Here is a 57,671-nt window from a genome sequence, read left to right as displayed (position 1 = left end):
TGAAAGTGGAAATAACTTGCGGGATGATACCTGGCTATTTGAACGTATTGTATTGAGTAAATTTCCGGTGGGACAAGAACCGGTTCAAACCGTTGCTGACAATGAGCCTTTTGCTTTGTTTATGTCGGGTGAGGTTCAACTTGATAGTGAAAATGATTTGAATGGTAAATCCACTGATTTCTTTTCCACAGCATGGATATTTGGAAGCAATGAAGAGGATTTCTTCAAAAACAGAAGAACAGTTCAAAATATTTATAATGCAGATTATAACTTTGCCCAACCCCCAATCACTCCACAATTAACCGCAGAGGCTGGAGACAGAAGGGTGCTATTATCCTGGGATGATGCATCCCTGGAAAGTTATGATCGGTTTATTCAGGAATTTGATTTCGAAGGTTACAAATTATTCCGAGGTACCAATAATTTACTTTCAGATTCACGATCCATTACTGATGTAAATGGAACCCCCACCTTTTACAATCCAATTGCACAGTTTGACCTTAATAACGACATAAGTGGTACCATTCCGGTTCTGGAAGGAGAAGCCATTTTTGATCTGGGAGACAATACAGGATTGCAATTCAATTATGTTGATACAACCGTAACAAATGGAAAAACCTACTACTACGCATTGGTTGCTTACGATCGTGGAGTTCGTCCTGAGGCGGGTTCCGAATCAGTGGGTGTTGATCCACAGGAGAACACATTTAACATCTCTCTTGATCTTGCCGGTAATGTAATAGCCACATCCATAAATGCAGCTGCAGTAGTTCCGAAAACATATCCGTTGGGATATGTATCCGGTGGTTCAACTACAGATCTTTCTCAGCTTACTACGGGTGACGGAACAGGTAGTGCAAACATTAATGTTCTGTCCAGGACCCAGGTAAATACAGCGAATCAATACCGCGTGAATTTTTACGATACCCTTTCAACCAGTGGTGATTATGGGATTACTTCCGGCTACGATATGGTGGAAATTACATCAGGTGATACCATCATAACCAAGAGCCCGTTTACGTCATCAACCCGGGTGGTTGATGGGTTTACATTTGAAATGGATAATGACGAACCCGCCAGAATCCGTGACAATAGAACGGGATACGTTTCAAATGAAGGATCAGAAAATGAGTTGTTTGGCTTAAATCCATTAGAATTAGATGGACTGGATACTGATTGGGAAGTGGATATATCCCGAAATATTTTGACACCGACAGGTATATCTACAACCGGTTTCTTCTTAAGTGATGATGACTTTGAGTTAACCTGGAGCGATCCTCAGGATACGGTTTATACTCCTCCATTCCTTTTTGGCGGGCAGTTCTTACGAACCGAGATCCCCATTTTTGCCAGAAATGTAACGGCAAATAAAGATGCTGTTCTTCTCATAATTGATAATGATGAGAATGATGAGTTCAATGAAGGGGATAACCTGATTGTTGCAGAATTGCAGACCAGCGGACAATACCGCTACCGTTACAACTTACAGTTTAATGCTCTTGAGGGGAACACACCTCCATCAGCCGGTGATAAATTCCGAATTTCCAGTACTCGTGCTTTTGGAACTGGGGATTCATTTGAGTTTGGTGTAATAAAGTCCGGCGTTGACAACGAGTTAGCCTCCAGTCAGCTGGATGACATTTATGTTGCTCCAAACCCATATGTAGGAGCTGCTTCCTGGGAGCGAAGCTCAGACCAGGTTGGCCGGGGAGAAAGAAAAATATACTTCTACAATCTTCCTCAGCGATGTACAATCAGGATTTTTAATGTACGGGGAGAGTTAATCAATACTCTTGTGCACGATGGTTCTATAAGTGACGGAGCCATTTCCTGGGATCTTCGTACAGCAAATAATGAAGACATTGCATACGGGGTTTATTTCTACCACGTATATGCAGAGGGAGTCGGCGAGCATGTTGATAAATTTGCAATCGTCAAGTAGCCGTGGAAAATAAAAGTAAGTTTATAAATCGTTCAATTATGAAGCCTTTATCAACATTAGCTGTAATTTTGTTACTGAGTATCACTTCTTCTTTGCAAGGGCAAAGCAGGGTGGGAACCACCGCAGCCCCATTCCTTACGATGGGTGTAGGCGCAAAAGGATCTGCGCTTGGTCATGCTAACACAGTGAACACATCAGGAGCGGAAGCCCTGTTTTGGAACCCGGCCAATATCGCCCTAAAGAATGAGGGTGGTACATATAATTCAGGATACCTATCCTACAATCAGCTCTTCGTTGACGTTAATGCGTACGCATCAGGACTTGTGTTTAACATATCGGAAGGCAAAAGCTTTGGGATTGGGCTAAACTTTCTTGACTACGGGAGAATGGACATCCGTACTGTTGAGCAACAGGAAGGTACCGGTGCTACATTCGGAGCCCACGATTTAAGTATTGGGGTTTCTTATGCGCAAAACCTAACCGAATCATTTTACTTTGGGGGGACGGCTAAGCTGGTTCAACAGAAAATCTATGATATGACTGCTGAGACATTTGCTTTCGATTTTGGCTTCACACTGCTTACCGAATACCTGAATGGTATGAAGTTGGGAGCCAGTATCAACAACTTTGGCGGAAGTATGCAAATGGATGGTATTAACGCGGAATACCTGGTAGATGTAGATGAAACGAGTGAAGGGAATAATGAATCGGTTCCCGGAAGAATTTATATGGACGAATGGGATTTACCACTGTCATTCAAATTTGGCGTGAATGTGCCGGTGGTTAAGAAAGATAATTTGGAATGGACAATATTAGCTGATGCTCACCAAACAAATGATAATGATCTGAATCTTGATACCGGATCTCAGCTCAGTTATGTCACTAATACTATCAAATTTCATGCAAGAGCAGGGTATAAGGATTTATTCCTCGGCAACCAGATCGATTCGCACTTCACTTATGGAGCCGGGTTTACTCTGAAAACAGCCAGCAATGTTGCTCTTGGTTTTGATTTTGCCCAAGTTCCATTTGAATATTTAGGCAATACTACTCTCATCGATATCAAACTATATTTTTAAATGCTTCAAAAAAGTTTATTAAAAAAGAATAGCCACTCAAAATTTGTGTGGCTATTCTTTTTTTTGGCCATTTCTTCAACAGTTTTAACTACTGGTTGTTCAAAGGATCAAGAAGATCGACAGGTTTTAGCCACCGTTGATGATTCAGAAATTACTGTATCTGATTTTGAGCAAGACTATGTAGAATACCTAATCAAAACCGGCCGCAACGATACCCGTGATCAACGCTATCGGTTTCTGAACGAGATGATTGATAACCTGGTACTGGCTGATGAAGCCATCGGGCAGAATTACTTATCCAACCCGGTTTATCAGGATGCGATTTGGTATCAGAAAAGGAAGTCGCTCGCTGATTTATATTTCGTGGATCAGATGAACGAAAGACTTGAAGCCCCATCGGACGATGAAATTCGAAAAGCATATGCCAAGTCTAAACGCAAAGTGTATGTTCGTCACCTCTTTTCTAAAGACAAGGATAAACTAAACAGGTATTATCAAGAACTGGAACAGGGGGAGGACTTTGTTGATGTGGCAAACGAGTTTTATGAAACCCAGGAGTATGATTCTACCGCCGGTTACCTGGGGCCAATTACCTATTTCGGAATTGATGAAAATTTTGCGGAGACGGCCTTTTCATTAAATGAGGGTGAATTCTCAAAACCCATACGTACCAGTTTTGGATATCATATTGTATATGTTGAAAAAGTGATACGGCAGGCTATGCTGATAGAAAGCGAATACCAGGTTCGCAAACAAGGTATAGAAAATAAGCTTAAGCAGAGAAGGCAAGCGCTTCAGGCAAACAGTTACATCCGAAACCTTATGGGCTCACTTGATGTGCAAATGAACAGAGAGGTGTTGGTTAACGTAATGGAGGAAATCCAAAACCTGCCGTCTGTTAAAAATATTGAACAAGAAAAACAGGCAGATGTTGAAGCGGCAACCTGGAACGACCGAAGGTTAGAAGAGTTAAAGCTGGAAGTAGCTAATGAATCCGTATTGGGTACGTACGTACTAATGGGCGAAAGGCATGAGTTTACCGTTCAGGACTACCTGTACTGGTTACCTTATCTGCCCCTGAATGAATCCCGAAATCGTACCGGGGCCTCGGTTGGAAGGGCCATGAGAAATGAAGTATTGATGCAGTTATCTCAGGCAAAGGGGTATGAAGAAGATGAACGCTTAGAAAACTTAGTACGGAAAAGGGGTAATGAAGTCCTTTCTGACCTTTATCAACAAAAATTGATTCAGGAAGCCTTACAAGATACCACTGAAATGGAAATTTCTGACGAGTTCAAGCGAAAGGTGGTAAGAAGCCGTTCCTTCAATCTTGAAACTTCATACTGGAAAGTTCCGGCAACTTCGAGAGAAGAAGCAGAGCTTATAAGGCGAGAAATTGCTGCGGGTGCGCCTCCTCAGAGTTTTCCGAATTACCAATTTTTTGAAGACATCACACTTTCTCCATCTGAAAGTGACTATGCAGTTATTGATGAAGTAAGAATGGGGACTCCGTTAGTAACTAAAGCTAACCTAAACCAGTGGGCTGTTATTAACGTCAAAAACAGGGCTTTCGTAGAAACAACACCTGAAGATTCAACTGACAGGGACTTGGATAGAATGTACAGAGTCTATACTTACCTGAATAAAAAAGTCGATAGCTTAAGATCGGAAACCGAGATTACTATCAACAGAGAGTTATTTGATGAGATTTATGATCTGTAAATCTTCGCTAACTTTCTGAAAGAGCGAATAACTGTTAGCTACAGCAGATTAGCTCACACCATCTCTATTCAAAATCAGAAATGATGTGAGTAAATGTTTAAATGAAATCAATCAGGTTTATTAAACTTTAGCTTCAGCCACTTCTTCAAGTTCGACCTTTGACCCTACCTTCCCGTACCAAAGTATGTACAGATAACAAACTGCTGGTACCAATAAGGCTATCTTAAGGCCAAAACTATCTGCCATTGCTCCATATAGCGGAGGAATGATTGCCCCGCCCACAATGGCAGTACAAAGTATCCCGGAACCTTGTGCGGTATTCTGATTAATTCCCTTAATTGCCAGAGTGAAAATAGTAGGAAACATGATGGAGTTGAATAATCCAATGCACAAAATACTCCAGAAAGAAAGCAACCCGCCGGTATTCATACTTATCAAGAGTAGCACAACATTAACACCGGCGTAAGAAGCCAGCAAGTTGCCTGCTTTTAGTTTCTGTAGGAGTGCTGAACCCAGGAAGCGTCCAACCATGGCACCTCCCCAGTAGAAAAACACATAGGTACCGGCCAGTTGAGAAGCATTCATATCCTGAATATTGGTATCAGAGAAAATAGTTGATAGGGTGGAAGCGATTGAAGTCATAACGGCACTTCCTTCTACAAGAGCCTCCACATCAAGCTCTAAGAAATAGTTTACAAGATAACTTCCAATGGATACCTCAGCTCCTACATATACGAAGATTCCAAGTGCTCCAAACATCAGGTGCTTAATCTTAAGAGCCGTTCGGTAGCTTCCGCTTTTATCGTCATCACCTTCCAGAATTTTGGGAAGGTTAAATAAGGCGAAAGCTCCTGCTAAAACAATAAGTACAATGGCTAAAATGATAAAAGGCCCCTGAACTGCTGCTGCCTCAGCCTGATAATAGGCCATCTGTTGGGCGTCATTTAAGGTGGCCACTTCATCAGAACTCATAACGGTGTTGCTCAGGATGAATGCCGCACTTACAAGGGGGGCAATGGTGGTGCCCAGCGAATTAAAAGCCTGTGAAAGATTCAGCCGGCTGGAAGATGTTTCTTCAGGCCCCAAAGCGGCTACATATGGGTTGGCAGCTACCTGCAAAATGGTAATTCCACCCGCTAACACGAACATAGCCATGAGAAATATTGGAAATACCCGGAATGAGGCTGCAGGGTAAAAGAGTAAACATCCAACTCCCATCGTTATTAACCCAACAACTACCCCTTTTTTGTAACCAATTTTTGAAATAAGTCCCCCACCCGGAATTGAGAAAACAAAATAGGCGGTGAAGAAAGAGAACTGAACAAGCCCGGCTTCAAAATAGGATAACTCAAAGACATCCCGGAGTCTCGGAATGAGAGCATCAACCAGTACGGTGATAAAACCCCACATAAAAAATAAAACAGTGACAATGATAAATGCAGATCGATAGTTGTTATTCTGATTGGCCATATAGAATTATAGTTATGGGGTTATAGTAAATTTCAACTAAAAAGGATGTGATGTTACTATTTGATTAGTGATACAATAATGGAGAGTATTGTCACAAAAAAATGTAGCAACATCACAAGTATTTTGTTTTAGCGCTCTATGTTAAGTTCCAGAGTTTGCACGTCATTTGAGTTGGTTCCAACCATGATGCTAAACATACCGGGTTCCGTTTTCCAGGTGCCGTCTGCTGCATAGAATTCAAAAGTTTTCTTATCCAGCTTAAAAGTGATGGTTTTTGTCTCTCCGGCATTGATCATAACCTTCTCAAAACCCTTAAGCTCTTTTACCGGCCGCATGGAACTTGCAAAATGGTCGCGTATATAAAGCTGTACAACTTCTTCACCGGGTACTTCGCCAGTGTTGGTTACATCTACACGTGCCGTAATGGTTTCATCCATATTCATCAGGTTTTTGCTGAGCTCGAAGTTGGAATATTCAAAATCAGTGTAACTTAAACCATAACCGAACACAAACTGGGGGCTGTTTACTTCATCGTTATAGTGACTCCAGAACACGGCGCCGTCATCACCTGGGCCGGTTTGCGGACGACCGGGGCTCACATGATTATAGTACACAGGAATCTGCCCAATGGCTCTTGGAATCGACATCGGAAGCTTTCCGGAAGGGTTATAATCCCCAAAAAGCACATCAGCTATAGCGTTTCCGGCTTCGGTTCCAAGATGCCAGGTATTCAAAATGGTGGATGCCCCTTCATAGAGCTCGGGTTCAATCATCGGGCGGCCTGCCATTAATACCACCACAATGTTTTCGTTGACTTCCCGGATCAATTTAAAGAGTTCCAGCTGCCGTCCCTTCAAGCTGATATCGACTAAGCTACGCCCTTCGCCTGATTGCAGGGCCTCTTCTCCAACCGCCATTACGACTACATCCGAGTTTTTGGCATTTTCTATGGCTGCTTCGAAACCGGATCCGTCATCTTCCGGGTATTCTAAAGCAAAAGCGAAAGAGCCATTATTTGCTGCAAGGGTATAACCTTCCGTATAGTTCACTTTTGTATTATTACTAACAGCTGCTTTTATACCTTCCAGCAGAGAAACGGCAGAATTGGGTTCTCCTCTTCCTCTCCAGTTTCCAAGAGGGGCATCTTTATCAGCGGCTAAATGACCGACTACAGCTATTGAGGAAATTTCTTTTGAAAGGGGGAGTGTGTTTTTTTCGTTCTTCAGTAAAACAATTGAGCGTTTTGCTACATCTCTGGCAATGGTTCTGTGCTCGTCAGAATAAACTAATTTTTCCTCTCTCTCAGGGTCAGAATACTTGTATGGGTCGTCAAATAGCCCCAACAAAAATTTAGTTCGCAGAATACGGCGAACCGATTCATCCAATACCGCAACATCAACTTCACCTGATTCTACCAAATCTACTAAATGTCGTTGATATGCTTCTGATTCCATGTCCATATCGTTGCCACTTGTAATGGCATGTAAAGCGGATTGTTCAAGATCTTTAGAATATCCGTGATTAATCATTTGACGGATAGATCCCCAATCGGAAACGATAAACCCATTGAATCCCCATTTTTCTTTTAAAAGTGTAGTTTGCAGATAACGATCTCCGCTTGCAGGAATCCCATTCAAATCGTTGAAAGAGTTCATTACTGTGGCAAGGCCATTTTCAGCTAAGGTTTTAAAAGGGGGTAACACAATGTTATGCAGGGTGCGGCGGCTAAAATCTACTGTATTATAATCACGGCCACCCTCAGAAAATCCATAACCTGCCAAATGTTTAGCCGTTGCCAGAATGGTGTTTACTTCAGATAGATCGTTGCCTTGAAAACCTCTCATTCTGGCCAGTCCTACTTGCGACCCAAGGTAAGGGTCTTCTCCGGCTCCCTCCATTACACGTCCCCATCTGGGATCACGACCTATATCTACCATAGGGGCAAAAGTCCAGTTAATACCGGCTGCCGACGCTTCGATGGCTGCTGTTCTGGTTGATTTTTCAATTATATCAAGGTCCCAGCTGGCAGCTTCACCCAGGGGGATTGGGAAAATAGTTTTGTAGCCATGAATCACATCAAAGCCAAACAGTAATGGGATCCCCAATCGGCTGTTTTCAACAGCTAATTTTTGTGCAGCATAGGTGGCTTCTGCCCCGGTTACATTTAACAAAGACCCAACTCCACCGTTCTTAAGCAAGCGTGCCCGCTCGGCAACATACTCATTATCTTCAGGTATGGGCCCGGTTACATCCCAGGAGCCACTGTGCTGATTAAGTTGGCCTACTTTTTCTTCCAGGGTCATTCTGGAAAGCAGATCATCTATTTGTTTTTCTATTTCCGGTTTGATGAGCACATTTTGTGCATTGGAAACAATTGGGGTAAGCATCAATGTTAAAAAACATATAATCAGAAATGATTTATTTATTGGGCTATTCATAATGAGCAATTATTGTATGTTTAATGATTTTCAAAATGTGTAAAAAAATGAATGTAAAAAGGTAGTGTGCGCTGAAATTTACAATTATAAAATACCTTATGTATTTATGTATCCCTCAGGTTCTCATAATTATATGAATCAGCAATGAATAATGTTTAGTGAAAAAAAATTTCACCACCTCATTTCCGACTATAAAAATATTATTGATAAGCGATTTTTTAGGCGTGTAAAAGAATAAAAAACAATAAAATAAAAAGCATTAAATTACTGGTGGTTAATTTACCAAACGTATATTCTCAAGTTGCCTCATGTTTTCTCTTCCAGGTGAATGAAAAGAATTTGAGAGTGAGATTATGGGGGCATAAATTTAATTACAGGGGAGGATGTAAATAGGTGGTCATTACATCAAATAAGTAGTTCGTTAAATAACGTATTTTAGGGCAATTCAGGTTTCAGTTTTAGGACAGGATTCACTAAATTAATTTAGTAATGAAGCTGATAGTTTCTTCCATAATAAGTTGTTGAGAAGAAAGCTTTTTTCATCCTCATTTCTGTAAAATTTTGATCGCCCTCTCTAATCATTATACCTATTGTTATGACAGCTTTAATTAAAATCTATGCGACTACCCTGAGTTTACTTTTTACCGGCTTCGTTTCCGGTTGTAATGACGATTCTACCAGTGCCAACGACATACCGGAGATTGAGGGTTATGAACTGGTTTGGAATGATGAGTTTAATAAAGACGGATTACCCGATTCCGAGAATTGGGGCTATGATGTAGGCGGTCACGGATGGGGCAACAATGAGCTACAGGAATATACGGCTAAAGATCTTAAGACAGCTCGTGTCGAGGATGGTAATCTAATCATTACTGCATTTTTGATAAATAGCACCTCAGGTAAAAGCTATCGTTCTGCCCGGTTGGTTACACGCGATAAACATGCATGGAAATATGGGCGAATAGAAATGAGAGCACAACTTCCGGGAGGAAGAGGAACATGGCCGGCATTCTGGATGCTTCCTGAAGAATGGAATTATGGAAACGGCAGTTGGCCCGATAATGGAGAGATTGATATCATGGAGTATGTGGGGTATGAACCGAATGTGATACACGGAACGGTGCATACAGACGAACGAAACCACACTCAGGGAACTCAAGCCGGTGCAAGCGTGCAAGTGGGTGGAGTAGAAAATGAATTTCATGTTTATGCTTTGGAGTGGGATGAAGATAAAATTACAATCTCTGTAGATGGGCATGAATATTTTGAATATCTAAATGAAGGCCGTGGTTGGGAATATTGGCCATTCGATAAGGAGTTTCACATCATACTAAATACAGCAATCGGCGGTAACTGGGGAGGAGCTCAGGGCGTTGACGATACGATCTTTCCTCAGCAATTCGTAATTGATTACGTTCGGGTTTATCAGGAAGTAGAGTAGACTGGTGAAGTAAGGCGGTGACAGAGACTTATAAAAAGAAAATTATGGCTATTCAAATAGCCTGAAAGAAGTGTTTATTCACAGATTATTTACAATCGTTTGATATAATAGGTAAAGTATTAACATAGATTCTGAGAGGCTATTTTGAAGAAAACACCCGGGTTCAGCAATTTTAAAGCTCTTGTAGCATTACTATTCATTTCATTTTTATCGTGTTCATCGCCAACGGGAAGTAATTCCGATAATTCAACCGATGTTCCCGGCTATACCGATGACACTTTTTTCAGCACTTCCGGAACTCAGATATTGAACCGACAGGGGGAACCGGTTGTAATTAGAGGCTTCGGTTTAGGGGGTTGGCTGATGCCTGAAGGGTATATGTTTAATATGCCGGGCGATTTCGGGCCGACCAAGCTCAGGAATGCTATCACAGATTTGTTGGGAGAATCAGAAACAGACCGCTGGTTCGAAGAATTCAGAACGAACTATGTTCAAGAAGAAGATATCATTGCGATGAAAGAGTGGGGTGCGGATCATATTCGGGTTCCATTTAATCATAAGGTGTTTTATGATATGGAGACCGAAGAGTTTAATGAGCGAGAGTTTGATCGTCTGGATCAACTATTGATATGGTGTAAGCGAAATAGAGTAGATGTAATATTAGACATGCATGGCGCACCGGGGGCACAAAGTAGTAAAGAGATTGCCGACAGTGATGGAGTTGCCCGCCTTTGGACAGAATATGATACATATATGCCGGTAACCATTAAGATTTGGACTGAAATTGCCCGCCGATATAAAAATGAAACCATCATAATCGGGTACGATTTATTAAACGAACCGGTAACCCCAGCCGGATATGGAGCTGATGATGTTCTGCGTTTCCATACGGATTTAATACCTGAAATTCGAAAAATAGATGAAAACCATATCCTGTTTATAAATGGTAATTACTATTCAACCACCTTCGATAAGTTAGACATACTTGCTGCCTATTACGACAATATTGTATATGCATTTCATAAATACTGGAATGAGACCGATCAGGGTACCATCAACTATTTACTTGGATTAAGAGATCAAACAGATACCCCGCTTTGGCTGGGTGAGTCAGGAGAAAATTCTAATCCATGGTTCAACGAAACTGTCAGACTGGTAGAATCAAATGGCATAGGGTGGAATTGGTGGACCCATAAAAAACTTGAAACGATAACATCACCACTATCGGCCCCATCTAACCCAAACTACGAAAAAGTGTTGGCCTATTGGAAGGGTGAAGGTCCTAAACCAACCGCTAACGAGGCACAACAGGGTTTATTCGATATGGCGGAAGGTCTGAAAATCGAGAATACAACCTTTAGGCCAGATGTAGTAGCTGCTTTGTTCTCACCTTCATTTAATAATGAAAACGTCCCATATACTTCCCATTCTATACCCGGAACCATAGATGCTGTAAACTATGACATAGGAGATAACCTGATCGCTTATAATGATATGAATTATAAAAGGGTAAATGGGGACCCGGATCAAACAGGGGGGAACTCAGGTTGGGTATATCGCAATGATGGAGTGGATATTGAGCCTTCAGCTCTCGAAGGATTAGAGTATAACGTTGGTTGGACGGAAGATGGAGAGTGGCTGGAATACACTGTAGAAGTAACAGAAGGCACGTATGATATCAGAGTTATTGTAGCATCACCGTCCGGAGAAGGGCGAATTCGGTTATTCTCTGACGGGCGGCCGGTTGGAAATACAACAAACATACCGGCCACCGGGGGTTATCAAAACTGGCGACAAGTGAACCTGGGATCCGATCAGTTTTCAGGTGGTACTTATACTCTAAGACTCCAAATTGATGAAGGCGGATTTAATATCGCCAAATTGATTATAGACTAAGTTTAATCGGTACAGGTTCAGTTTTACAAAATAAACCGGTTTAGGTGTGAGATTTAATTAGCTAAAACCTTCTCAAGCAGAAGCTTTTGGCTGAGCTTGCACTGAAATTCTTAATAGTGGTGACAGCTATAAATACAGTACTAAAATAGCGATGCATGCACATTTATAAAGTATATACAATGGTGCTTTTTTTGATTACAGAACAAAAAGTTTGGCTGACATGAAAATTGTCCATTGAAAGCTACTTAACCCCATAAATTACCCGGAAAAGCGCTTTTGTATATCACTGTATATACATTGTAAATATTGCCATTTGGGGAGAACACGGTTAATGTCCGGTACTCACTCACTCATCGAAATAGCAGTTAATTTATGAAGTCACTCTGATGCAGCCTTCAGAATAAAACACCATCGATATGAAAAGAATCGCATTGTTAATTTTCACTTTGTTTTATTTCTCACCCACAATTATTGCGCAATCAAACCAGGTGGTGGTTGAGCAAGCTGACGAGGGGTGGCAATTGCTTGTTGACGGTGAGCCTGTCATCATAAATGGGATGAACTGGGATTACTTTCCAAGAGGCACCAATTATGCTTACAGCCTTTGGAATCAATCACCCGAATTTATCGAACAGGCATTGGACTATGAGATGTCTCTTCTGAAAAATATGGGTGTTAATGCAATTCGGGTTTACACGGGTATCCCAAAAAAGTGGATCACCTATATATACGAGAATTATGGTATCTACACTATGTTGAACCATTCATTTGGAAGGTATGGTTTAACAATAGATGGTGCCTGGATGGCTAATACAGAATATTCTGACCCAAGAGTACAAGAGCTACTATTGAGTGAAGTAACCCGGTTAGTGGAAGAATACAAGGGAACACCCGGGTTGTTGATTTATCTGTTAGGTAATGAAAATAACTACGGTCTTTTCTGGGGGGGAGCAGAAACCGAAGACATTCCAATGGAGAATAGAAAATCGACGATACGTGCCCGTGCGATGTACGAGTTATTCAATGATGCTGCATTGGCAATGAAAGAAATTGACACAAGCAGGCCGATAGCCATTGCAAATGGTGATTTACTTTTTCTTGATCTTATAGATGAACTGGCTCCCGATATAGATATTTTTGGCACAAATACTTATCGGGGTATGACTTTTACCGACCTGTACGAAAGAGTCCGGAATGAATATGGAAAGCCGGTACTGTTGACGGAGTTTGGTTCTGATGCTTTCAATGCCCAAACCCTTACAGAAGCTCAAACAGCCCAGGCGAGGTATCTGTTCAGCAACTGGAAAGAGATATACAAAAATGCTGCAGGTTTGGGCGGCACAGATAATTCAATTGGGGGATTTACCTTTCAGTTTAGTGATGGCTGGTGGAAGTTTGGCCAAACTGAGAACCTGGACGTTCATGATGTTAATGCCTCATGGTCGAATGGAGGTTACCAGTTTGACTTTGCAGAAGGTGAGGACAATATGAACGAAGAGTGGTTTGGCATTATGGCAAAAGGGCCTACAGATGTCAATGGTTTTTATGAACTTTACCCCAGAACGGCATATTACATGTTAAAACAAGTTCATCAATTTAATCCTTATGCCGCAGGTGTTACATATGAAAGCCTGAAAAGTCATTTCTCAAATATTTCCATCGTTGAAGCTGATCTCCGCGCTAAGTCCGGGGGCAATCAGTCAGATGGAGGTTCGGAACTCATTTCCCTGAGTCGTTTTTCAGCCACCTTCGAAACTTACAACACCGGGGGATCTTTGATAACAACACCCACTGATGAAGACCCTGCCCGGACTGCCTATCCAGATGAATTAGGTTTTGACCACATGCAGTCATATTTCATAGGGGTAGAAGCAAAGCCGGCTCCAAACATGAGGGCAGAAGTAGTAACCAATATCCTCGGGAATGTAGCAGAAAATCCTATTGATGAGATTTTTTATGAAAACAGAGGGCGCCCGGTAGAATTATTATCCCGAAATGATGCTATCACAGTAGAGTCTCTCAACCGGGTTCAGATTTATAGCGCCAGCTACAACTGGAGTCAAGAGTATTTCAATATTGATGGTTTTTACCGAACCGGCCACTACCACTGGGGATATGAAGGTGATTTCTTTGGGCTTTATCCTGAGGCTAATTATGGGGAGCAGATCGATATTTACAATGGAGAAGCTCCATTTGGGTTTGAAGCCGAAGGGAAGAAAGCATTTGATGGCCTCAAATTTGCTTTTGGTCCGCAATTGTGGTGGGGAGCAAACCCCGCAGTGTTGCTCAAATATACTTATGGCATCGGTCAAACTTCATTGACAGGTATTTATCATGAAGACATCGAGCGACAGGGACTAACCGGAAGCTCGTATGCGATTCCTCAGCCCAAAACCCGAAGAGTAACTATCTATGTAACACGGAATTTTGGAAACTTCGGAGTAGAGTTAGGCGGTATTTGGGCAGGTCAGCCGCTGAACGGCAGAGAATTTCAGCTGGCCCGCGAACAGGATGATGGCTCATATAATGTATATGTGGATGAGATTAAATCTTCAGATAACTGGGGTGGTAAGTTGAAAGTAACTTACACCAAGGGTGTTTTTAACTGGTACGCACAATCGTCAATCATGGGACTGGTTGCTAACGGCGGAGCAGATCAAACAATGACCTTCACCGGATGGAGATTGAAAGACAGCGGCAGTGGTAATCAGTATAATGTCCTGTCCGGTTTTACTTACAATATCGGCAACATACAGTTTGCGCCTAATTTTTTATGGCAGAAACCTATTGAAGGACCGATTCCAGGTGATCTTGAAGCACCCGCCCGACCAAGAAATATTCTTGATGATCCTTTTGTTGTACGTGCTAATAGAGAGCAAATAGCCGGGGAACTGCTGCTGACTTTCGACCCTACGCCGGGTACCTATATGTACGACTGGAATAACGATATAGCAGAAGACGCCCCATTTGCCATGAGTCTTGGTTTTGTTTACCGGCATTTACCAACCACTCAGGATGCTGCAATAGGTATTTTACCAGATGGTCGTACATTCTTTCCATTCCCGGGGGCTCCTCCGGCAAGAGATTTATGGGAAGTACATGCCCGTATAGTATCTAAATTCAATACAAATTTAGGTGTCATTGCGAATTTATATGGCGGAGACGCTCAGGCAAATGGCAGCGACCCAAGGCTCATTACACGATATGGCGGAGATGTCCGGGTGATCTACAAGAAGTCTAAGTTCAGTTCATTTGTGAAAGTGAATGATTGGGGACCTTATGACTACCACCGTGACTTTAACTTGACCTATCCGCTGCAGCTTATGGGCGACCTGTCCATGAACCTTGGCAAACCGGATTGGTTTGATTTGCCTTCAACCAGAATTGGAGTGCGGGGTACCTGGAGATCATTAAGTGACTACTCACCCCGTTATGCCCCTACTTACACGCTTAACACGAGCGGTGAACGGGTTCCGGATCCAACAGCTCCCGGTTTTGACAATGGTACAGAGTGGGAGTTCAGAACCTATATCCAAATTGATATAACGAATTAATACACAGGTGAGAGACATGAAAGATTTAGATTCAAAAATCACAATTCGTTCTTTACTGGCCGGTTTATTAATTATGGCCATTGCTCAAGGGTGTGAGCGTTCTGTTGATGGACTTGAAGAACCGGATTTCACAGAAAATCCGGAAGTTTTTATAGATGGCTTTAGTTCCGGGTTGGAATACTATCCGTTTGAAGGCTCAAAGTTAGATGCCTTCAACGTAGATAGTGATGTTACCTATGATGGAAGCGATGCTTCAATGCGCCTGGATATCCCCAATGTGGGAAGTTCTGAAGGGGCGTTTTCAGGAGCAATTTTCAGAGATGATAATGGAGGCCGAGATCTGAGTTCGTATAACGCCCTCACTTTTTATGCTAAAGGTTCTATCCCGGGAACTATCAATGAACTTGGTATTGGGCAGGACTTTATGCAAAACCAATACCTGGTTTCATTCAATAATTTAAAGCTGACCACTTATTGGAAAAAGTATGTGATTCCTGTACCTGATGCGTCCAAACTTACTTCTGAGCAAGGACTATTCTGGTATGCCGAGGGCCCGGAAGAGGGGAACGGTTACTCATTCTGGATTGATGATTTGAAATACGAAAACCTGGGCACCATTGCTCAGCCCCGCCCATCAATATTAAGCGGAAGAAATGATACGTTGACAAGTTTTACTGGGTTGAGTTCGGAAATAAACGAGTTAACACAGACCGTTAATTTGGGAAGTGGGGAAGATATAACCGTTACAGCTGCCCCCGCTTATTTTTCCTTTAATTCGTCAGATCCCAGCGTAGCAACAGTTGATGGGAATGGCGAGGTTTCGGTAGTAGGAGAGGGAACTACAGTAATTACAGCTTCGCTTGATGAAGTAACAGCTGCCGGTTCATTAACTATACAGTCGATAGGTGATTTCACACCTGCTCCGGTACCCGATGAAGATCCCGCCGATGTAATTTCGATATTCAGTGATGCGTATGACAACGTACCTGTAGATTATTACAACGGTTTCTTTAACGGAGACGGACAGACAACCCTTGGAGGAACCGGAGAAGGTGGGGCTGATATCGTTGTGGATGGAAATGGCATCATTAATTATACCAATTTAAATTTTGTTGGTATTGGTACATTCATGGATGTTGCAAGTATTGATGCCTCCGGAATGACCCATCTTCATGTAGATATCAATGTAAGAGAAGCTATTGATGCAGGTGATTTTATACGCCTTCAGTTGATTAACTCAGTGGGCAACAATGAAACATCCGGGTCATTTACTATCGACTCAAACACCCTGCAACAAAACGAATGGGTTAGCCTGGATATTCCATTGAATAACTTCAGCGGGCTAACAGAACGCTCTGAAATAGGGCTACTCTTCTTCGTTTCAGATGCGACCATTTCTAATATCTTTGTAGATAATATTTACTACTATGATAGTGGCATAATAGTACCGGACAGAAATCCCCCATCATTTCCTATAACGTTTGACGATCCTGCTATTGATTACACTTTTGAAGTATTCAATGGGGCTTCATTTCAGGTAATTGATAACCCGATATTATCTGGATCGAATGCTTCGGCTTCGAAAGTTGGAAGTATTACAAATATCGGAGCTGCTTTTGAAGGAGCCTATGTAGATCTCGAAAACAATGTGGATCTTTCCAGCGGATCTACCATCACAATGGACGTGTATTCCACAACCACTATTCCGGTGTTGTTGAAGTTTGAAGGCGGGGCCAATGGTGCACAGGATATCGAAATTACGGCCAACCATTCGGGTAGTGGCTGGGAAGAACTCTCATTTGATTTTTCATCCAGCGCTGAGTACAGCAGGGTTGTATTATTTATGGATGCACCGGGTACAACTTCAGGCACTTTCTACATCGATAATTTCACACAGAATTAATCATCATTAAAACTACAGACAATCAATGAGTAACTTTTTGAGAGGATGTGCCCTGTTGTTTATCGTATTTGGACTTGCCTCAGGTTGTATAAATGATGATGCCAACAAAAAAGAGAAGGAAATTGTGTGGCAAGACGAGTTTGATGGCTCCGGTAGTTTAAATTCGGATTATTGGTCATATGATATAGGAACCGGAGTTGAAATTTTTGGCCGTCCGGGTTGGGGTAACAATGAGCTGCAGTACTATACCGACCGTCCCGAGAATGTTCGGATAAACGATGGTTTTTTGGAGATCACAGCCAGGGAAGAATCATTTGAAGGCTCCGATTATACTTCAGCCCGCATCCTTACCAGGGGTAAATTCGAAAAAACTTTTGGCCGGTTTGAAGCCCGCATAAAATTACCATTCGGTCAGGGCATATGGCCGGCTTTTTGGCTGCTTGGAGATGATAGCAATGGAACGGTGAACTGGCCTCAAATCGGGGAGATAGACATCATGGAGTATCGTGGACAAGAACCCACCATTGTACACGGTAGTGTGCACGGGCCGGGCTATTCTGCCGGTGAAGCCGTTACAGATAGCTATGTTCTATCTAATAGTCGGTTTGATACCGATTTTCACTTTTTCGCGATAGAATGGGGCCCTGATTTTATTAAGTATTACGTGGATGATGAATTATATAATGAGATCAATCCCGGGGATGTAAACGGAGAATGGGTTTTTAATGACAACACATTCTACATCATTTTGAATGTGGCCGTTGGAGGTTCATTTGTTGGATCACCCAATAGCCGTACACCATTTCCCCAAACAATGGTTGTAGATTACGTGAGGGTTTATGCAGAGTAAATCTCTCCTCTTTAACTAAGAACTTAAACATCAATAACAGAACTAACCGTGTCAATCACCGTTCAAAAATTACAAGGCGAAAACTGGTTCAAAATTTCAAATCTGGCTTCTCAGCGTCCGTTCTTTATGAGTATCGTAAGTGATTCAAATCACTGGATGTTTATATCAAGCAACGGAGGATTAACAGCAGGTCGTAAGAATTCAAATTTTGCCCTATTTCCATACTATACGGATGACAAACTAACCGAGCTTGCACACACCACAGGAAGTAAAACCATCTTTCAGGTTAGTTTTGATGGAGGTATTCATGTATGGGAACCCTTTTCCGAAAGAGATGCTAATCAGTATAAAATCAGCCGCAACTTGTACAAGAATTGGTATGGCAATAAAATCTTATTTGAAGAGGTGAATCATACCCTGGGTTTAACCTTTCGCTATCAGTGGAATTCAAGTAACATTTATGGGTTTGTCCGACATACTTCCATTCAGAACCATTCGGGAGAGAAAAAGAGGATTAAGCTATTAGATGGCATTCAAAACATATTACCCTATGGTGTTAATCCGGAACTTCAGGTGAGATCCAGTAACCTTTTGGATGCCTACAAAAGAAATGAGCTCATTTCAGAAACAGGACTGGGCATCTATGCATTAAGTGCCATTCCCGTTGATAAAGCTGAACCCAGTGAAGCGCTGAAGGCTAATGTAGCTTGGTCAATGGGATTGGATAACCCAAGGTACCTGGTTTCATCTCTCCAGTTAGATACATTCAGAAAACTGGAAGCTGTGGAACAGGAAGAGGATGTGAAGGCCGAAAAGGGAGCTTATTTTGTTTTAAAGGATCTTGAACTGGAAGAAGGTTCCACCAAAGAATGGAGTATAGTTGCGAACGTAAATCAGAACCACGCCGGCGTTATAGAATTGAACCGAACCTTAAAAGAAAATAACGGTTTAGAAGAGCTGGTTAAAGAGGACATTGAACGGGGAACCCGGAAGCTGAAGCAATTAGTAGCCGGGGCAGACGGGATTCAACATTCAGCAGATACACTGGGCAATGCCCGCCATTACTCTAATACGCTTTTCAACATAATGAGGGGAGGCACTTTCGATCACAATTACAGGATTGAGAAACAGGATTTCCTGAATTACCTGGAGATGGCTAACCGTGAGGTATTTACTGACAACCAGGATTTTATCTCTGATTTACCTGAAATGTTTGACAAAGCAGAGCTGGATACAAAACTAAATGCTACTGATGATGTTGACCTGTTAAGACTTGGAAAAGAATATTTGCCCCTTAAATTCAGCAGAAGGCATGGAGATCCAAGTCGGCCATGGAATAAGTTCTCCATTAACACTCATAAAGAGGATGGATCAAAGATCCTGGATTACGAGGGCAACTGGCGGGATATCTTTCAAAACTGGGAAGCGCTGGCACATTCCTATCCCAAGTTTATTGAAGGGATGATTTACAAGTTTCTGAATGCCTCCACCTTTGATGGGTACAATCCTTACCGGGTTACTAAAGGTGGAATAGACTGGGAAATTTCTGATCCCGATGACCCATGGTCGTACATCGGTTATTGGGGCGACCATCAGATTATCTATTTATTGAAATTCCTGGAGTTCTATCAAGAATATGAACCCAATGCGCTGCAGCAGTTAATGACGAAAGAGGCGTTTGTTTATGCAAATGTACCTTATCAAATCAAACCGTTCGAGGAGATCGCCAAAGATCCAAAAGACACCATTGAATTTGATGTTACTGCCCACGAAGCCATAAATGAGAAAATTGCTGCATTAGGAGCAGACGGAGCTTTAAGAAATACACAGAGCGGGGAAATCCATCATATAAACTTTTTAGAGAAAATTCTGGCCACCGTATTATCCAAAGTATCTAATTTTATTCCTGAAGGGGGCATCTGGATGAATACGCAGCGCCCTGAGTGGAATGACGCAAATAATGCGCTGGTAGGTAATGGAGTATCCATGGTGACCCTCTATTACCTGAGGAGGTTTCTGAAGTTCTTTGAGCCAATTGTAGCCGAAAATGAAGGCAATGAAATAAACATATCCACCGAACTTCATGGTTTATTCGAAAGTATCCTTAACGTTCTAACCGATTACTCTGAGGCCTTAAATGGAGCTATTGATGACAAGACCAGAGCATCTATTACAGAAGGTTTAGGTAAAGCAGGAAGTGAGTTCAGGGATCAGGTTTATGCCCGCCAATTTGAAGGAAGCAGAAAAGCCCTTAGCTACGACCAAATCTCCGAGTTCATTCAGCTAACCCTTCAATACCTGGAGCATTCCATTGATGCCAATAAACGCGATGATAATCTGTATCATGCGTACAATATAATGAGCATAGATGGAGATGAGATTTCTATTTCTTACCTCGACGAGATGCTTGAAGGGCAGGTCGCTGCGCTTAGTTCAGGTTACTTATCGGAAGAAGAAGCTCTGCAACTACTGGATGCTTTACGTGAGAGTTCGCTCTATCGTGAAGACCAAATGAGTTATATCCTGTATCCGAATAAGGAATTACCAAAGTTCCTGGAAAGAAATAATATCCCGGAAGAACTGGTGCAGCGTTCAAATCTCCTTCAAAAATTAGTTGAAGATGATCACACGGGTATAATAAATAAAGATGTTGAAGGCGGGTACCATTTCAATGGCAACTTCACCAATGCTGCAGATCTGAAAAATGCCCTGGAGAAGTTAAAAGATTCTACGTACAGCAAACTGGTAAAACAGGATAAACAACTGATCCTGGATATATTTGAAGAAGTGTTCAACCACAAAGCGTTCACGGGAAGATCCGGAACTTTCTTTGCCTATGAAGGCCTTGGTTCCATTTACTGGCATATGGTATCCAAGCTCTATCTTGCCGTGTACGAAGTCTGTGCTTCGGCTTATCAAAATGCAGCTAATGATGCGGTACAACAGCGACTGTACCAACATTTTGATGAAATAGGAGAAGGCATCGGTGTTCATAAATCACCAGAACTATATGGTGCATTTCCGACCGATCCTTATTCACATACACCGGAGCACCGGGGGGCACAGCAACCCGGTATGACCGGACAAGTTAAGGAAGACATATTAGTCCGAATCGGAGAACTCGGTGTAACAGCCCGGGATGGCAAACTTCAATTTGATCCATTTCTTCTGAAACACAGTGAGTTCACCTCTGCAAAAAAATCAGTTGGAATGATTTCGTTGGATCAGCAAAAGGATCAAATACAGGTACCTGAAGAGGCCTTATTGTTCAGTTGCTGTCAGGTTCCTGTGATTTACCAGATCGGATCTGGCCAACATATACAGGTTGTATTTTCAGATGGCTCTACGAAGAATACCGAGGGCACAACACTTGATGAAGACTTATCGCAGAACATATTTATGCGGACCGGAAAGGTAGAGCAAATCAACGTGCAGCTCAGTAAAAAACAGCTTAGGTGAATCAATGATGAACCACGAAACCCAATTAATATGAACAAATTATTTTTATTGGCTGCAATTATAGCTCTGTGTTTTGGAATAAGTTGCAGCAGTGAATCAGAATCAGATATGAAGAAAACGGCTGAAGAAATATTAGCGGATCCCATAAATTATCCGGCTATATCCTACAGTGGGTATCGGGATATATCACGCGACAGCGTTCCCTCAATTGCAGACTTGAAAGAAGACATGAGACTTCTTTCAGCAATGGGTATAAAAATGGTGAGAACCTATAATGTTACTCTTCAAGCCGTACCACGCTTGCTGCAAGCTATACACGAAATGAAAGAAAATGATCCTTCTTTTGAGATGTATGTAATGATGGGAGCCTGGATTGATGCGATAAATGCCTGGACCGATGAGCCGGAACGTATTCGGGATGAAGACAACCCGGATAATGCCAAAGAGATAGAACGGGCAGTCAGGCTTGCAAACAAATACCCTGATATTGTAAAGGTACTTGCTGTAGGAAATGAAGCAATGGTACACTGGCAAACAGAGTATTATGTGGAACCCGGGATCATACTTCACTGGGTAAATCATTTACAACAGCTAAAATCCAAGGGAGACCTTCCCAAAGACTTATGGATTACGAGTTCTGATAATTTTGCCTCCTGGGGCGGCGGTAGTGAAGATTATCATAAAGAAGATCTGAATAAGCTAATTGAAGCAGTCGACTATATTTCGATGCATACCTATCCCATGCACGATACACATTACCATCCGGTCTTTTGGGGAGTAGCGGAAAGCGAGACGGACCTGAGTGATATGGAAAAGATTGATGCAGCTATGCAGCGTTCTCTGGATTATGCAATTGATCAATATGAAAGCGTGGTTGAATACATGCGGAGTTTAGGGATTAATAAGCAGGTTCATATTGGTGAAACTGGTTGGGCTACCGTATCCAACACTTTATACGGGGATGAAGGATCCAGGGCAACCGATGAGTATAAAATGGCTCTCTATCATGATATGATAAGGGAGTGGTCGGAAGAAAACGGTGTTTCGGTATTCTATTTCGAAGCTTTTGACGAAAAATGGAAAGACGCGGCCAATCCATTGGGATCTGAAAATCACTTTGGTCTCATCAATCTGCAGTCGGAAGCAAAATACGTGTTATGGGATGAAGTGGATGCCGGGGTATTCGAAGGATTAACCCGTGACGGAAAGCCAATCACAAAAACGTTTAATGGCAATATGGACTCTCTCTTAAACACCGTAAAAGTACCACCAGTGAATAGCGAAATTAAATCGGCTGAATAAAAAATCTAAATCTATGTCACATTATAAAACCCTGATCCTTTCAATACTGGCATTACTCATGGCAAGTTGTACCTCACAACCTCTTAACATTCAAGTTTACGAGACTTCAGAAAGCGGAAACAAGCTGACGCAATTAAAGGAATTCCCGTCAGCTAAAGACACGGTGAGAATTGCGCTTAGGCCTGATAGCAGTTTCCAGGAAATCACCGGTTTTGGTGGGTCTTTTACAGAATCTTCAGCTTATTTACTGAACGAGTTAAGCAATGAAAACAGGGAACGTATTATAGAAGCCTATTTTGGGGAATCAGGAGCCCGGTACTCGCTCACCCGCACCCATATGAATTCCAGCGATTTCTCTCTGGGCAATTACTCTTATGCACCGGTGGAAGGCGACACAGCCTTAGAGCACTTTTCCATTGATGAAGACCGGGATGACATCATTCCAATGATCAAAGATGCGATGGCTGTCTCAGAAGATGGGTTTAAGATCATATCCTCTCCCTGGACAGCTCCGCCATGGATGAAAGACAATAAAGCCTGGAAAGGTGGAAAATTGTTACCGGAATATTACGATGCCTGGGCCCTGTTCTTTTCCCGGTATTTAAAAGCCTACAAGGCCGAGGGTATAGATATCTGGGGAATAACGGTGGAAAATGAGCCGCTGGGGAATGGAGAAAACTGGGAAAGTATGCACTACACCCCGGAGGAAATGAATGATTTTGTGGCTAACCATCTCGGTCCAACGCTGGAAAACCAAGGACATGATGTGGTGCTGTTGGGATATGATCAAAATCGTGATCACCTTAAAGAGTGGGTCGATGTAATGTATGGGGATGAAAAAGCTGCTTCCTATTTCGATGGCATTGCCATCCACTGGTATGCCAGTACATATGAAGTATTCCCCGAAGCATTACAATATGCACACAAAGCAGCTCCTAATAAGTACTTGATACAAACGGAAGCTACTGCTGATGCCGATGTGCCTGTTTGGCAAGATGATGAATGGTATTGGTCAAAAGAAGCTACCGACTGGGGATGGGACTGGGCTCCGGATGAACAAAAATATTTACATCCCAAATATGTGCCGGTGTTCAGGTATGCAAGGGATATAATAGGCACGCTTAACAATTGGGTTGATGGTTGGGTGGATTGGAATATGGTCTTAAACAGACAGGGCGGTCCAAATTGGGCAAACAATTGGTGCCTGGCACCTGTGATTGTTGATGAGGAAGCTGATGAAGTTTATTTCACCCCTCTGTACTACACGATGTCTCATTTCAGTCGATATATACGACCCGGCGCTAAACGAATCGGGTTTGAGACCGATGAAACGGACTTATTGCTTACGGCCGCAAAAAATCCTGATGGATCTATAGCGGTTGTTATTCTAAATCAAAGTGAAGAAGCCAAAGGCGTTGAGCTGGATTTAGATGGAAGAAGTACCGCATTTGCCATTCAGGGTAAAGCTTTACAAACGGTTATCATACCACCCAATAATTGATCAGGAAGGATACGGCATATGAAAGCTGAAACTGCAGAAAAAGTAATACCGGAAAAGCATAAAGTACCATTTGGGCAAAAGGTGGCCTTTGGGTTGGGGATGTTGAGTAACCAGATGTTTCCGGCAGCCATGGGGATATTTATGGTCGTATTGGTTCAGGATCTGGGGTTTCCTGGCTGGATGTGGGGTATTTTATTTTTTCTGCCTCGCGTTTTTGACTCTGTAACAGACCCGATAATGGGTTTTATCTCCGACAATACCCGGTCCAGATTCGGGCGGCGACGGATTTATGTGTTTATCGGGGCTATTATTATGGGAATTTCATTCTGGATAATGTGGCAGCTATATCGGGAAAACGGGGTAGATTACAACTTCGTTTATTTTTTGGCTTGGTCAATCGTGTTCTACCTGGGCCTCACAATTTTCAGCGTACCTTACGTAGCCATGGGCTATGAAATGAGCGATAATTTCCATGAAAGAACCAATATCATGGCAATCGCACAATGGATTGGGCAATGGGCCTGGGTAATTGCTCCCTGGTTTTGGGTGGTTATGTACGACCCGGATTGGTTTCCAAATGCAGATACAGCAACCCGTACACTGGCTATTTGGGTAGGAGTTATCTGTGCCTTACTGGCTATGGCACCGGCTGTGTTTATAAAAACAAAATCGACTAAAGACCGGGATGATTTTGAACCTCTTACCGTATCAAATATCGGGGGGAGCCTGAAATCTATACTTGAAGGATTTAAAGAATCTTTTCAGATCAAAGCATTTCGAAAGCTGTGTATCTCTACTTTTTTGATATTTAATTCCTTTAATACAGTAGCTTCCTTCACCTTTTTTATAGTGGTCTATTATCTGTTTAGAGGAGATGCAGCAGCGGCAGGTGTTTGGCCCACTTTATTTGGCAGTGTGGGTGCTTTAGGTACAACGTTCTTTGTGATCCCGGCCACTGCGTGGATTTCCAGGAAGATTGGAAAAAGAAAAGCCTTTCTGGTGTGTCAGGGTATTTCTCTTATCGGTTACATTCTCTTATGGTTTTTATTTGTACCCGGAAAACCCTGGCTTTTCTTGTTTGCCTTACCTTTTTTCTCCTTTGGCATCGGAAGTTTATTTACCCTCATGATGTCAATGACAGCCGATGTTTGCGATTTGGATGAGCTAAAGACCGGTAAACGAAGGGAAGGGATTTTCGGCGCTATCTACTGGTGGATGGTAAAATTCGGTTTTGCTATTGCAGGCCTCGCAACCGGAGCAATTATGACCCTGGTAGGATTTGACGTGGAATCAGGCAGCACTTTTGGTGCACCTATGACCGGGCTAAGATTATTTTTCTCAGGTCTTCCCATTACCGGAACCCTGATAGCAATGGCTGTAATGTATACCTATGACCTTACTGAAGAGAAAGCTAATGAGATCAGTGACATATTAGAGGCTCGAAAAAGTAAAAAAGAGGCAGCTCCGGCGCCATATTTTTATAAAAAAGACAAGTTATTAGCGCTTACCAAGGTTGATGTGTCAATGGATGAAGATCCATTTGGGGTGAATGAAAAGAGCGGAAAGGAACTGGAAAATGAATTTAAGGCCGTTCTGAATAAAGGCATGCACGGACTTTGTTTCAGCCCATACCTTGACGGTCAAAACATAGGGGATCAGCTATCCAGAGATCAGATTGAAAAAAGGATGAAAGTGATTGCACCCTATACTAAATGGGTTCGCTCATTCTCCTGTACAGAGGGTAATCAATGGATTCCCGAAGTAGCGAAGGAAAACGGCTTAAGTACGTTGGTAGGAGCATGGATTGACGATGATAAGGATTCGAATGAAGAAGAAATCATGAATCTTATTGATTTAGCAAATAAAGGATCGGTGGATATTGCAGCCATCGGAAACGAATGCCTGCTTCGGGAAGAACTCAGTGAGGATGAGATTCTGGAATACATAAACCGTGTTAAGCAAGCAGTGCCAGGTATTAAAGTGGGCTATGTGGATGCATACTACCAAATGTACACAAGCCCTAAAATTGTTGAAGCCTGTGATGTAGTTATGATCAATTGCTATCCATTTTGGGAGGGCTATAATGCTAAACATTCGCTCACATATCTTCAGAAAATGCATGAAGTGGTAAAAAGCATATCCGGAAACAAGAAAGTGATCATATCAGAAACTGGATGGCCTACCGATGGAAGCAGTGTGGGTGTAGCGGAACCATCAATGGAAAACATGATGAAATATTTTATCAACCTGAATAAATGGTCCAGGCTTGAACAGGTTGAAGCCTTTTATTTCTCATCATTTGATGAATCCTGGAAAGCCCGACATGAAGGTGACGTTGGAGCGCGCTGGGGGCTGTGGGATAAGAACGAAAAATTAAAGGTAAACTGAAATGTCGTATAGAAAAGAGAAATTTTTAACCTATAAGCGGTCTGACCTTATCCCAAAGCTGGAGTACCTGGATGAGATGTCCGCATCGGACATTGACAACCTCTTTCGGGAAGTGTTGGATAATGGTATCTATGGGTTTTGCTACAGTATGTACGAAGAAGGGCAAGGTCCGGGGACTATTGTATCTGAAGCTCAAATAAAGAAAAGAATAGAAATTCTAAAACCACATACAGAGGCTATACGCTCATTTTCAACGACTGAGGGTAACGAACACGTTCCAAAGGTAGCCAAAGAATTTGGGATGACAACGCTTACAGGAGCATGGCTTGGTGAAGATGAAGAAAAAAACAGCAAAGAGATAGATAACCTGATTAAGTTAGCCAATGAAGGGGTAGTTGATATTGCTGCTGTAGGGAATGAGGTACTCTATCGAAAAGAGATGGACGAAAAAACCTTAATTGAGTACATCCAAAAAGTCCGAAAAGCCATTCCGGCAGACATTCCGGTTGGATATGTTGATGCCTATTATGAGTTCGTTCGCCGGCCTGATCTCACAGAGGTTTGTGATGTGATTCTCTGTAACTGTTATCCTTTTTGGGAAGGAACAAGCTTTGAAAATTCATTGCAGCACATGCGGCAAATGTACCATCAGGCCAAAGAAGCAGGAAATGGGAAGAAGGTCATAATAACCGAAACCGGCTGGCCGAGCGAAGGGTCATCTTTGGGGGAAGCCAAACCATCCGAAGAAAATGCGAAAAAGTATTTCATCAACGCTTGCCTGTGGACTCAGGATGAAGAAATCGAGGTATTCTACTTTTCCTCATTCGATGAGTCCTGGAAAGTCGGTAGTGAAGGTGATGTAGGAGCTTACTGGGGTATATGGGATAAAAATGGGAAGCTTAAATACTGACCATGAATAATTTTCAGAAAATCGGGATTGGACCCGGCTTGGCGATTTGCTACTCAGGCTATAGAAAGGGACAAAAACCGGGGAATACGATTCCTACTTACGAGCAGGTAAAGGAAGACTTGACCCTGATCACAAAGTATTGGAAATATATTCGTCTTTACGATTGCGATGATCATTCAAAGACGGTGTTGGAGGTTATCAGAAATGAGGCATTTGACCTTCAGGTTATGCTTGGTGCCTTTATAGAAGCTGAGACCAATAATTTTAATTGTCCCTGGGGTGGAGGGATCTATTCAAAACCTGATTTAGAAGAGAATGCCGAACGCAATTTGAAAAAGATAGATCGGCTTATAGAGATGGGAATCCAATATTCTGATATTGTTTTCGCACTATCTGTTGGAAATGAAGCTTGTGTGGATTGGACGGATCATATGGTTCCTGAACAAAAAGTACTGTACTATGTTAAGAGGGTGAAAGAACGGACAAACATACCCGTAACATTTTGCGAGAATTATGTGCCGTGGTTAAATAAACTTGAAGAATTGGCTACCGAGTTAGACTTTATTTCCATACATACGTATCCGGTGTGGGAATACAAATCAATACAAGCCGGGCTCGATTACACAAAAGAAAATTATTATGCAGTAGCTGAAAAGTATCCTGATAAGCCGGTTGTAATATCAGAAGCAGGGTGGACAACTCGCTCCAATGGGCAGGGTATCGATCCGCTACAAGTGAATGAAGAAAACCAAAAGCGATACTTTGAAGAGTTAACGGAATGGACAATCAAGGAAGGTATTCCCACATTCTTTTTTGAAGCTTTTGATGAAGACTGGAAAGGGTCAGACGATCCTTCAGAGCCTGAAAAACACTGGGGAATATTTAAAATCGACAGAACTCCAAAACTGGCTCTCCAAGAAATGTAAACAAAGGTTGCTGAAAAGCTATTTTAACGTCTTTGCAAAAAACCGGTTCTTCACGAATCGGTTTTTTTATGTCAGGGAATTCTAACTCATCAGATAAAATCCCGATTGGAATTTAAACTTTCAAAATGTGATTATTTAATTTAAACTCAGTTCATAAGCTATTCATCAAAGCTAAAATCATTCACAAAAATACCAGCTGATCTTGAAAGCCGTCATTACCTGTATTTTGTTCTTGTTATCCGGATTGATGTCAGGTTATGCACAGGATTTACCTGAAAAGGGGGTTCCATTACTGAAAAGTTTCAGCCCGTCCGAGTATCATCACTTTGGTAAGGTATGGGATATTGATAGTGCACCCAGTGGTTTGGTATATATGGCTGCAGACCGGGGGCTGTTAGAGTATGACGGACAAATCTGGAAAGATTACAAAGGAAGCCAGGGAATCATCAGGTCCATTTTAGTGCAAAATGATTCGCTTATCTACACGGGTTCTGACCTTGATTTTGGGATGTGGAAGAAGAACAAATATGGTGAGTTTGAATACACTTCTTTATACCCGTTTAAAGAAGACTTGAACGAAATAAATGAAGAATTCTGGAACGTTCATTATCTGAATGAAAAAGTATTCTTTGTATCGGCAAGTAATATTTATGTGTATAAAGATCAAAATCTCACAAAAATATCGTCCGCGGGTTCAATCAGAGAAAGTTCTATAGCAGGGGATAGGTTCTTATTTATAGATGAACAGGAAGGGGTTTTTGAACTACGGGATTTAGCTCCCAATCAGCTTGTTTCATTCGAGGAACAGCATCCATCTGATATAATCGGGGTGTTTGAAGATGAAAGGGGATTGGTTTTTGTGACTCAAAACTCAGGACTGTGGCAATTTACTTCCGGAGAATTTAATCCCATCAACAACAGTCTGTCATCTGAGCTGAAATCAGCGAGTGTATTTAGTTTTGAGCAGGTTGGAGATTCAAATCTTGCTTTCGGAAGTATTTTAAAAGGCCTCTACATCAGCGACCGCAATGGCAACCTGATACACCACATCAATAAGAACAAAGGGTTGCAAAATAACACGGTGTTGAGCCTCCATTATCAACCAAGAGGGAAGCTCTGGCTGTCGATGGATTATGGGGTTTCTTTTCTTGATTTAAGCAACGAATTTACGTTCTTCTACGACTACATTGGGGATTTTGGAACCGGCTATACCGCAGAAGTAAAAGGAGACAGATTCTACCTGGGAACGAATCAGGGGCTTTATACTTCAGATTGGCAGTCGTTAAATAACAACTCCGCATTTAATCAATTTGAGCTGGTTGATGGCACCGAAGGACAAGTATGGTCCCTTCAAACCATTGATAACCAATTGCTGATGGGACACGATCAGGGCATGTTTGCCATAGAAGGGAATTCAGCCCGAAAACTTGGCGACCAAAATGGGATATGGACATTTGAGCCTTACAAAGATCGTCTGCTTGCCGGAACCTATAACGGGATTTCAATTTTTGAAATGGAAGATGGAGAATGGCAGTTTCAACAGAAGATGGAACTTATTCTTGGATCCTGTAACCAAATCATAACCGGCAGAGATCAATCCATTTGGATCAACATTCCCAACTATGGGGTGATTAACGCTACCCTGAATGAAGATTTATACCCGGCTGAAAGGGAAATTTTCTTGTCTGAAGAATTTAAGGGAGAAGATCATATCCTGAAGAAAACAGGAGATAGAATTGTTGTACTTACCGAATCACATAGGTATGAATACAACTCGAATCAGAAGAGTTTTACTGAGCAAAACCCGGATACCAAGGTTGAAGAAATCGATGATCTGTTATTAAGAAATTCGCGGCCGGAACAACTGACCGAAAACTATGAGTTTTACCCGGTCTATAATGGCTTTGCATTCAAAAATCTGAACGATAATGCAGATGCAGATAGTGTAAACCATACTTTGATTTTCCGTGAGGTTGTAGCCTACAACAGTGAAAATGAAATTAAAGCACATGATGGAGCTCAATTATCACATCGCTTTAACAACGTCAGGATCAGAGGAATTGTGCCGAATGAAGAAGGCGTCTATTATCAGTTCCGGGATGAAGAAACCGGAAGATGGAGCAGCTGGTCTAAAGAGTCCACCTTTGATTTATTAGCTTTGCCTTATGGCGAACACTCTTTTACGGCAAGAGCAAAGGTAAATGGTAACATGACTCCGGCCGAAACGATAAGATTTAGCATTTCTACCCCCTGGTACCTGAGCTGGTATGCATACCTTTTTTATGGGTTGTCCACGATGATGGTTATCTATATGCTGTACCGTTGGCAGGAAGCGTCGCTCGGTAAACAGAAAAAGGATCTGCTCATTAATCAGCGTAAATCGCTACAGCAACAGCAGGAGAAGCATAAAAAGACGCTTAAAATTGCCGAACAGCAGAAGTCTCAGGCTGAGTTTGAACAGCTGAAGGCTCAACTGAAAACCAAAACCATTGAGCTTGCGACCAAAGCTAAAGAGAACGATGAGAAGAACAGGATTCTTCAAAAGCTGAAAAGCAAATTAGAACAGATCGGAGAACATCCGGAATCCATAAAAGTAAGAAGTGCAGAGATCCTTCAGATTATTGACTCTCACATTGAGCCGGAAGACAATACCTTTGAAATACAGATTGATGAGCTTCACCAGGAATTTTTTGATACCCTGAGGGATGAATTCCCCGACCTTACCCGCTACGACCTTCGACTTTGCGCCTACATCAAGATTGGATTTAACTCCAAGGAAATTTCTAATATGCTGAACATCAAACCCTCCAGTGTTTATATAAGCAGGTCGAGGCTGCGGAAGAAGCTGAACATTGAAACGGATGAAGATCTGCACAGCTATCTGAATTCCATATAGAAAGTACAGCGCATAAAAAAGGCTACCCCGAAGGCAGCCTTTAAAAACTTTATCTAATGAAAAGAAATATTAGCTGGTTGCAGCAATCATTCCTTTCAGTCTTTCCGATTCTGCAATTTGACCGCTTTGTGGATACTCTTCAATAATCTGGGTAGCTACTTCATCCGCTTTGTCGTAGTTACCGGCCTGATAATAGGCTTGTGCGGCTTCAAGAAGGTTGGAGGGAGTGGTAACACTGTTCTCGTTCCAGTTGGCTGCCTGAACGAATTTCTCGGCTGCTGCATCAAAGCTTTCGTTAGCCATCAGCAGTTTGCCGTGGAAACTAAGCGGGCCTACACCAAGAATGCCTTTGGGCACATCAAACTCTTCCATGAACATCAGGGCATTTTCAATATCACCGAGTTCATAACTGGAAACAGCGGCATAGAAATTGGCAATGTTGCCGGCGTTGGTTCGCGGGAATTCCTCAGCAATTTGATCGAATCCATAGGTCAGCTCGAATTCGTCTCCATAAAGGGCATTCTCATAGTCAGCTTGGTTATAGTAGTTCTCGGCTACTGAAAGCAATTGCTGCGCTTCCTGTTCCTGCGCTGAGGAATAATAATTATACCCTATAATACCGCCTATAACCAGCACTACTGCAATGGCTACAGTGGTGATAAAGCTTTTGTTTTCGGTTACATAAGCCGCCGCACGATTATAATTCTCGATTAGCGGATCGGATTCTAATTCTTCTTTTGAAAGTCTTTTCGACATGTTTATTTATTTAAAATAGCTGTGATTTGAAGGATGTAAAAATAGGACTGTTTTTGGACTTCCCAAAACCCTAAAGTGATTCTAAAACACCATTTTTTAATTCAAGGATGGTATCAGATCGGCTGGCAATTTCTTTTTCATGGGTAATCAATAATACAGATACTCCCATGGCTTCCCGGAGTTCGAAAAGCAGGTCCAATATGATGTCTGTATTCTCCTGATCGAGATTTCCCGTGGGCTCGTCCGCAAGCACAACACGAGGGTTATTCATGAGCGCCCGTGCCATAGAAACACGTTGCTGCTCACCACCCGAAAGTTGGGTAGGACGGTGCTCCGATCGTTCATCAATACCAAATAACCCGAGCAATTCATGAGCCCGTTCATAGGCTTCTCCCGATTGAGTGCCGGCAATCAGTGCGGGCATAGCAACATTCTCAAGTGCTGTAAATTCAGGGAGCAAGTGATGGAACTGAAACACAAACCCTATATACTTATTTCGGAAATCAGCCAGGTCATCCGCTTTGTAGGTGGATATGTTTTTCCCATTCCAGAATACATCGCCGGAGTCGGCACGGTCTAAACCACCAAGTATATGCAGGAGTGTACTTTTACCACTTCCACTGGAACCCACGATGGAGGTGATGCTGGCTTCTTCAATCTTCAGGTTCATTCCCTGTAACACTTTAAGCTCACCTTTATCAGGTCCGCCCGGAAAACTTTTATACAGGTTTTGTGCCTCAAGCACGGTTTTCTTTGTATCCATCAATCAGTAGCTGAGTTGTTAAGTCCGGGATAGGTAACGGGTTCGATGTGTACACATTTTCCGGTTTCGATATCTACTTTTGCAAAAGCCCCGCAAAGCTGATTATCGCCTGATGCGGGCTGATATTTTTGATGGACACCCGTCATAAATCGCTTGATAGCTACTTTCTTATCCATACCAATTACTCCATTGGTGGATCCGGTCATGCCGGCATCGGTCAGGTAACCAAGTCCCTGCGGGTAAATTCGGGCATCATTGGTTTGAACATGAGTATGGGTGCCTACCATCACCGAGGCTTTCCCATCAAGATGCCATCCCATGGATATTTTTTCGGCGGTGGCTTCGGCGTGGAAATCCACAAAAATGATATGGGTTTCTTCCCGCATTTTCTCCAGGGCCCATTCGGCTGTGGAAAAAGGATCGTCAATGGCTTTCATAAAAGTACGACCCTGCAAATTCAGTACACCTACTTTAACATTCTTTTTAGGCACTTCGTGAATACTGAAACCAAGCCCTGCATTACCCTTAGGGTAGTTAAGAGGGCGGAGGATATGATCATGTTCGCGCATGTAATCAAACACTTTCCACTTGTCGAAGGAATGATCTCCGCCGGTAACCACATTCACCCCAAGGTTCAGCAGGTTTTTGATGATTTTTCGATTTGTGCCGAATCCTTCATGCGAATTTTCGGCATTGGCAATCACAAAATCGGCGTCGTACTTTTTAATGAGACTCGGGAGGAAGGTGTTGGTCATTTCAATGCCGGGGTCTCCAACAATATCGCCAACAAAAAAAATGCTGATTGTATCAGCCAAAATGAACTCCTGCTATTTATGGGGATTATTATTCTCTGATTTCGGTAAGTAAGCGCTCAAGGCTGTGATTCACACGTTCCATAAGAACTTCTTCGTTATTCTCTAATTCCGTAGTGGCATTACGGGCCTCAAAAAGCTCTTCGGCTATGCTGAGGGCAGCCAGTACCATAACGGTAGATTCCGGCTGTTTTACCAATTGCTGCCGGTAGGTTTTGAAACGTTCATCCACGAATTTGCAAATCCGGATCATGGATTCTTCTTCATGATCCTCAACTTTAAGAGGGTACTGCTTGCCGAGGATGGTAACTTTTATCGATTTCATGAATCAACTCCAAGGTGATGGTCAATTTTTGAGATAAGTCCCTGCACATGTTGCCGTAGTGCCAGCCGCTCTGATTCAGTAATGGCAGAAAAGATATCGGTTTGTTTCTCGTGCTCTTCCTCGAGCTTGGCTTTTAGCTTTGCGTTATCTTTTTTGAGCTCACGTATTTCCTGTTTCAGACCTTCCACCTCGGAACCCACTTCATCCAGCAGCTGTCTGAATTTATCGCTTTGTTGTGAAAGTTTATTCATATGCAGGTTTGATTACCCTCTCAGTTTAGCTGAAAAATCTTTTTCCAATGATTTAACAATTCGCTGAATAATAGGTTCTACTTCTTTGATATTCAAGGTCTTGTTCGGATCCAGGAAGTTTAACCGGAAGGCCAGACTTTTGTTTCCTTTTCCAATAGACTCCCCCTCAAAAACGTCAAATATATCAATGCTTTCCAGCTGATCGCCTGCTTTATCTTCGATCACTTCCATCAGTTCTCCGGCTGTAACCGACTGAGAAACAATGACCGCAAAGTCGAATTCAAAAGCGGGGAATTTCGGTACGGCTTTAAAGGTATTTTCAGGAATAACAGCAAGGGCTTCGGAAATTGCGGACACCGAGATCTCTGCTACAAAAGCTTCCTGCTCAAAATCATATGCTTCTTTTAAGTCATCGGAAGGCAGGAACAGGGTTCCGATTTTCTTTTCTCCCCAAAAGTATTCAAGTGTGGTTTCATCTTTTGCCTTGGATGAAAGATGCTCCATCAAATTCAGCTTACTTAAAAAGGCATGAACCAAAGCCTTCAGATCAAAAATGGAATAGGATTCTGCCTCTTCCGACCAGCTGTCCTGATTCTTGAGTCCTGCAAGCCCAAGCAGTACATGTACTTCCTCCTTAATCCCTTCGTAATACGTTCCTTCTTTATCCGCATTGAACACATGGCCCAGCTCAAAGAACCGAACACCGGCTCTTTTGCGGTTGAAGTTGTAAGAGGCTGATTTCAGAAATCCGTGCAGCAGGGAAGGGCGCAGGGTGTTCATATCCTTGTTTAAAGGATTCAGTGCAGAAATCATATCATCGAGCTCACCAAAGTGTGAAGCTTCTTTCTCAGAGATCAATGAATTGGAATAGATTTCACGCAAGCCCAATTGCAGGCAGGTGTTTCTGATTTTTTGATTAAGATTTTCCCATTCGTTAATCGGCTCTGAAGAAACATAAATACCGTGCTTCGGAGCGGGAATTTTATTGTAATCAAAGAGACGTCCAACTTCTTCAATCAGATCCACTTCGCGTTCTAAATCCGGGCGGAAGGTTGGAATCTCCAATGTAATGGTATCATCATCCCAATTGACTTCCTTCAGTTCAAGACCTTCCAGAATTGTCGCAATGGTTGAAATGTCGAAGTCGGTTCCCAACAGACGGTTGGTGTAGCTTTTTCTGAGAGTAAGCTGGTGCGTTTCTGTTTTATTTGGGTGTATATCTACTGTTTCCTCAGAAATCTCCCCGCCTGCAACCTCAGCAATGAGTTGAGCAGCGCGTTCTGCCGCAATGGCTTGAAGATTAGGGTCAATACCCCGCTCAAATCGATAAGAGGCATCGGTTTGCAAAGTTTGTTCTTTGGCCGTTCTGCGGATAGAGCCGGGATCGAAATAAGCACTTTCAATGAGGATGTCGGTAGTGTCATCTCCAACTTCAGAATCCACACCGCCCATTACGCCAGCTATGGCTACCGGACCTTCACCGTCACAAATAAACAAAGTTCCGGGTGTGCATTTACGTTTTACGTGATCAAGCGTTTCAAACTCAATTTCTTTGCTGAAATCTTTAACAACAATCTCTTTCCCGCGAATAGTTTTGTAATCAAACGCATGTAAAGGCTGCCCCAATTCATACATCACATAATTGGTTACATCCACCACATTATTAACCGGGCGCACACCAATGGCTTTCAGCTTATTTCGCAGCCAGCTTGGCGATTCTTTGATCTCAACACCTTTAACCATCTTTCCAACATACCGATGGCACTTTTCGGCATTCTCAATTTTAATGGTGATGTCTTCGGAATTCTGAACAGTTTTACCGGATGATATTTCCGGTTTCTTAAGATCAATATTAAGAGCAGCAGCCAAATCGCGTGCAACTCCCAAATGGCAGGTGGCATCCGGCCGGTTCGGGGTAATAGCAATGTCTATAATGGTATCTTCATAAAGATCAAAGATCTCAGAAATGGGCATTCCCACTTTCAGGTCTTCATCCAGCACCATTATGCCTTCATGATCGGTTCCAAGCCCAAGTTCGTCTTCGGCACAAATCATCCCTTCAGAAACTTCACCCCGAAGCTTCGCCTTTTTGATTTTCAGGAATGAACCGTCATCCAGTTTAATGGGTAGGGTAGAGCCGACGGTAGCAACGGGTACTTTTTGTCCGGCAGCCACATTCTTGGCTCCGCAAACGATCTGGGTTTGGGAGTTGCCCAGGTATACATCACAAATCTGAAGCCGGTCGGCATTGGGATGTGCTCTTACCTCAAGCACTTCTCCGACAATTACTCCTTCCAGAGAACTGCCAAAAGACTCAACTTCTTCGACTTCCAGTCCGATGAGCGTTAGTTTTTCTGCGGTTTCTTCCGGTGAGAGTGGAAGATCAATAAATTCTTTAAGCCAGTTGTACGATACTTTCATTAAAGCGGGGGAGGTATTTAGTTAAACTGTTCGAGGAAGCGAATGTCATTTTCATAGAAGGTACGGATGTCGTCAATCCCGTGTCTGAGGATGGCGATACGTTCAACACCCATGCCCCAGGCAAAGCCGGTGTACTTCTCAGGATCTACACCCGAATGCTTGAGTACATTGGGATCGACCATGCCGGAACCTAAAATTTCCAGCCACTTGCCATCTTGTTCCGATCCCCACCAGATATCCATCTCAAGGCTGGGTTCGGTGAAGGGGAAGAATCCCGGACGAAGTCGGTACTTCACATCGGTGCCAAACATCAGCTTGGCAAAGGTGATAAGGGTTTCCTTCAGGTCAGCGACGCTTACGTTTTCATCTATATATAAAGCCTCTACCTGGTGAAATAAGAAATAAGACTTTGGTGAAACGGCTTCATTCCGGTACACACGTCCAGGCATAATAGCCCGGATAGGAGGTTCCGTATTTTCCATCAGCCGAATTTGAACCGGCGAAGTATGCGTTCGAAGAACCAAATCCTGAACATCGGGATCATCACTCTTCTTTATAAAAAAGGTGTCCTGTTCATCCCGTGCAGGGTGATTCGGGGGGAAATTCAGGGCGGTAAAATTGTGAAAGTCGTCCTCAATTTCCGGTCCGTCTGCAATAGTAAATCCAAGGCGGTAGAAAATAGATTTCATTTCCTCCAAAGTCTGAGTAAGCGGGTGCAGTGAACCTAATGGATAGGAAGGAGGAGTGAGGGTAATGTCGTCTTTGGCACTCAGGTCTTTGCTTTCATCTTGCTCGAGTGCGGCTTTGGCTTCTTCAAATTTCGATTCAGCCAGCACTTTCACTTGGTTCATGGCCTTTCCAACTTCAGCCCGCTCTTCCTTGGGAACTTTCCCCATATTCTTGAACATAGACTGTACTTTCCCGTTTCGGGATAAGAATTCAAGACGGAATGCTTCAAGCTGCTCCTCATCAGTTATGGAAAAGCTGTTAATTTCTTCCTGTAATGCTTTTATATCATTAAGCATGAAATGTGATTTTTTAAATGAAATCGCTTTGACGCCAACCGCCATAAGCGAAGGCTTAATATCTATCATCGTAGGGGCAATTCATGAATTGCCCCTACGATGATAGGATGGTAAAATTAGTTCCCAAAAATAAAAAAACCGGCAAACCTTATAAAAAAGATCTGCCGGTTTATACCGTTTAATATATGCAATTAAGCAGTGGCTTCCTTAACAATAGCAGCAAACGTATCTGCATCGCGTACGGCAAGATCTGCAAGTACCTTACGGTTGATCTCCATATTCTTGGTCTTCATCCCGTGGATGAGTTTAGAATAGGTTGTACCGTTGAGTCTTGCTGCCGCATTGATGCGGGTGATCCATAATCGACGGAAATTACGTTTACGATTCTTGCGATCTCTGTATTGGTAGAGAAGTCCTTTCTCTACGGCATTCTTCGCAATGGTGTAAACGTTCTTACGCTTGCCCCAGTAACCTTTCGCTTGATCAATGATCTTTTTGCGACGGCGACGGGAAGCCACCAAATTTAATGAACGTGGCATTTTGTCGTTAGTTTAAAAATTAAGATTGATAAGGCAGCTGTCTTTTGATAGACTTTTCATCGGCTTTGTCAACCAATGTGTCTTTTCCAAGCTGTCTTTTTGTTTTACTACTTTTCTTTGTCAGAATGTGACGCTTGTAAGCTTTCTTACGCTTAATTTTACCGGAACCGGTAACTTTAAACCGCTTTTTAGCACCACTATTACTTTTCATTTTTGGCATGGAAATCCACCAACTTTTGTGAAAATTTAAAGACTTATAAAATAGGGAGATTTGTATCCCTGTGCAACGAAGGAATTAACTTTTAGATGGGGCGAGCATCATGATCATTCTGCGGCCTTCCATGTTAGGCTTACTTTCAATCTTGCCTACATCAGAAAGGTCTTTAGCAAGCTGCAGAAGCAATAATTCGCCTTTTTCAGTGTAAAGCATATCTCGTCCACGGAACTGTACAGTTGCTTTCACCTTGTCGCCACCTTCCAAAAATTCTCGTGCGTGGCGGGTTTTGAATTCAAGATCATGATCGTCCGTGTTCGGACGGAAGCGCAATTCTTTAACAGATATGGTATGCTGTTTTTTCTTCGCTTCTTTCTCTTTTTTCTTTTTCTCGTACATAAATTTCCCATAGTCAATCACCTTGCAAACCGGGGGCTTGGCTTTTGGGGCGACCTCTACGAGATCCAAATCATACGATGCAGCTATCTGCAGGGCGCGTTCAGCTGTCGTAATTTCATGCTCTTCGTCAGGTTTGATAACCCGAACCTTAGCAGCATTGATTTCTTCATTAATTCGAGGACGATCCTCGTTTTGTGGTCGTCTCTGATAACTTCTTCTTGCGATAGTAACCTCGTTGTTTAGTTAGTCTTTAGGTAAAGCTTTTGTTTGAATTTCTTCGTTTATGTCTGAAAGAAAATCAGAAAAATTGAAAGTTCCAATATCGCCTTTTTTATGGCGGCGAACGGAAACAGTTTCATCTTCTACTTCCTTACTTCCCACTATTAACATATATGGGATCTTACTCGTTTCAGCATCCCGGATTTTTCCTCCGATCTGCTCACTTCGGGAATCCAGTTCAACCCGAACCCCAAGTTCATTCAATTTCTCATAGCAATATTCAGCATACGCATTTTGTTCATCAGATATGGGAAGAATGCGTACTTGTTCCGGAGCCAGCCACAGCGGGAAGTTTCCGGCAAAATGTTCAATCAGAATACTGGTGAACCTTTCCATCGATCCAAAAGGCGCACGGTGAATGATAACCGGCCGGTGCTTCTCATTGTCTGAACCGACATAGGTCAGGTCAAATCGTTCAGGCATTACATAATCGACCTGAACAGTACCAAGCTGCCACTTGCGTCCAATTGCATCACGGATTATAAAATCGATTTTTGGTCCGTAAAAGCTGGCCTCGCCGGGAGCTACATGATAGTCGAGCTCCATTTCGTCGGCTACTTCCCGAATCTCTTTTTGTGCGCGATCCCAGTATTCGGTGTTGCCTCCATATTTTTTCTCGTTGTCATCACGATAGGAGAGACGGATATCGACCGGCATCCCAAATGTGTTAAATACAAACTGAGTGAGTTCAATGGTATGCTTAATTTCCTGTTTCAGCTGGTCGTGCGTGCAATAAATATGAGCATCATCCTGGGTAAATCCCCGAACTCTTGAAAGTCCGCTTAACTCACCTGATTGTTCGTAGCGATACACCGAGCCGAACTCAGCCAATCTGAGGGGCAGGTCGCGGTAACTGCGCAAATCATTGGAATAAATCCGGTGATGGTGCGGGCAGTTCATCGGCTTCAACATGTACTCTTCATCATCTACCTGCATAGGGTTGTACTGCGAATCCTGATAATACGGATAGTGCCCGGATGTCTTATACAACTCAATATTTGCAATATGCGGGGTGATGACCTCTTTATAGCCGCGCTTTTTTTGCTCATCACGGAGAAATGCCTCCAGCGTTCGGCGAAGTACCGTTCCATTGGGGAGCCACATCGGTAAGCCACTGCCTACCATATTGTCGATCATATAAATGCCGAGCTCTTTACCGAGCTTTCGGTGATCCCTTTTTTTGGCTTCTTCCAAACGGGTGAGATGCTCTTCCAGCATTTTCTGCTTGGGAAAGCTGATACCATAAATACGAGTCAGCTGTTTACTTTCATTATCTCCTCTCCAATACGCTCCGGCCAGGCTGGTGAGCTTAACCGCTTTCACATCTCCGGTATTGGGGATGTGCGGGCCACGACAAAGATCGGTGAAATCACCCTGTGTGTAAAAAGTAATGGTGCCGTCTTCCAGATCTTCAATCAGGTCCACTTTATATTCATTACCTTTTTCTTTGTAGAAATCGAGGGCTTCCTGCTTCGTTACTTCCTTTCGGTCAAACTCATTTTTTTTACGGGCCATCTCGATGAACTTGTCTTCAATCTTTGACAAGTCTTCCTGGGAAATCTGCTTATCACCAAAATCGATGTCGTAATAGAATCCACTTTCGATGGGCGGGCCAATTCCGAATTTGGCTTCGGGGTACAGTTCCTGTACGGCTTCCGCGAGCAGGTGAGCAGAGGAATGCCAGAAGGTGTACTTGCCGTCTTCACTGTCCCAGGTATTGATAGCTATCTCCGCATCTTTGGTAATGGGACGATCCAGGTCAATAATTTCACCATCCACGGTAATACTAAGAGCGGCACGGGCTAAGCCGGATGCTATAGACTTCGCTACTTCTAATCCTGTGGTTCCTGATGAATATTCTCGTTGACTTCCGTCGGGTAATGTAAGCGTAATTTTTTGGTCTGCCATTCAGTGTTTTATTCTCAGAATTTCTTTAACAGTGGAAGATAAAAAAAATAGTATGTACACACAGGCTTATTCTGCTGATTAATTTACATTAAAAGGATTGGATTTGATGGCTCAGAAATGTGATATTCGTTCGGCAATGAATTTAAATCTATAGCAGTACATGAATTTTAATCCCGGAGAAAGCTTCTTCGATGCTCAGCCTATGTTCGTTTGCGAGCAGGCTACCCTCAAGATTTTAGATGTAAACAGTGCGGCCACTGAGATTTTAGGATATAAAAAAAAGAAGTTCTTAAAGAAAAGAGTAATTGACTTCGGGGAGCAGAAATCAGGTAAAAAGATAAAGGATGAAATCCCTATACCTGCTAAAAAGTCTGCAGATAAGATTTGGGTGTTTAAAACAAAAGACGGAAAGGATCTGTACTTTCAGCTTTCTGCTCACCTCATCAACTATAAAGGGCGGCCCGCTAAACTGGTAATAGCTCATAACTTCTCTGAAATTGTGGAAGGGAAGAGAGATGAAAAGAAATTACTGTCCAGTCAGCTCGACCTGAACAACTTTCCGTTGGCTGAAATTGAATGGGATGCATCCCTGAATATCATTCGCTGGTCAGAAAAAGCCGAAGATCTTTTTGGATATACCGAGGAAGAAGCCATCAACGAGAAGAGGCTGCTGGAAAAGTTCATCCATGAGGATGACCTGGATTATGTGCGAGACACCATCAAGGAAACATATAAGAATGGCCAAAAAGACGTTTCGGTAATCAACAGAAACATTACCAAAAACGGAGATGTAATTTACTGCGAATGGTATAACTCGCTGCTGTACAATTCAGATGGGGATGTGGTGGCCATGTATTCTCTTGTGCACGATGTTACCGACCGCGAAGAAGCCTTAGATGATGCCAAACGCAGCATGATGAGCTACCAGGATTTGTTCAACTCCATAAGTGATGCCATCTACCTGCTGGACAAAGATGGAGTGATTATTGAGGCCAACGAGGGACTCGAAAGCACCTTCGGCTACAAAAGAACCGAGGTAGTAGGTAAACACAACCGAATGCTTTCAGCTCCGGGTAAGTATGATGAAGATCAAATTAAGGAAATCCGTGAGCGGGCTTATGACGGACATCCCGGCAAATATGAAGGATGGGGCAAACGGAAGAACGGCGAAATATTCCCCACCGAAGTGTTGGTAAATACCGGTAATTATTTTGGTGAAAAAGTCATTATAGTGATTGAGCGGGATATTTCTGACCGGAAAGAATCGGAAGAAGCACTTAAGCAGCGTGAAGGGTTATTCAGCAAGCTCTTTAACTCATCACCTATCGGTATTGCCCTGTTAAACGAGCATCGTGAAGTTGAAATGGTTAATGATGGCTTTGAGCAACTGTTCGGGTATCGCGAGAATGAACTGCAGGGGCTGGAGCTGGATAAGTTAATCGTCCCTGAAAAACGACACGATGATGCCGTTCGGCTCACTGAGAGTGCAAAGGTAACCGAAGTAACAGAGAAGCGAATCCGTAAAGACGGCACCATCCTGGATGTGATCATTTACGCCGTTCCGGTAGTAGTAGAAAAAAGCGTGGTAGGTATTTATGGTATTTATGTGGACATCACCGACCGGAAGAAGGCTGAGGAGCAGGTTCGAAAATCACTGCGGGAAAAAGAAATGCTGCTGGCGGAAGTCCACCACCGCGTGAAGAACAACCTTGCCGTAATCACCGGCTTGCTGGAGTTACAATCCTATTCTGCCAAAGATGAAAACGCCAAGCGAATTCTCAAAGACAGCCAGATGCGGGTTAATTCCATCGCGATGGTGCATGAGAAGCTCTACCAGAGTGATGACTTTTCGGAGGTGGACATCAACCAGTATTTTGAAGAACTGACCGATGTAATCCATAAAACCATGAAACGGTCGGATGTGAGCGTAAACATTGAGCTGGATATTATTCCGGTTAAACTCCCCATTATTCAGGCTATTCCCTGTGGTTTACTGCTAAACGAAATCATCACCAACAGCTACAAACATGCTTTTTCCGGCAGAAAGAGCGGTAATATAACGGTGAGCCTTTCCCGGCCGTGCGACAAGCTGCTGCTTCAAATTCAAGACGATGGAGTTGGTCTGCCTGAGCAACCCCAGGCCAGTATCCATACTTCTTTGGGAATGACACTCATCAAAACACTTTCCAAGCAGCTAAATGCTTCATTTGATTATCGCAGCGAGGATGGAGCCATTTTTGAATTCAAGTTCGAGAAGAGCAGCGAAGAAGAGGAGTAGAAAAGGAAGGAAGTGATTTCCCAAAAGTAAATGTGCGACCTACTGGATTCGAACCAGTGACCTCTGCAATGTCAATGCAACGCTCTAACCAACTGAGCTAAGGTCGCAAGATCAGTAAATAAACAGCTCCAAATATAGGGAGCTTTCGGGGAGTAACACAACGGGGAACTGTGATTAGTTTGATGTTTGGGATGAACTGTGATTTTAGTTTCCTTTTTAAATTCAGCAAAAGTCGTCATCCTGAATTTAATTCAGGATTTGAATAAGATATGTAGTTGGATAGGACATGAAATTTCTCCCCCTGTGGATTAGGAAATAAGCTAAAACATGTTTCTGCATTGAGGTAAAGCAGCCAAATTATTCCGGTATGCAAGCGATGGGGTTCAGCCCTTCGCTCCCTAAGCGTTGCCGTGAACGACTCGCTTGTACACCTGAAGACAACAAGCCGAACTACCAGCTGTGCCTATGCCGGATAAGGAGTCAAAAATCACATCATCGGGGTGTACAATTGTATGAACAAACCCGTATCTTTGGCGTTCACTACAATAGTTATTTGGCATGATCAATCGAAGACAAGTACGAGAAACGGTTCTCAAAGCAATTTACGCACTCCAACTCGGCAAAGATTCTACCCAGCACGTCGCCGACACCATTATCAAGAAAGCAGACTTCACCAAAGAGAAAGACCTTCGCCGTTTCGCTGAGAAATTATTTTTCGAAACTATCGATCATGAAGAAGAACTGGACGAAGTAATTGTCGATCACATCAAGAACTGGGATATAAACCGGCTGGCCTTAATTGACCGCATGATCCTGAAAATGGCCATTTGCGAGTTTATCTATTTCGAAGAAATTCCCACCAAAGTAAGCATTAACGAGGCCATCGAACTGGCTAAACGATACTCAACAGCTAAGTCGGGACGGTTCATAAACGGAATTTTAGATGCTGCTTTGAGCGATTTGAATGAAAAAGGACGCATTAATAAAAAAGGGCGAGGACTCATTCAAAAAACGTTGGGAAATAATTAAAGAACATGGCATCACATCCTGAAATTATAGCAATTGGCGACATTCACGGGTGTGCAGAATCTAATGAAGCACTGCTTAACACACTTGATGATACTTACAACAATAAACCGACTTACGTATTCCTGGGAGATTATACGGATCGCGGTCCCGACTCCCGGCGGGTGGTAGAACAGCTTATTGAATTTGACCAGAATCATGAGTGTGTTTTTCTGACCGGCAATCATGACCAAATGCTGCTGGACGCCTACGAAAAAGGGGAATGGAATTTATGGCTGAGCAATGGTGGAAATACCACTTTGAGTAACTACGATTCATCCCCGGGCGACTTTGACCTGCCGGAGGAGCATTACGAGTTTTTCAAAAACACCGTGCTGTACTGGGAGACCGAAGATTATTTTTTTGTGCACGGTGGCATATCTCCCGATTTGACGATTCAGGAAAACCTGGAAAGTAAATACGAGCGTGATCAGTTTATCTGGCAGCGCGATCATGTGTATGCGCGCAAGAATGTGTGGGAGAAAACGGTGGTTTTTGGTCATACTCCGGTAAAGGAACCCATTGTAGAACCAAACATGCTGGGCATAGACACCGGCTGTGTGTATAAAGAAAGAGGCTATGGCGTTTTAACGGCTGTGGCTCTCCCCGAAACCAAATTTATTCAACAAGAAAGTTTAGACTTTTAAAATTCAAATAATCCGTACATGAGCTTAAGATGTGGAATTGTTGGGCTACCCAACGTAGGTAAATCAACCTTATTTAATGCCCTGAGTAACGCCGGAGCCGAATCAGCTAACTTCCCTTTTTGTACCATCGACCCGAATGTGGGCATGGTTCCAGTCCCCGACGACAGACTACATATACTTGCAGAGCTGGCTGAATCCAAAAACGTGCTGCCGGCAACCATCGAGTTTGTGGATATTGCAGGTTTGGTGAAAGGAGCTTCGGAAGGAAAAGGGAAGGGGAATGCCTTTTTATCTCATATCCGTGAAGTTGACCTGATCCTGCATGTAGTTCGTTGCTTTGATGATAATGATATCATTCACGTGGAAGGAAGCGTTGATCCAGAGCGGGATATTCGCATCATTGAGGAAGAATTGATTCTGAAAGACCTGGAATCGGTTGAAAAGCGGGTTGAAAAGCTGAAGAAAGAAGCTAAAGGCGGCGATAAAGCCAAAGTAGCCCAGTTAGAGATCGTTCAAAGGCTGGCGGATCATTTGGGAGAAGGCAATTCAGCCCGGACTTTCGAAGTCTACAAAGAAGAGCGGGAAGCCTACAAAGACCTGTTCCTGCTATCCGACAAGCAGGTGCTTTATGCCTGTAACGTTGGAGAATCTGACCTGGAAGACGGGAATGAATATGTAGATACCGTCAAGGAGATTGCTTCTGAGCACGACGATGAAACTGTAATGTTTTGTGCTAAGATTGAAGCTGAAATCGCCGAGCTGGATGAAGACGAAAAGGAAATGTTCCTGGAAGAATTAGGCGTACCAAGTGCAGGTTTAGACCGATTAATTAAAGGAGCCTTCAAAGAGCTTGGGTTGATTACGTACTTCACAGCAGGACCTAAAGAAGCGCGTGCCTGGACCATCAAAAAAGGGACTAAAGCCCCACAGGCAGCCGGGGTCATACACACCGATTTCGAAAAAGGATTTATCCGTGCCGAGACTATTGCTTTCAAGGACTATGAAGAACTCGGATCAGAAAAAGCCGCTCGCGAAGCCGGAAAAATGCGTCAGGAAGGAAAGGAGTATGTGGTGCAAGACGGTGATGTACTGCTTTTCCGTTTTAATGTTTAATGATTTAAGCTCTACATAATTTCATAGACATCCTTTTAAGTCTGGCCGGGTTTGGCTTTCTTTGTGATGAATTTTATTTCATACCACAGAGAAGGCATCCAATGAAAAAAACTATTTCCACACTCATCCTTGCTTTTAGCTTAATTAACTTTTTTGCGGGCGCAGGAGAACTTCAGGCTCAAAACAATGAAGATCTATTGATTCTGAACGGAACCGTCGTAGATGGAACCGGGGAAGATGCTTATCAGGCAGATGTATTAGTTCGGGGTGATTCCATCCATACCATTGGTAAGATCAGTCCGGCTACCCTTCAGGGAATACGAATGATAGATGCATCAGGGAAAGTGGTAGCTCCCGGATTTATTGATATGCATGCTCACGGAAATCCAATTAGAACACCGGAATTTGAGAACTTCCTGTCGATGGGTGTTACTACTATTCTGCTTGGTCAGGATGGTTCCTCACCTGCAAGTGGTTCTCTTGCTGATTGGTTTGAAGAGGTGGAAGCTGCAAAACCGGCGGTTAATGTAGCTGCATTAGTGGGGCATGCCACTCTTAGAAGATCGGTAGGTTTGAACGAAGACAAAGAAGTATTTGACCGTGATATCGAGCGAATGCAAACGAAGCTACGAGCTGACCTGACAGCCGGTGCCTTTGGGATGAGCCTTGGACTTGAATACGTGCCGGGGCTTTATGCTAAGCCCGATGAACTAACTGCTCTATCCAAAGTTGTAGGAGAATTTGACGGGATCGTAATGAGTCATATGCGAAGCGAAGACGACTCTCGGATAGCTGAATCTTTAGAAGAATTGGCTGAGTTGGGGCAATATGCCCGCGTTCATGCATCTCACTTTAAAGTCGTTTATGGAAAAGGAGAAGAGCGGGCTGAAGAAGTACTGAATCAGATAGAGTCGTACAATCGGGAAGGAATAACTTTCACTGCAGATACCTATCCGTACGCAGCCAGTTACACCGGAATTGGGATTGTGTTCCCAACCTGGGCCAAAACAGAGAAAGAGTGGAAGGCCATCATGAAGGAGAATCCTGCGCTGCTGCGGGAGTTTCTGGAATCGAAAGTGGAACAGCGAAACGGCCCGGATGCAATTCTGTTCGGGTCAGGTACATATGCCGGCCAAACACTGGCTGAAGCAGCAAAAGCCGAGGGTGTAACTCCCATTGATTTTCTGCTTCAAATGGGTCCAAATGCAGGATCAGCCGCTCATTTTGTAATGAATGAAGAGCTGCAAGGTCGTATTGCCATAACGGATGGAGTGATGATTAGTTCGGATGGGAGTCCGGGTATGCGTCACCCAAGAGGTTACGGCAGCTTTGCCAAGATCATCCGAAAATATGTGGTCGAAGATCAATCCCTTTCCATAGAAGAGGCCGTTTATAAGATGTCGGGGCTGTCAGCACAAACACTTGGAATAACTGATCGGGGTGTACTTCAAACCGGCAATAAAGCGGATATCGTGATTTTTGATCCGGAACAGGTTCAGGATAAAGCCACTTTCTCATCACCTCACAAGCCGGCCACCGGATTTGAGTGGGTGATTATTAACGGACAGGTAGCAAAATCAGGAAGCGAATTTAGTGAACACAGAGCCGGAGTGGTTTTGAGGGATGATAAATGAAAAAGGCAGAGTGATCAGTACCATTTTGATACATCACCCTTCCAATAAATCATTTCTCAGTTTTTATTATTTCAGGTAGGTCACTTTAATTTTTTTGGATGCTTCAGGAGTTTGAACGCTCACCAAATATACACCGGTCGCAATATTTGCATTGCTCAGGCTGAGGTCCCAATTAACGGTAAAGGATTTCATTCCATTAAATTGGGCTGTATTGAGTGTTGCTACTACTTGTCCAAGTAAGTTGTAGACCACGATTCTGCTGTTTGAGGCGTCCCATGGCTGTGAAAGGCTGACTTCTATATTCACATTGGGGTTAAATGGATTCGGGTAAGCTTTAAGGGCAGTGATTTCATATGTATCAGGATTGTCTCCATCTTCAATACTTACGATTTCTCCTCCATCATCTTCATCGTTGATGAGCACGGTATCTTCAGGGAGTATAGATAAGAAAGAGGTGTACTGAGACATTAACCTATTCTCGATACTGTAATCTATGATGGTTGCAATCTCCTCATTATTGGGAGAGGCTTTCTCCAGTTTATCGATATTTCTTCCCATCCAGTATCTCTTTAAGCTGCTGTCAACTTCAGTGCTCTCATTGATAACTATTTGTTCATTAAAAACAGTATCTCGGATTGAACCTGTGAACTGAATAGTCAGCGGTAAATCCCCATAATATTGCCCTGTTTGTACAAAGGTTGAATTGATGGGAAGTTTCCCACTGTCTTCATTCATGAAATTTGCATAGGTGAACCCATTAGCGAAAGTAGGATACACCGTGTAATTGGTTATGCTGCCCTGCAGATTTGCGAAAGCCGGGCTAAAACGGGCGTTAACATCCCAATAATCCTGAGTGTTAAATAACTCACCGCCACTCTCTCTTACAAATATTCCGTAAAGGTATCCGTTTCCAACATAATTAACTCCGTTGCGGTATCGGTATTGGAAATCCTTATCCTGAACATCAAGGATAGTCGTTTTTGGTAAATCATTTTCCGCATACTCCAGTATTGATTCGGAAAAGGCGTTTGCATCCTGGAAATCAATATAGGTGTCAGAGCTTGAAATCAGCATAAGCTCGCCGGTTTCTTTTTCGCTTACAAAATCGATTCCACCTACCAGTATATCATCCAGATTGCTGACCGATAAAATATCAGAGGTATCTATTTCGTCAAATACACTGTCGATCTTGGCATCGGTTGCCTGAATCCAATCCTGAGAAAGGACCTGGTCTGAAACGCTTGAGTACAAAAAGTTGAAGTAGTCTGTTTCCTCGAAATTTTGTTTCAGCTGAACCTTGATTTTATCAAGCAGTTCGGTCTTGGTAACAGAAGTGTTTGCTTGGGCATAGTCGAGCATCACGACTATGTTTTTGGATGCTGTTACGTCCAGCACCTGTTTAGGGATAAAAGAAAGGCTATAATATTTACCTGTTTCATCTTCATAATTGGATAGGAAAATATTGGAGTTGCTTTCTTGCTCCACGTTAAGGCTTAGGGAGGAGGAAGCAGACTCAGCATCTACTTGAGCTTCCCAATAAGTTCTCCCCAAGGTGTCCGTTCCTGATGTAAAAGTGGCATCCTGAGAATCAGATACTTCTAACGCCGGGCTTTCAGCTTCGGTAAAATACCGGATCACCGGGTCTTCTACCGTATTTTGAGCAAGCTGATGGAATTTTGTTGGAAGCGGGATAGAAGTTTGAGTTCTCAGCTGAGTATTTGGGACCAGAAAGCTGATTTTGAGTTTCCGTATCTGCGATCTTGTAAATGGATAAACCCTCAGTTCGTATGAAGTGGGACTGTTTTTAAATAGAATAGCAGGATCTTGCTGTCGATTTACAATTCCCTCATAAACACGATTTGCTGTCCAGCGATCTATTATATGAGCTACCAGTATCTGATCCTCAAACCAAAGCCATAAATCAGATATGGTAATCTGATCACTTAATTCAAAAAAAGCGAACATTTCGAGTAGTTCATTCTGAGAGAAATAGTTGGAGTCGGTGGCTGCAAATGAGACAAAGAGTTCAATTTCCGAGAAGTTTCCTTTTGGGTGAATCTCGAATACAGTTTCATGTACATCAACCGGAACATTGTCCCACAAACGGTCGGGATTTGCCATTCGCATTTCCTGGTATTGAGCGAAAGTCAGAGAAGGGATGAGGGCGAGTAGAAAGATAAGTGATCGCATATGGATGAATAAGTTTAAAGTTCTCTTGTTCACTTATTGTAATGAAAAGAATTAAATTATTCACCTCTTATGTAAATGTTTTATAGAGGTTTTTAAATAAAGAAGAGTATTGAAACTGCCGCCAAAAACATCATAAAGATAGAAGATGAGCATCTGCGATTTAAAACTTTCAATGGTAAACGCTATCTATCTTCTTGCGCAATGTCTCTTTCGTCTCCTCATCACAAAAAGCAGCATCTATAGCGTGGTGGTTAACACGAAGAAAGTGTTCGGGTTCCCAGTTAAAGTGCTTATTCAAAGAAGAATACTCTTCATTCAGAGAAACATTGGAAATTGTACGTCCGTCTGTATTGATACTTAGAGAATTTCCCCGTTCGTAGATTTCATTGACCCGGTGATTGGCCACTGAATCATAAATCCCGGTTTGCACGTTACTGGTGGGGCACACCTCCAGGTGTATATCTTGCTGTTTGAGGTGATCCATGAGTGTGTCGTCTTCCAGGCTTCGCACGCCATGACCAATTCGGGAAGGATAGAAATTCTGCAAAACGTCCCTTACGCTTTCCGCTCCGCAGGCTTCCCCGGCATGGGCTGTGCAGGGAATGTTGTTTCGATCGGCGTATTCAAAAGCTTTGATGTGGTTATCAATCGGCAGGGTTTCATCGGCGGCAATATCAAAACCGGTAACACGGCTGCCTTTAAATTGTTCCACGAGCCGCACGGTTTGCATGCTTTGTTCTTCTGTAAAATGCCGAAGTGTGCACAATATAATTCTCGCTTCAATACCCGTTTCATTTATGCCTTTGGCAGTGGCTTCATCTACAGCTTGCACAACCTCTTCTGCGGTCAAACCCTTTTTACAATGCTGAAGCGGGGCGAAACGGATTTCAGCGTAAATCACATGATCCTTTTTCAGCTGTTGGAACAGATCGAGAGTTACCATTTCCAACTGCTCTTTGGATTGCATGAGGGCTATGGGTTCCTGCGCACACTTCAGGTATTCATCCAAACTGGAGCAGTTGGTCGGAGCAATAAAATCTGATTTATATTGCTCCTGGGTTATTCCGGGACGTAATTGTTTAACAACATCAAAGCTTAAAGAGCAATCCAGGTGCAGATGTAATTCAATTTTTGGCAGCGACTTCAAATTCATTTAATGGGATGATATTCTAAGTATCAAAAAGAAATTGCATGGAAATGGCATTTTACCGGGGTGGATGATATGTAATCTATATTCGTAATTAGAATCAAAAAAAATTAGTTTCCATGTTCATTGTACACGTTCAAAATAAACAGATTCAATGTCTAAAAAACTTCTCTTTTTACTGGACGGAATGGCGCTGGCCTACCGTGCTCACTTTGCATTTATAAACAGCAGGCTGAAAAACTCGGAGGGCATTCCAACCGGACCCGTACTCGGTTTTGCAAATACCCTGGAGAAAATGCTTGATGAAGAGAAGCCGACTCATATTGCCGTAGCTTGGGATACGCACGAACCCACGTTCAGGCATGAAGAAGATGAGGACTATAAAGCCAATCGCCCGCCCCAGCCAGAGGAATTAACCATTGGAATTCCGCTTATCAAAGAAATGGTGAAGGCGTGGGGAATCACGAATATAGAACAGGATGGCTACGAAGCGGATGACATTATTGGAACCATCGCCAGCGGCGCAAACGCTGATGATGTGGATGTGATGCTGGTGACACCCGACAAAGATTTTATGCAGTTGGTGCACGATCACATTCGCATGATGAAGCCGGACAACAATAACGGTGGCTTCAATATTATCGATCGTGAAGGTGTGAAAGATTATTTCGGAGTGTATCCGGAGCAGGTAATTGATGTGCTGGCTATGATCGGCGATACCTCGGATAATATTCCGGGCGTGCCGGGAATTGGAAAGAAGGGAGCACCTAAGCTGATTAAGAAGTATGGGTCTTTGGAGAAAGCCATTGAAGATGCTCCTAATATCAGTGGAAAACGAGCCCGCGAAGGCTTGATGGAATATGGTGAGCAAGCCCTTCATGCCAAGTTTATGGTCACCATAAAAACCGATGTACCCGAAACTGAGGATTGGGAAGAACTGGAGTGGAAAGGGGCCGACAAGAAAGAACTGGGTTTGTTCTTCAAGCGAATGGAATTTCGAACCCTTACCAAGAAGTATTTGGGAGAGGAAGGTCCGGTTGCCTCAAAGGATGGAGATCAGGTTGACCTTTTTGGTTCATTTAAAGAGGAAGCTCCCAAGCAGGAGCTGGATGAGGATAAGGTAAACTATGAGTTGGTGAACTCTCTGGATGAGGTGAAGAAGCTTGCCGAACAGTTCAAAGAAAAAAAGGAATTCTGCTTTGACACGGAAACCGACAGCCCCGATCCTGTTTCAGCCGGACTGGTAGGGATTTCACTCACAGCCACTCCCGGAACCGGCTATTACATTCCGGTGAACGTAGAAGGAGGACTGGATGAAAAGGAAGTCATAGAAATTCTTCGTCCGTTGTTCGAAAATGAAGAGTCAACCAAGGTGGCACATAATTATAAATTCGATTACCTGATGCTGAAGCGAGCCGGAATCGAAATTAAGGGGAAAGCTTTTGATACTATGGTTGCTGCTTACCTGATTGATGCCAATCAGCGCCTGAAAATGGATGAGCTTGCAAAGAGTTTGTTGAACTATAAACCCGTTCCCATCGAAGAATTGATTGGAAAAGGGAAGAAGCAGATTTCAATGGCAGAGCTGAAGCCGGAAGACGTATATTTGTATGCCTGTGAAGATTCCGATATCACCCTGCGCTTGTATGAAATTCTAAGCGACAAGCTGAAGGAAGACGAGCTGGAAGAGATAGCCTACACCGTAGATTATCCGCTGATGGAAGTGCTGGCTGATATGGAGTATAAAGGCGTAAAGCTGGATACCGATATGCTGGCGGCCTTTTCCAGGGAACTGGACAAAGACCTGAAGGAACTGGAAAAACAGATTTATGACAAGGCGGGAGAGGAGTTTAACATCAATTCTCCACAGCAGCTGGGCACCATTTTGTTCGAGAAAATGGACCTGCCGGCCGGCAAGAAAACCAAAACGGGACAGTATTCTACGGCAGAATCTGTACTCACAAAGCTGGCTGCCAAATATGAAATGCCCAGCCTGATCCTCGATTACCGGCAGCTAACTAAACTAAAATCAACCTATGTGGATGCACTGCCGGAGTTGATCAATGAAGATACCGGTCGTATTCATACCGAGTTCAATCAAAGCGTGGCTGCGACAGGACGGTTGAGTTCTTCCAATCCAAACCTTCAGAACATCCCCATCCGAACCAAAAGAGGACGAGAGATTCGAAAGGCATTTATTGCGGAGGATGGATATAAAATCATGTCTGCCGATTACTCACAAGTTGAACTCCGGGTTATTGCACATATTGCCCAGGACGAGGCAATGATGGAAGCTTTTAAAAACAAAGAAGACATTCACTCCAGAACAGCAAAGGAAATATTTGACCTGGATTCTCTGGATGAAGTGACGGCCGACCACCGGCGTAAAGCCAAGGAAGTAAACTTCGGAATTCCTTACGGGGTGAGTGCCTATGGGCTGGCTTCACGTTTGGGAATTGAGAATAACGAAGGCAAAGAGATGATAGACCAGTATTTCGAGCGATTCCCGAACATTCTGAATTATATCAACGATACAAAGGAGTTTGCACGGGAGCACGGTTATGTGAAAACCCTGCTGGGTCGCCGCCGGTATATTCCTGACATCAAATCTGGGAACTGGAACGTGCGGGGCTTTGCCGAACGAACGGCTATCAATATGCCGATACAGGGAACGGCTGCCGACATCATTAAGCTGGCCATGATTAACATTCATCACTGGCTGAAGGACAACAACAAGAAAAGCCGTATGCTACTACAGGTGCATGATGAGCTGATCTTCGAAATTCACGAAAGCGAACTGGATGAAGTGCCTGCAAAAATCAACGAACTGATGGAAACTGCATTTGAGCTGGAAGTGCCGCTGGATGTTGATTCAGGAGTAGCTGGTAATTGGTTGGAAGCGCATTAACAGTTGTCAGTTTACAGTGATCAGTTGACAGTGGAGGTGAACCTTTCTATTAACGATCTGCTGATTTGCAAAGGTGAGAATAAGTGGAACAGGAGCTTCGACCTCGCTCCGGACGCTCTGCGTCGGGGCGGATGGTTATTGGATGGCTAATCATCATTCTTCCTTTAGCTAACCTTTCCAGAGTTATTAAGGCTTCAGTTTAGATTAACCTTCCCGGTTTAACTCTGGAAAGGTTACAAATGCCCACATCTTAATACCGAAAAAAGGCGGAACATTTTGGCTGATAAATCATGTTAGGTCGGCATGAATATCAATACAGACTACGATGTAATTATTGCCGGCTCCGGGATGGGTGGAATGAGTGCCGGCGCCATGCTGGCCAATGCCGGATATAAAGTACTTATCCTGGAGAAGGCGCATGCCCCGGGCGGTTGTTCTTCTTCTTATTTTAGGAAAGGGTATGTGTTTGAATCCGGTGCAACCACGCTCATCGGTTTCGATGAAAATCAGCCGCTCTGGAAGCTGGAAAAAGAAACCGGTATTCACATTCCACGAGAAGAAATTACGCCAAGCATGTCGGTGTGGCTGGGTGGGGAACAACTGACGCGATACAAAGACCGCGAGCAGTGGATTCAGGAATGCATCCGTGTTTTTGGCAATGCAAACGGGCAGCGTGCTTTTTGGGAAGAGGCACTGGCCGTTTCTGATTTAGTGTGGAAGGTTTCGCTGAAGAACCCATTCTTTCCTCCCCAAAAAATATCGGAATGGGCACAGCTGGCTATCAATAATAATCCTTTGGACGTTTGGGTGCTTAAATATGCGTTTCAATCAGTGGAAGATGTCATGCAAAAGTACGGCGTGGATACCCCCAAATTTCGCCGATTCGTGGATGAGCAACTGATGATAACCGCACAAGCTAAAGCACATCAAACACCATTCTTGTTTGGGGCGGCCGGACTGACCTACACCAATTATTCCAATTATTATGTGCCGGGCGGTTTGCTGGAGATGGTGAATACCATCCGTGCCTTTATTCATGAAAAGAGGGGAGCCCTTCATACCAAAGAAGGAGTGGAAATGATTGATCGGGATGGAGAGCAGTTCACGGTTCATACTCAAAATAAAAGAAAGGAAAAGTTTAGTTATCGGTCACCCATTGTAATCTCAAATATCCCGGTTTGGAATATGAGTGGAATTACCTCCGGTGATGTGAAGGAGTATTTTAAATCGGAATCCAAAGATTTCAACGATGCCTGGGGTGCGATCACGCTCGGGATCGCAACCACCGATACCTACCCGGATGATTTACCCTTGCATCATCAAATCCATTTGGAAGAAGGTAAAACGGTTCCGTTTACCAACTCGGACTCCATCTTTGTATCCATGTCTAAACGAGAGGATACGGATCGGGCGAAGGAGGGGAGTCGCACGTTGAATATTTCTACCCATGCTTCTCCGGAATTTTGGTACTCACTGAACGGGGAATATGAATCGGCAAAGCAACAGGTGGAAGAGTTTGTCGTTAAGAAACTCGCTGAAAAGTTGCCCGGATTTGCTGACTCAGAAATAGATGTTATACATACCGCAACACCGGTAACGTGGGAAAACTGGGTGTACCGTAAAAAAGGCAGGGTAGGTGGAATTCCCCAAAGTATGGCACGAAGCTTGCTCAATTGGACTCCCCACGAAACTCCGTTTAAAGGTTTGTATCTTGTTGGAGATACCACGTACCCGGGACAAGGAATTCCGGGCGTAACTTTGAGTGGAATCAACGTATATTCACGTGTCATCAAGAATCATCAATAAAGCAGAATTTTTTGGATAATTTTTCACCCAATACCCAGTTTTCAGTATTTCCGCCGGTAATTAAAAACCTTTTGATTATTAACGCACTGGCGTTCCTGCTCACCAAGCAGTTGTTTGGTTCCGGCTGGACTCCAATCGGTGCCGCAATTGCTCCGTACTTAGTCCTGAACCCGTTGGGAGAAGGCTTTATGCCGTGGCAGCTGGTAACCTATATGTTTTTGCATGCCGATCTCAGCCACATCTTCCTGAATTTGTTTGCTTTGTGGATATTCGGACAGGCTATTGAAAACCTCTGGGGCTCGAAACGGTTTCTCATTTATTATTTATTGACCGGAATTGGAGCAGCTATCATTCATATGTTTATTGGCGGATATTTCGCCTATACCTTAGGGGCATCCGGCGCAGTTTTTGGTATTTTGCTGGCCTTTGGGATGATGTTCCCCGACCGATATATCATGCTTTTGATTCCGCCTATACCGATAAAGGCAAAATACTTTGTGGGATTTTATGGGTTGTTTGAATTGTTCAATGGCTTGGCGATGCCTAACAGCGGAGTTGCACACTTTGCTCACTTAGGGGGCTTGGTGGTAGGCTTTATCCTGATTAAATACTGGGGACTTAAAAAACCGGAATACTATGGCTAACGGACCTTCTTTTTTTACCGGTGGAAATATGAATAGCGGCAACTACGATTCGTTTGGGAATGCTTTCAAACGAGGCTTTATGCGGATGCCGGTGGCTATCCGGACCATTATTGCCATTAATGCCGTGGTGTTTGTGATCCAAATGCTGGGAGGGCAGACATTGAATAACTGGGTGGTGCCAACCCTCGGCTTTGATCCATCTTTTCCGACCTTCTTAACCCAACCCTGGCGATTGGTTACCTACATGTTTCTCCATGGAGGGTTCTTTCATTTTTTATTCAATATGCTATGGCTTTGGTGGATGGGAAGAGCGGTGGAAGAAACATTGGGGCCGAGATCATTTACCGTGATTTATTTTGGAGCCGGAATATTGGGAGCTCTGCTTGATGCGGGTATTGCCCAGATATTCGGGACTGCGCTGGTAATTGGTGCCTCGGGGGCGGTTACAGGTATTCTGGTTGCTTTTGCGATGCTGTTTCCTACAGCTCCCATCATGCTGTTTTTATTTCCGCCCATTCAGGCCCGTTTCTTTGTGGCCGGATGGATTGCCATCGACATCTTGTTTCTTGGAAGTGCGGATGGGGTAGCCAGGCTTGTTCATTTGGGTGGAGCTCTGGGAGGATTTTTATTAGTGAAGGCGCATCAAAACGGAACGGACCTGAGTATGGTTATCCGTTACGTAGAATATATGTTTGGGAAAGTGAAACCGGCCGGTACATCCGGTTCCGGTTCTAAACGTCCGCGCAATAAGAATATGCATATTGTTCAGGATGCTGAAATTGTGGAAGAAATGGATCAGTCAGAACTGGATGCCATTTTGGAGAAAATATCAAAGAAAGGATATGATTCACTTTCTCAGGAAGAAAAACG

Annotated in this window: 39 protein-coding genes and 1 tRNA gene (2 of these 40 only partly in view); 24 read left to right on the top strand and 16 right to left on the bottom strand. The window is 43.2% G+C overall.

The genetic code is table 11. The features are described 5' to 3' along the window. The 3 genes from NM125_RS15455 to NM125_RS15445 all read left to right on the top strand — a co-directional run. Positions 1-1,942, top strand: the 3' portion of a protein-coding gene (locus tag NM125_RS15455; RefSeq protein WP_255135881.1) for a fibronectin type III domain-containing protein. The gene continues 1,466 nt to the left of window position 1, outside the view; only the last 1,942 of its 3,408 coding nucleotides appear in the window; its start codon lies beyond the left edge, outside the window; the stop codon is at positions 1,940-1,942. 38 nt (positions 1,943-1,980) lie between these two features. Beyond that, the gene (locus tag NM125_RS15450; protein WP_255135880.1) at positions 1,981-3,021 is read left to right on the top strand and encodes a PorV/PorQ family protein; all 1,041 of its coding nucleotides are present in this window, start codon (positions 1,981-1,983) and stop codon (positions 3,019-3,021) included. 63 nt (positions 3,022-3,084) lie between these two features. After that, entirely contained in the window at positions 3,085-4,743 is a 1,659-nt protein-coding gene (locus tag NM125_RS15445; RefSeq protein ID WP_255135879.1) for a peptidylprolyl isomerase, read from the top strand. Positions 4,744-4,863: 120 nt separating this feature from the next. Here the strand turns inward: NM125_RS15445 and fucP are convergent, their stop codons facing one another. Beyond that, positions 4,864-6,213: an L-fucose:H+ symporter permease gene (fucP, locus tag NM125_RS15440; protein WP_255135878.1), complete on the bottom strand. Its 1,350-nt coding sequence runs from the start codon at positions 6,211-6,213 to the stop codon at positions 4,864-4,866. Between the two features lie 128 nt (positions 6,214-6,341). Then, positions 6,342-8,600, bottom strand: coding sequence for a beta-glucosidase BglX (gene bglX, locus NM125_RS15435; RefSeq protein ID WP_255135877.1), 2,259 nt, complete (start codon positions 8,598-8,600; stop codon positions 6,342-6,344). Between the two features lie 646 nt (positions 8,601-9,246). On the opposite strand from bglX, the gene NM125_RS15430 reads away from it, so the two are divergent. The 12 genes from NM125_RS15430 to NM125_RS15375 all read left to right on the top strand — a co-directional run bounded on the left by NM125_RS15430 (position 9,247) and on the right by NM125_RS15375 (position 31,677). After that, positions 9,247-10,092 (top strand): glycoside hydrolase family 16 protein, encoded by an 846-nt coding sequence (locus NM125_RS15430; RefSeq protein ID WP_255135876.1) that lies wholly within the window; start codon positions 9,247-9,249, stop codon positions 10,090-10,092. A gap of 144 nt (positions 10,093-10,236) precedes the next feature. Next, complete coding sequence (locus tag NM125_RS15425; protein ID WP_255135875.1) at positions 10,237-11,988, top strand: cellulase family glycosylhydrolase; 1,752 nt, start codon at positions 10,237-10,239, stop codon at positions 11,986-11,988. Between the two features lie 416 nt (positions 11,989-12,404). Next, positions 12,405-15,542 (top strand): glycoside hydrolase family 2 TIM barrel-domain containing protein, encoded by a 3,138-nt coding sequence (locus tag NM125_RS15420; protein WP_255135874.1) that lies wholly within the window; start codon positions 12,405-12,407, stop codon positions 15,540-15,542. Between the two features lie 16 nt (positions 15,543-15,558). Beyond that, entirely contained in the window at positions 15,559-17,445 is a 1,887-nt protein-coding gene (locus NM125_RS15415; protein WP_255135873.1) for an immunoglobulin-like domain-containing protein, read from the top strand. A 25-nt stretch (positions 17,446-17,470) separates the two neighbouring features. After that, positions 17,471-18,295, top strand: a complete 825-nt coding sequence (locus NM125_RS15410; protein WP_255135872.1) for a glycoside hydrolase family 16 protein — start codon at positions 17,471-17,473, stop codon at positions 18,293-18,295. Positions 18,296-18,343: 48 nt separating this feature from the next. Beyond that, positions 18,344-21,754: a hypothetical protein gene (locus tag NM125_RS15405; RefSeq protein WP_255135871.1), complete on the top strand. Its 3,411-nt coding sequence runs from the start codon at positions 18,344-18,346 to the stop codon at positions 21,752-21,754. Positions 21,755-21,862: 108 nt separating this feature from the next. Continuing rightward, complete coding sequence (locus NM125_RS15400; protein WP_255135870.1) at positions 21,863-23,056, top strand: glycosyl hydrolase family 17 protein; 1,194 nt, start codon at positions 21,863-21,865, stop codon at positions 23,054-23,056. 13 nt (positions 23,057-23,069) lie between these two features. Next, positions 23,070-24,557: a glycoside hydrolase family 30 protein gene (locus NM125_RS15395; RefSeq protein WP_255135869.1), complete on the top strand. Its 1,488-nt coding sequence runs from the start codon at positions 23,070-23,072 to the stop codon at positions 24,555-24,557. 18 nt (positions 24,558-24,575) lie between these two features. Next, positions 24,576-26,945, top strand: coding sequence for an MFS transporter (locus tag NM125_RS15390; RefSeq protein WP_255135868.1), 2,370 nt, complete (start codon positions 24,576-24,578; stop codon positions 26,943-26,945). Between the two features lies 1 nt (position 26,946). Beyond that, a complete protein-coding gene (locus NM125_RS15385) occupies positions 26,947-27,855 on the top strand; it encodes a glycoside hydrolase family 17 protein (protein WP_255135867.1) in 909 nt (302 codons plus the stop codon). Between the two features lie 2 nt (positions 27,856-27,857). Further along, positions 27,858-28,781 (top strand): glycoside hydrolase family 17 protein, encoded by a 924-nt coding sequence (locus tag NM125_RS15380; protein WP_255135866.1) that lies wholly within the window; start codon positions 27,858-27,860, stop codon positions 28,779-28,781. Between the two features lie 202 nt (positions 28,782-28,983). Continuing rightward, on the top strand, positions 28,984-31,677 hold the full coding sequence (locus NM125_RS15375) for a helix-turn-helix and ligand-binding sensor domain-containing protein (RefSeq protein WP_255135865.1): 2,694 nt from the start codon (positions 28,984-28,986) through the stop codon (positions 31,675-31,677). A gap of 69 nt (positions 31,678-31,746) precedes the next feature. Here NM125_RS15375 and NM125_RS15370 read toward each other — a convergent pair whose 3' ends face one another. The 11 genes from NM125_RS15370 to thrS all read right to left on the bottom strand — a co-directional run bounded on the left by NM125_RS15370 (position 31,747) and on the right by thrS (position 41,369). Next, entirely contained in the window at positions 31,747-32,433 is a 687-nt protein-coding gene (locus tag NM125_RS15370; RefSeq protein ID WP_255135864.1) for a tetratricopeptide repeat protein, read from the bottom strand. Positions 32,434-32,503: 70 nt separating this feature from the next. Then, positions 32,504-33,196 (bottom strand): ABC transporter ATP-binding protein, encoded by a 693-nt coding sequence (locus tag NM125_RS15365; protein WP_255135863.1) that lies wholly within the window; start codon positions 33,194-33,196, stop codon positions 32,504-32,506. Further along, positions 33,196-34,011 (bottom strand): TIGR00282 family metallophosphoesterase, encoded by an 816-nt coding sequence (locus NM125_RS15360; RefSeq protein WP_255135862.1) that lies wholly within the window; start codon positions 34,009-34,011, stop codon positions 33,196-33,198. Before NM125_RS15360 ends, NM125_RS15365 begins: the two co-directional genes overlap by 1 nt. 28 nt (positions 34,012-34,039) lie before the next feature. Next, the gene (locus NM125_RS15355) at positions 34,040-34,333 is read right to left on the bottom strand and encodes a cell division protein ZapA (protein WP_255135861.1); all 294 of its coding nucleotides are present in this window, start codon (positions 34,331-34,333) and stop codon (positions 34,040-34,042) included. Next, the gene (locus NM125_RS15350) at positions 34,330-34,584 is read right to left on the bottom strand and encodes a hypothetical protein (protein WP_255135860.1); all 255 of its coding nucleotides are present in this window, start codon (positions 34,582-34,584) and stop codon (positions 34,330-34,332) included. Before NM125_RS15350 ends, NM125_RS15355 begins: the two co-directional genes overlap by 4 nt. Before the next feature lie 12 nt (positions 34,585-34,596). Further along, the gene (gene pheT, locus NM125_RS15345) at positions 34,597-37,005 is read right to left on the bottom strand and encodes a phenylalanine--tRNA ligase subunit beta (RefSeq protein ID WP_255135859.1); all 2,409 of its coding nucleotides are present in this window, start codon (positions 37,003-37,005) and stop codon (positions 34,597-34,599) included. A 17-nt stretch (positions 37,006-37,022) separates the two neighbouring features. Beyond that, positions 37,023-38,030, bottom strand: a complete 1,008-nt coding sequence (gene pheS, locus NM125_RS15340) for a phenylalanine--tRNA ligase subunit alpha (RefSeq protein WP_255135858.1) — start codon at positions 38,028-38,030, stop codon at positions 37,023-37,025. A gap of 191 nt (positions 38,031-38,221) precedes the next feature. Continuing rightward, on the bottom strand, positions 38,222-38,569 hold the full coding sequence (rplT, locus tag NM125_RS15335) for a 50S ribosomal protein L20 (RefSeq protein WP_255135857.1): 348 nt from the start codon (positions 38,567-38,569) through the stop codon (positions 38,222-38,224). A 19-nt stretch (positions 38,570-38,588) separates the two neighbouring features. Next, positions 38,589-38,789, bottom strand: coding sequence for a 50S ribosomal protein L35 (gene rpmI, locus NM125_RS15330; protein WP_255135856.1), 201 nt, complete (start codon positions 38,787-38,789; stop codon positions 38,589-38,591). Positions 38,790-38,864: 75 nt separating this feature from the next. Continuing rightward, positions 38,865-39,407: a translation initiation factor IF-3 gene (gene infC, locus NM125_RS15325; protein WP_255135932.1), complete on the bottom strand. Its 543-nt coding sequence runs from the start codon at positions 39,405-39,407 to the stop codon at positions 38,865-38,867. A gap of 18 nt (positions 39,408-39,425) precedes the next feature. Then, complete coding sequence (gene thrS / locus NM125_RS15320) at positions 39,426-41,369, bottom strand: threonine--tRNA ligase (RefSeq protein ID WP_255135855.1); 1,944 nt, start codon at positions 41,367-41,369, stop codon at positions 39,426-39,428. A 160-nt stretch (positions 41,370-41,529) separates the two neighbouring features. Between thrS and NM125_RS15315 the strand changes: the two genes are divergently transcribed. After that, positions 41,530-43,647, top strand: a complete 2,118-nt coding sequence (locus tag NM125_RS15315) for a PAS domain S-box protein (protein ID WP_255135854.1) — start codon at positions 41,530-41,532, stop codon at positions 43,645-43,647. Between the two features lie 33 nt (positions 43,648-43,680). On the opposite strand, the gene NM125_RS15310 is transcribed toward NM125_RS15315, so the two are convergent. Continuing rightward, positions 43,681-43,754 (bottom strand) — tRNA-Val (locus tag NM125_RS15310). Positions 43,755-44,205: 451 nt separating this feature from the next. Between NM125_RS15310 and nusB the strand changes: the two genes are divergently transcribed. From nusB to NM125_RS15290, 4 genes are all read left to right on the top strand, one after another. After that, the gene (gene nusB, locus NM125_RS15305; RefSeq protein ID WP_255135853.1) at positions 44,206-44,676 is read left to right on the top strand and encodes a transcription antitermination factor NusB; all 471 of its coding nucleotides are present in this window, start codon (positions 44,206-44,208) and stop codon (positions 44,674-44,676) included. A gap of 5 nt (positions 44,677-44,681) precedes the next feature. Continuing rightward, on the top strand, positions 44,682-45,359 hold the full coding sequence (locus NM125_RS15300) for a metallophosphoesterase family protein (RefSeq protein WP_255135852.1): 678 nt from the start codon (positions 44,682-44,684) through the stop codon (positions 45,357-45,359). An 18-nt stretch (positions 45,360-45,377) separates the two neighbouring features. After that, entirely contained in the window at positions 45,378-46,472 is a 1,095-nt protein-coding gene (gene ychF / locus NM125_RS15295) for a redox-regulated ATPase YchF (RefSeq protein ID WP_255135851.1), read from the top strand. 101 nt (positions 46,473-46,573) lie between these two features. Then, positions 46,574-48,106 carry an N-acyl-D-amino-acid deacylase family protein gene (locus NM125_RS15290; protein ID WP_255135850.1) on the top strand — a complete coding sequence of 511 codons (1,533 nt, stop codon included), beginning with the start codon at positions 46,574-46,576 and terminating at the stop codon, positions 48,104-48,106. 66 nt (positions 48,107-48,172) lie between these two features. On the opposite strand, the gene NM125_RS15285 is transcribed toward NM125_RS15290, so the two are convergent. Together NM125_RS15285 and add are read right to left on the bottom strand one after the other, a co-directional pair. Next, positions 48,173-50,296 carry a T9SS type A sorting domain-containing protein gene (locus NM125_RS15285; RefSeq protein WP_255135849.1) on the bottom strand — a complete coding sequence of 708 codons (2,124 nt, stop codon included), beginning with the start codon at positions 50,294-50,296 and terminating at the stop codon, positions 48,173-48,175. A gap of 169 nt (positions 50,297-50,465) precedes the next feature. Continuing rightward, positions 50,466-51,449, bottom strand: a complete 984-nt coding sequence (gene add, locus NM125_RS15280) for an adenosine deaminase (RefSeq protein ID WP_255135848.1) — start codon at positions 51,447-51,449, stop codon at positions 50,466-50,468. Between the two features lie 148 nt (positions 51,450-51,597). Here add and polA point away from each other — a divergent pair, with 148 nt between their 5' ends. The 4 genes from polA to NM125_RS15260 all read left to right on the top strand — a co-directional run. Continuing rightward, positions 51,598-54,351 (top strand): DNA polymerase I, encoded by a 2,754-nt coding sequence (gene polA, locus NM125_RS15275; RefSeq protein ID WP_255135847.1) that lies wholly within the window; start codon positions 51,598-51,600, stop codon positions 54,349-54,351. Between the two features lie 303 nt (positions 54,352-54,654). After that, positions 54,655-56,157: a phytoene desaturase family protein gene (locus NM125_RS15270; protein ID WP_255135846.1), complete on the top strand. Its 1,503-nt coding sequence runs from the start codon at positions 54,655-54,657 to the stop codon at positions 56,155-56,157. An 11-nt stretch (positions 56,158-56,168) separates the two neighbouring features. After that, entirely contained in the window at positions 56,169-56,801 is a 633-nt protein-coding gene (locus NM125_RS15265) for a rhomboid family intramembrane serine protease (RefSeq protein WP_255135845.1), read from the top strand. After that, positions 56,794-57,671 carry the 5' portion of a rhomboid family intramembrane serine protease gene (locus tag NM125_RS15260; protein WP_255135844.1) on the top strand. Its footprint extends 31 nt past the window's final position, so the window shows 878 of its 909 coding nt (coding positions 1-878); the start codon lies at positions 56,794-56,796; the stop codon falls past the right edge of the window. The genes NM125_RS15265 and NM125_RS15260 overlap by 8 nt, the downstream gene beginning before the upstream one ends.

Origin of the sequence: Gracilimonas sediminicola, assembly GCF_024320785.1 — a bacterium.
Taxonomy (GTDB): domain Bacteria; phylum Bacteroidota; class Rhodothermia; order Balneolales; family Balneolaceae; genus Gracilimonas; species Gracilimonas sediminicola.
This window is presented reverse-complemented; position numbering and strand designations above follow the sequence as displayed.

What these genes read in the sequence shown, in the direction of transcription:
- NM125_RS15450 (WP_255135880.1), top strand. Translation starts at nt 1,981, where the DNA reads ATGAAGCCTTTATCAACATTAGCTGTAATTTTGTTACTGAGTATCACT.
- fucP (WP_255135878.1), bottom strand. Translation starts at nt 6,213, where the DNA reads ATGGCCAATCAGAATAACAACTATCGATCTGCATTTATCATTGTCACT.
- bglX (WP_255135877.1), bottom strand. Translation starts at nt 8,600, where the DNA reads ATGCTTACCCCAATTGTTTCCAATGCACAAAATGTGCTCATCAAACCG.
- NM125_RS15430 (WP_255135876.1), top strand. Translation starts at nt 9,247, where the DNA reads ATGACAGCTTTAATTAAAATCTATGCGACTACCCTGAGTTTACTTTTT.
- NM125_RS15420 (WP_255135874.1), top strand. Translation starts at nt 12,405, where the DNA reads ATGAAAAGAATCGCATTGTTAATTTTCACTTTGTTTTATTTCTCACCC.
- NM125_RS15415 (WP_255135873.1), top strand. Translation starts at nt 15,559, where the DNA reads ATGAAAGATTTAGATTCAAAAATCACAATTCGTTCTTTACTGGCCGGT.
- NM125_RS15410 (WP_255135872.1), top strand. Translation starts at nt 17,471, where the DNA reads ATGAGTAACTTTTTGAGAGGATGTGCCCTGTTGTTTATCGTATTTGGA.
- NM125_RS15400 (WP_255135870.1), top strand. Translation starts at nt 21,863, where the DNA reads ATGAAGAAAACGGCTGAAGAAATATTAGCGGATCCCATAAATTATCCG.
- NM125_RS15395 (WP_255135869.1), top strand. Translation starts at nt 23,070, where the DNA reads ATGTCACATTATAAAACCCTGATCCTTTCAATACTGGCATTACTCATG.
- NM125_RS15390 (WP_255135868.1), top strand. Translation starts at nt 24,576, where the DNA reads ATGAAAGCTGAAACTGCAGAAAAAGTAATACCGGAAAAGCATAAAGTA.
- NM125_RS15385 (WP_255135867.1), top strand. Translation starts at nt 26,947, where the DNA reads ATGTCGTATAGAAAAGAGAAATTTTTAACCTATAAGCGGTCTGACCTT.
- NM125_RS15380 (WP_255135866.1), top strand. Translation starts at nt 27,858, where the DNA reads ATGAATAATTTTCAGAAAATCGGGATTGGACCCGGCTTGGCGATTTGC.
- NM125_RS15370 (WP_255135864.1), bottom strand. Translation starts at nt 32,433, where the DNA reads ATGTCGAAAAGACTTTCAAAAGAAGAATTAGAATCCGATCCGCTAATC.
- NM125_RS15365 (WP_255135863.1), bottom strand. Translation starts at nt 33,196, where the DNA reads ATGGATACAAAGAAAACCGTGCTTGAGGCACAAAACCTGTATAAAAGT.
- NM125_RS15355 (WP_255135861.1), bottom strand. Translation starts at nt 34,333, where the DNA reads ATGAAATCGATAAAAGTTACCATCCTCGGCAAGCAGTACCCTCTTAAA.
- NM125_RS15350 (WP_255135860.1), bottom strand. Translation starts at nt 34,584, where the DNA reads ATGAATAAACTTTCACAACAAAGCGATAAATTCAGACAGCTGCTGGAT.
- pheT (WP_255135859.1), bottom strand. Translation starts at nt 37,005, where the DNA reads ATGAAAGTATCGTACAACTGGCTTAAAGAATTTATTGATCTTCCACTC.
- pheS (WP_255135858.1), bottom strand. Translation starts at nt 38,030, where the DNA reads ATGCTTAATGATATAAAAGCATTACAGGAAGAAATTAACAGCTTTTCC.
- rplT (WP_255135857.1), bottom strand. Translation starts at nt 38,569, where the DNA reads ATGCCACGTTCATTAAATTTGGTGGCTTCCCGTCGCCGTCGCAAAAAG.
- rpmI (WP_255135856.1), bottom strand. Translation starts at nt 38,789, where the DNA reads ATGCCAAAAATGAAAAGTAATAGTGGTGCTAAAAAGCGGTTTAAAGTT.
- thrS (WP_255135855.1), bottom strand. Translation starts at nt 41,369, where the DNA reads ATGGCAGACCAAAAAATTACGCTTACATTACCCGACGGAAGTCAACGA.
- NM125_RS15315 (WP_255135854.1), top strand. Translation starts at nt 41,530, where the DNA reads ATGAATTTTAATCCCGGAGAAAGCTTCTTCGATGCTCAGCCTATGTTC.
- nusB (WP_255135853.1), top strand. Translation starts at nt 44,206, where the DNA reads ATGATCAATCGAAGACAAGTACGAGAAACGGTTCTCAAAGCAATTTAC.
- NM125_RS15300 (WP_255135852.1), top strand. Translation starts at nt 44,682, where the DNA reads ATGGCATCACATCCTGAAATTATAGCAATTGGCGACATTCACGGGTGT.
- ychF (WP_255135851.1), top strand. Translation starts at nt 45,378, where the DNA reads ATGAGCTTAAGATGTGGAATTGTTGGGCTACCCAACGTAGGTAAATCA.
- NM125_RS15290 (WP_255135850.1), top strand. Translation starts at nt 46,574, where the DNA reads ATGAAAAAAACTATTTCCACACTCATCCTTGCTTTTAGCTTAATTAAC.
- NM125_RS15285 (WP_255135849.1), bottom strand. Translation starts at nt 50,296, where the DNA reads ATGCGATCACTTATCTTTCTACTCGCCCTCATCCCTTCTCTGACTTTC.
- add (WP_255135848.1), bottom strand. Translation starts at nt 51,449, where the DNA reads ATGAATTTGAAGTCGCTGCCAAAAATTGAATTACATCTGCACCTGGAT.
- polA (WP_255135847.1), top strand. Translation starts at nt 51,598, where the DNA reads ATGTCTAAAAAACTTCTCTTTTTACTGGACGGAATGGCGCTGGCCTAC.
- NM125_RS15270 (WP_255135846.1), top strand. Translation starts at nt 54,655, where the DNA reads ATGAATATCAATACAGACTACGATGTAATTATTGCCGGCTCCGGGATG.